Consider the following 57671-nt stretch of genomic DNA (forward strand, 5'->3'; position numbering starts at 1 on the left):
TAAAATACATCCACTACCAAAAACAATTCTGGAACCTTTTCCTTTTCCATAAGTAAGTGTAAATACTCCAGTAACTCTGGATGGGCGACCAATAACTTCATTTCCAGCCGCAATGAAACATTCAAACAACTGTTCTATTTCTTCATTCATTAAGTTTCACCAATATTATCATTCATTTAAATAACATTTAATAATAAAAAATCACTCATAAAATCGCATTAAAAACTCAGTCAATCTAGCACCATAGCTCTTGTCTGAAAACTCATTAGAGCTGAAGTCATTAGCACAGAATGAATGAGGTAAATTACCATCTAATTTTGCATCAATTAAATACTTATAAAAACTTTGAGCTGATGGCGATCTAATATTAAAATAAATACTCACATCTATATTTGGAGATGCCTCGCCAAAATAATATTGAAGATAAGGGACAAGAAAGGTTGCTAAATTCAAGTCGTTTACAGATCTAAATTTATTGGTCAAGAATGAACGTATCTCATCACCGAATAAATCGAAGGCGATATTATAATATTTTTTCTTAAGGGGTACGTAAGTATGAACAAGAGTATTATCATAATTTACATTAAATTCCTTTTCAAATATCCTGTTGACATTATTGCACGCAGAAAGAGTTGCTGTACGACGACCTTTTTCATTCATCGCGAGGATACTTTTAGAACTTGAAAATAAACTAGCATGCCCATTAGACCTAAAAAAGTGAGATATACTTAATTCTCTTGAAACAAAAAAATCATCATTAAAATAAATAAAATTATCAGCTAGGTTAGGAATCTTATGTAAAAACGCTTCAATTACGTGAGAGTTAAATGTTGGCAAAAAGACATCGGGAATGATGTCTTTATGATCAATTATTTTGACTTTATTTTTTAATATTTCAGGTAAATCAGGAATTTGCCCATCCGTGACGATATAAATATTATTAACCCATGGAAGATATTTATATACACTGGTAATAGAAAAATAAATCTCATTGTGATTTGTATATCGAGAATCTTCTGTTGCATACAGCTCGAACATCTCAGGAGCTGATGAATATTTATTTTTCTTTATCTTCCATACCTCATCATCCAAAGAAACCCATGTATACACAACATCTACATTGAAATCTGGAATGAATGATTTATTGATATTAAACTCTGTATTAACAACAATATTTTCGGTTAACAATTGAACATTACATTGATTTAAAATAAGGGGGTACTTATTAATCAATGCATCCCGAATGAACAAACCTGGATGAGTTACGAGCTTTCTAATTTTTCTATTAATTATAGACTTCATGAATTATTCACCAACAAGTGTGCTCTAAAGGGCCGTGACCCATAATAGCTCATAACCCTCAGAGACAAAGTATTTGCTTTTCAAGATTACTTCTTTTTCAGATATTGACTCATGTGGAACAATATCGGTTAAGAATGTATTGAAATCAGAACTATCCTTGATTTTATGGTTAAATGTTATTGCTAAAGGACAGCGTTTAGAACCGTGGACTGATTTGACCCAAACGAACTTATCCATGTAGCCATAGCTAAGATTTGCATACTGAACAGGAGTAGCATTTACGTTATCTTTACCAACTAATGAGTTTACAGTTGGGAGGAAGTCAAAAAGATAAAAATCAAGGTCATCGATACTTTTAGAAACATCATTATAATGAATTAATTGCATATTATCGATACAGCAATAATTATTTATTGAAGTAAAATTAACATTTGCACCGGGTAATAATAGGCCTATAACTTCCATCAATCGTTCATTTTTCTTAAATTGCTTAGTTATATAGGTAATTGCTGAGCCAGATGGGCTAATAAAATCAGATATAATAACATTACGTAAAAAGAAAAAATTCATATCAATAAATACAAACATTTCTTTTTTTGGTGAAATACGTAACACAACCTTATCAAAAAAATCCTGATATGTGTCATATATAATATAATTATTATTTGTTGTTTTTATACTTTTAGATATATAGTATATTTTGTTGAAATTGGTATACTTTTCGATTGATCGGCATTGATACTTTAGGATATCTGACTTACTTTCACAATCATCGATAAAATCAACTACCACAAGATTAACTTTAATTGCGTCAAGATTATACTTTAATAACATATTAACCGACAATTCATTGTTCTTCTTGTTTAGCTCATTTACTTTTCCATTCATTCCCGATTTCCTTTGTGACTTATTAAATCTTTTTAACAATGCATCATTGATAAATAACCCTGGGCTGTGAATTAATTTATTTATTTTTGACATTAATCACACGCCTCCAAGAATCTGCTTACAACTTTAGATATTTCATAGCGTTCAATATAAGTTCTTCTTGCATTTTTCCCCATAGCGTTTAATAAATCGTCGTCATTCATTAATCTCTCCATTTGATTAGCCAAATGGTTAATATCAAAGCAAGGTGAAACTAAAGAGTTATATTCATGTTGTAAAAACTCTTTTGGGCCATACTCAATGTCAAAGCTAACAACAGGTTTCCCCATACTAAAACTTTCAATATAAACCATACCAAAACCCTCTCTGGAGGAAGTTAAAACACAAAAATCACTATTATATAACTCTTCATAGACCAGTGATGTCGGTGGATATATCCGTATTTGTGCTTGCAGGCTCAGGTTTTCTATCATTTCAAGCAGTCTAGATTTCTGCTCACCATCACCATAGATATCTAACCTCCAATCTGGGTATTTTGTGGCAATGATTGAAAATGATTCAATTAATAGATCAAACTGCTTCATTTCGACTAATCTGCCAAATGAGACGATTCTGTTTTTTTTCTTGTTACTTATAACCTCTGATAGTAATGAGTATTGATCCTCTATACCATTTGGTATATTAATGATGCGTTTAATTCCATTTTTACGATAATCACTTATTTGGAATTCTGTAAGAACAATTATCTTCCATGCATATTTATAATACTTTATTATAGATTTTTTTATTTCTTCGCTATGGGAGTTAAACTCTTTATGCTCCTGTACAATTACTTTATTTGTTCTATCCGAGTTTTTAATGAGATTTATACAAATACCGGGAAATGTTCCAACAAGGATACTATTTTTGATGCTTTTAATAACTTTGAATAATTTAACATCTGTTAATAGAGATAATCCAGAGTATAAATCTTCAGATTGGTAAAATAATCTCGACCTCATTCCTGATAATATATTCTCTGAATATGTACGATATCTCCCCCTACTCCTTACATCATTCAGGAATTCTATTCTTACGCTAGGATCTAGATTTAAAACAGGAGTATCCGATGTTTTTCTCAGAGACACTATTGTGACCATAAAACCGATAGAAACCAAATAGTTTGCTTGGTTTATTATCGTTTGTACTGTTCCGCCAACGCCATAAGCATTATAGCAAAAGAATATAATATTTCGTTGAGGGGAATCAATAAGCGAGTCTACATATTTATTTGTTTTACCGAATCCTTCATAATCATTTTTTACTTTCAGATAATTTTCTTGTGCCATCCGTTTCATATTTTTATAGGAATGCTCACCTATAAAAAACCTTTCCATTTCTTTAACGGTCCTGACAGTCACGCCAAGAAAATCATATGGGGATGATAAAAAATGCCCACGTTCATATTTATAATTATCATAATCAAAATGAAGAAAAAGGACTGGTGTTTTAAGAAGATTAAACTCAAAAGCCACTGATGAATAATCAGTTACGCAAATTGCAGTTTCTTCCAAAACACTATGAAAATCATCTTGCCCTGCAAAATCGATCTTTCCATCAAATATTTTATAAAGTTTATCTTTTAATCCTAATATTTTTTCATGAAGATAAAATCTGATCTGTAGATTATTTTTTTCAGCAAAACGTAAAATACCATCTGATGTCTTGATTTCCCTCACAAGTTGTAGAAATGAGTTATCATTACTATCCTTAGTCCACTCATCGCGCCAAGTGAAAAAAAATAACAATGACTTATTTTTCTTTTTCACATCCACCAACCCCTCATGCCTGGGAAGACCACAGTTCGCAATACGACAATCCAGAAACCCAATACTCATAATTAGTTTCTTCAATATTTTTAAATCGGTTTCTTCGACATTTTTAGAATCAGAGTAATATGTTCGGAGTAAATTAACATAAAGGTCTTTTAAATCCCTTTTTTCTACGTAACTTTTTAGATGCGGCACTTTATACTTGGCTATCAACTTATTAGTATTATAGATATCTATTTTCGATTGTAAAATATCACTAACAATATACTTTTCTTTTTTTAATGAGGTACTGAAATATCTCACCCTTCCGTTATAGTGACCTTTGTAAAAATGAATTTTCTTGTACGCAATAATTCCATGCTGAAGATAAACAATAGGAGCCCAGCCTTTAGAAAGTGGCATTTTATTAAATTCTGGAAAAACATCCATGTATCCATCGTTAAGAATTAAATAATCAGCTTTATAAAATAACTTTTTATGTTTATAACTATTTTTTAAAACTATATTTTTTTTAAAGGCAGACAAACCATCAATGTCTATATTTTTCCTATCATAAATATAATAGGTGTTTTTATAACCAAGGTTAATGCGGTGTTTAAAGTAGGCAAACCCATTATCCCTCGCTTGCAATCCACCCTTTTCACTTATTAATATTATTAGGTCAGTCACTCTAGATATTTCCATTAAAATACCAATCCATTTATATTATATAAAATATAATTCATATCTTAACTTTGTAACTCACTATACTCTTTTAAAGCATCATCTACCGAGCTAAAAAAATGACATCCAAATTTATCATCGAACAATATAGCCACGTCACAATAGTCCTTTAATAAATTTGCACTATGTGCCACCATTAAGAATGATGCTTCTTTATGCCTTTGAGTAAAAATATTTTTACACTTGCGTTTAAATCGGTCATCCCCGACAGCGATAACTTCATCAACCAAGTAATAATCGAATTTAAATGCCATACTCAAACCAAATCCAAGACGAGAACGCATACCGTTAGAATAAGTTTTGATTGGCATATCAAAGTAATGGCCTAGCTCTGAGAATTCCTCTACATAGGCTATTTTCTCTCGGAGGTCATATTTACCTGAGTAAAGACGTGCAACAAATTTTACATTTTCTCTTCCGGTAAGACTCCCTTGAAACCCTCCCGCTAACCCAACAGGCCAAGAAATGCTTTGATCCGTTATTACTGAACCACTATCAGGACGATCTATACCACCAATCATACGCAACAAAGTCGATTTTCCAGCACCATTTCGCCCAATAATAGCCACGCTCTTACCTGTCGGCAATTCAACATTTAAATCATTGAAGACATAATGCCGCCCTTTCGGGGTTTTATATGATTTAGTTAAATGTTCAATTTTTATCATGATGTTAACATTGCCTTTTCTCTATAACGATAAATAACTAAACCTATCGTTATAGTTAGTAATGATACAAAAGCTAAGTATTCCAGATTTGCTCCTTCGCTAATATAACCGACACAAACAGCCTCTCGGCTTAGCTCAACAATATGGACAATAGGATTCCATAATAGGTAAGGCCAATAATCTTTAGGCACTGAATGTAAAGGGAACATAATGCAAGAAATAAAATAAAGTGGTTTTATTATTATAGGCAAAAACTTCTCTGTTTCGGGAAATGCATTCCCTACCGCCATAAAAATAATCCCAACACCACATGAAAAACAAAGTAAAAAAAACCATGTGATCGTCAAAACAATAATCCCGCTTATCTCCATATCCTCACCAAGCACTCCAAGAAATAGCATGAGAGTGATATAAACAAAGATATAAATGGCTATTTCCAATATTGCCCTGGCTATTATAGTATCAATGGGTTTCACCGGGCGATAATTAAACAACCCTTGATTAGCTTCAATTGCAGAAATAGACCTATTTGTTATATTGCTAAAAATAAAATATGGTATTATCCCATTAATCAAAAAAACTGGAAAAGAAATGTCAGGCATTGTCCTATGCATAATATACCCAAATATCCCCACCATCACCATCAGATGAGCAGCTGGTTCCAGCACCGCCCACAAATATCCCAGTCTATACTTCCCAAAGCGGGTTTTTATTTCCCGCATGAATAATGCTTTGATAACCGCCTGCTGTACTTCTAAGCCGCTCCTCGCCATACAACCTCAATCTGTATCTTTATTTTTGACACGCTACCGCCCATGGCTCATAGCTACCAGAATGCTAACGGTGAAAACATATATTTTATGGAAATGATTAAAAGGAGAGGTGAAAGGATATTAAATACTAGAATATATCTTTCAGCTATCGGAGAGGCCCGAAACATCACTCCATTGAACATTTCAGAAGACACTTATGTCTTGCTGTATTGTACTCAATCTCGTGTTATTTCGCAGTCTATGTGATTTAGTAAAATTAAAAGTGACTTTTAATTTTATTTATAAGTAATAAGAATTCATTAGAATTAATAGAGGAGGAGAATAATGAATATGACTCGATAGATTATCGATATCTAAAGTATAAATATATTCATATTTAATAATAAAACAGATAAATACAATACAAATTGTTGCCGATTTTGATTAATTTCTTATCAAGGGCTTTTCACCACAAAAAGCCCTCAACCGGTTAGTCCCCCATCAACTCTTTTACCAGCTCAACACAGCGCAGGAAACGTGAGTCATAGTCTGACTCTTCAACATGAACAAACTCGATATTATTTTTTTCAAGCATTGAAACCAGCAGCGTCTGAAACTCTTTTCGATCAACCGAACTACCAAGGCTTCGCAGCCCATCGGCCACCCATGGCGTATTATTTTCCAGTAGAATGACCAGATCGAAACGATATTCATCGATCAGTGCCTGAACAAAGGGATGTTCACGTCCTTCATACTTCTTACAAAATGCCTGCGTACTAACAAAGTCAGTATCAATAAAAGCCACTTTGTTAGCGTATTTCACTGCAAAATCGATGTACTGCGCATGACCAAGGGCAATCTTGTCATAATCTGAATACTGTAGCGCCATTTCATCTCCACCCAGGTGGGAGAAGACATAGTCGCGGCCATATTCCCACGCACTGGTGGTGTTGAAGATATTCGCCAGCTTGTTCACCAGCGTTGATTTGCCGCTCGATTCACCGCCGAGGATCGCCACCGTACGTACAAAGAAGGGTTTAACTTCGGTGGGAACATAGTCCCAATAGCGGAAGGGATTCTCACGAATCTGCGCGCCACTGATATTCATAAAGGTACGCTTCGGGTCAATAAGCACCGTTTCTACGCCCAAATGCTCAAGGTACTGTGGCGCATCCGACTCTTCAGAACTGTAAATCCAGTTCGGCTGAATCCCCTTTTCCTCCATGAATTTTTTAATTCCCGCGCTCCATACGTCCCAGCCGTGTGGGTAGGGTTCCATGCCCTCTTCATTAAAAGCATGGATACGAATGTTCTTTTGATATTTGAAGGTCTGTAATAGCCAGCGCAGACGATCGGGAACCGTTGGCTGTTGAGACATCGCGCTCTCTTCAAACAACGCACGGTCGCGTGTGTCATCATAGCCCATGATGATATGCAGTTCGTCGACCTGGCTACAGGCACGTTGAATAAGGTAAATATGTCCCGTATGCAAAGGATAAAATTTACCAAAGACTACGCCGATATTTTTTTGCTGACGCGGGAATTCCAGATTGAGAAAGCGATGTAAAGCTTCCAGCTTTTGTGCGCTAGGACTTTTAATTTTGGCGTTCAACAGCTGGCTTAAATAGCCCTTGGTCATGCCACTAGCGTCAGCGACCTGCTGTAACGTGCAGCCTTTCTGACGGATTGCGGTTTTAAGATAGTCGAACGACGACACAAGAGCCTCCTGCAAAATTGGGGTAAACCATGTACCCATTATACAAAAAACCCGGAAGTCCTCACCGCACTATCCGGGTCAATATCTTCGACGGCATTTAGCCACGCCGTGATTAATCAGTATAAGTCATCAAATACGCCGAGCGCGTCTGAGAGTTTCTTGACGCCAAATACCTGCATCCCTTCTGGAAGTTTCTTCGGTACGTTCGCCGCCGGCACAATCGCTCGACGGAAACCATGTTTTGCGGCTTCCGAAATACGCTCCTGTCCGCTTGGTACAGGGCGAATTTCTCCTGCCAGCCCGACTTCACCGAAGACCACCAAATCGTGCGGTAATGGCCTATCGCGAAGACTAGACACCATCGCCAGCAGCAGCGCTAAATCGGCACTCGTTTCGGTGACCTTCACGCCCCCCACCACATTGACGAACACATCCTGATCCGACATCTGCAGCCCACCATGGCGATGCAGCACGGCCAGCAGAATCGCCAGACGGTTTTGCTCGAGCCCCACGGCAACGCGCCTTGGGTTCGCCATCATCGATTGGTCCACCAACGCCTGAATCTCTACCAGCAGCGGTCGCGTCCCTTCCCAGACCACCATCACGGAACTGCCGGAAGTCACTTCGTCACCACGGCTGAGGAAAATAGCTGATGGGTTACTGACCTCACGCAGCCCCTGCTCAGTCATGGCGAATACGCCGAGTTCATTCACCGCACCAAAACGGTTCTTGTGGCTGCGAAGCGTGCGGAATCGAGAATCCGCATCGCCATCCAGCAACACTGAACAGTCGATACAGTGCTCCAGCACCTTCGGGCCTGCCAGCGATCCATCTTTGGTCACGTGGCCCACCATCACAATCGCCACGCCGCGAGTTTTCGCAAACCGCGTCAGATAAGCCGCGGTTTCACGCACCTGGGCAACGCTGCCCGGCGACGACTGAATATCCGCCATATGCATCACCTGGATGGAGTCAATAACCATCAGCTTCGGCTGCTCTTCCTCGGCAATCAGGCAAATTTGCTCAATGCTGGTTTCCGAGAGCATGTTCAGATTAGCCGTCGGCAGACCCAGGCGATGCGCGCGCATCGCCACCTGCTGCAACGACTCTTCCCCAGTGACGTACAGCGTCTTCATCTGTTCCGCCAGCTTGCACAGGGTTTGCAACAACAGCGTGGACTTCCCGGCCCCAGGGTTACCGCCGATAAGAATTGCACTGCCAGGAACAACGCCCCCACCCAGTACGCGGTCAAATTCTTTAAAACCGGTAGAAAAACGCGGCAGCTCTTCCAGACTAATGTCTGACAGTTTTTGCACCTTCGCGACGCCCGCATTGCCTGCGTAGCCGCTTAGACGCTCATTGCGTGCGACCGTAGGGGAAGCCGCAACGCGCACTTCGGTGATGGTATTCCAGGCCTGACAGGCGCTGCACTGCCCCTGCCAGCGAGGGTAATCCGCACCGCACTCATTACAAACAAATGCGCGTTTAGGAGCTTTCGCCACGTTAACCTCTTTATTTCTGATTCAGGCTGCCGGAGAGGATACAAAATACCCCCATCAAATCGGCATGACGGATAGTCACTTCCGTCTGTTCATTCACTTTAGGTTTCGCATGATACGCAATTCCCAGACCGGCCGTTTTGATCATCGGCAGATCGTTCGCACCATCACCGATAGCCACCGTCTGGGCATGGGTAATTTCATGTTTTTCAGCCAATTCCAGCAGCGTTTTGGCCTTATACTGCGCATCAACGATATCGCCGATGACTTCTCCCGTCAGCTTGCCGTCACGGATACCCAGCTCATTGGCAACCGCAGCAGTCAATCGCAGCTTGTCGCGCAGGTATTCGGCAAAGAAGGTGAAGCCACCGGATGCGATCGCCACTTTCCAGCCCAGCGTTTCCAGCTTTAGCACCAACTGAGTTAAGCCCGGCATGAGGGGCAGCGTGTCGCGCACCTGACGCAAAATATTGGCATCGGCATCTTTAAGCGTTGCCACACGCTGGCGCAGACTGGCGCTGAAATCCAGCTCACCACGCATCGCGCGTTCGGTCACTTCCGAGACCAGCTCGCCGGTGCCCGCCAGTTTGGCAATCTCATCGATACATTCGATCTGAATGGCCGTAGAGTCCATATCCATCACCAGCAGGCCCGGTGTACGCAGGTGCGGTATTTTTCCCAGCGGAGCCACATCCAGCCCGGCATCGTGGGCCAGGCGCGTGGCTCTGGCAGTTAACGATCCAGCCAGACGAATCACCTGATAGTCTTCAACGCACCAGGCTGCTACGATCACCATAGCCGCACCCAGTTTACGTTGGTAAGTGGTCAGGCGATCTTTGTTGAGGCCGCGGCCATACAGCAGCCAGCCGCTGCGTCCAGCGTGATAATCCAGCGGCATGACTTCATCGCCGCTGAGTGAAAGCGGCAACCCAGGCCACAAGGAGACATCTTCAGGCAGGTCGCACCAGGTCAAACTGTTTGGCATTACAGCTCCAATCTTCTCTATTAAGCCCAGGAAAATAACGCATGAGGCTACCTTGTAACCAGCGCTTCTGGCAACATTAAGCTGTAAATTTTCAAAGGTGGAATATGGTTCGCGCAAAACTGAAATTTCGATTGCATCGCACCGCGATTGTTCTGATATGTCTCGCTCTACTGGTCGCTTTAATGCAAGGAGCGTCCTGGTTTAGTCAACAAAGCCAAAAACAGCGAAATCCTCAGCTCGAAGAACTCGCCAGAACGCTCGCTTTTCAGGTCTCGCTGAACCTGGCTCCGATGATGAAAAGCGAAACGCCGGACGAGAAAAAGATCGGTAATTTACTCAAGCAGCTTACCGGTAAAAGCCGCATTCTCGATGCTGGCGTTTATGATGAGCAAGGCGATCTGATTGCGCGCGCCGGTGAGCAGGTTGATCTCCGCGATCGCCTCGCGCTGGATGGCAAAAAAGCCGGCAGTTATTTCAACCAACAGATCGTTGAACCTATACAAGGGAAAAATGGCCCACTGGGCTATCTACGCCTGACGTTGGATACCCACACCATTGCCACCGAATCCGGGCAGGTGGATAACACCACCAACATTTTACGCCTGATGCTGCTGTTATCGCTGGCCATTGGCGTTGTGCTGGCTCGCACGCTACTGCGCGGCAAACGCACTCGCTGGCAGCAGTCACCGTTTCTGCTCACCGCGAATAAGCCGGTGCAGGACGAAGATAAAGATTAATCAGAAAAGGAAATCGCTATGTCAACGCTGCGCCTGCTGCTTTCAGACTCTCACGACCCTTGGTTTAACCTTGCCGTTGAGGAGTGTATTTTTCGCCAGATGCCCGCGACCCAGCGCGTACTCTTTTTGTGGCGTAACGCCGATACCGTCGTCATCGGCCGGGCGCAAAACCCGTGGAAAGAGTGTAATACCCAACGCATGGAAGAAGATCATGTCCGCCTAGCGCGTCGAAGCAGCGGCGGCGGCGCGGTCTTCCACGATCTCGGTAATACCTGTTTTACCTTTATGGCAGGTAAACCGGAGTATGACAAAACCATCTCCACGTCTATCGTGCTGGAAGCGTTAAATTCGCTGGGGATCACCGCGGAAGCTTCTGGCCGTAACGATCTGATTGTTAAAACCGATGAGGGCGATCGAAAAGTCTCGGGCTCGGCCTACCGCGAAACCAAAGATCGCGGCTTCCACCATGGCACGCTGTTGCTCAATGCCGATCTGAGCCGTCTGGCCAACTACCTCAACCCGGATAAGAAAAAGCTTCAGGCCAAGGGGATCACCTCCGTTCGCGGCCGCGTGGCGAATCTGGTTGAGTTGTTGCCGGACGTGACTCACGAACAAATCTGTGAAGCCGTGACAGAAGCCTTCTTCCAGCACTACGGCGAGCGCGTCGAGGCAGAAATTATCTCCCCAGATAAAACCCCTGACCTGCCGAATTTCGCGGAAACCTTCGCTCGCCAGAGTAGCTGGGAGTGGAACTTCGGCCAGGCACCCGCCTTTTCACATCTACTGGATGAGCGCTTCACCTGGGGTGGCGTAGAGCTGCATTTCGACGTTGAGAAAGGTCTAATTACCCGCACACAGGTATTTACCGATAGCCTGAACCCCGCGCCGCTGGAAGCGCTTGCCGCGCGTTTACAAGGCTGTCAGTACCGTTCAGACGTGTTACAGCAGACCTGTGAAGCGTTGATTGCTGATTTTCCGGAACAAGAAGGTGAGCTGCGAGAGCTGTCGATGTGGATTGCAGGGGCCGTGCGCTAATAAATTGCCGGAGGGCGGTTACGCCTTCTCCGGCAATAGTCAAACTTGTCAGCCCGGTAAGCATAGCGCCACCGGGCAACAGACTGCTTACGCTTTATCGCCCAGCAGAACGGATTCCAGCGCGATTTTGATCATATCGTTGAACGTCGTCTGACGTTCAGCAGCAGTGGTCTGCTCGTGGGTACGGATATGGTCAGACACGGTGCAGATAGTCAGCGCTTTCGCACCGAACTCAGCCGCAACACCGTAAATACCTGCCGCTTCCATTTCCACGCCCAGGATGCCGTATTTTTCCATTACGTCGAACATGGTTGGGTCCGGCGTATAGAACAGATCGGCGGAGAAGATGTTACCGACGCGAGCGTCAACGCCCAGCGCTTTCGCTGCGTCAACCGCATCACGCACCATGCCGAAGTCTGCGATAGCCGCAAAATCGTGATCTTTAAAACGCAGGCGGTTTACTTTGGAATCGGTGCAAGCACCCATGCCGATAACCACGTCGCGCAGTTTCACGTCAGCACGTACGGCACCACAGGAGCCCACGCGGATGATTTTCTTCACACCAAAATCGGTGATCAGCTCTTTGGTGTAGATAGAGCAGGATGGGATACCCATACCGTGGCCCATCACAGAAATTTTACGGCCTTTGTAAGTACCGGTGAAACCTAACATGCCGCGAACGTTGTTTACTTCACGGACATCTTCGAGGAAAGTCTCAGCAATGTGCTTAGCACGCAGCGGGTCGCCTGGCATCAAAACTACGTCAGCGAAATCACCCATCTCTGCGTTAATGTGTGGAGTTGCCATCAATTTATCCTTATTAAAATTGAGAAGAATACCCTGAGAATTTCACGTTGTAGGAAGACGATGAATTCGTGAATCCCCGGGCGCACAGATTCACTATGTGACCGGGGCGAACGAATGAAGTCAACGCATCTACAGCGCGAAAGACAACGGGTATCACAGCATGTTTTTACCGTACGCCATTGGAGAGGTACCGAAGTAGCTCGCCAGCGTCTGACCGATATCCGCGAAAGTTTCACGGTGGCCTAAAGAGCCCGGTTTCACTTTCGGGCCGTAAACCAGCACCGGAATGTGCTCACGGGTGTGGTCAGTACCGGTCCAGCTTGGGTCACAGCCGTGGTCAGCGGTGAGGATCAGAATGTCATCCTCTCCCACCAGCTCCATCAGCTCTGGCAAACGACGGTCGAACAGTTCCAGACCGGCAGCATAGCCCGCGATATCACGACGGTGGCCCCAGGAAGAGTCGAAATCAACGAAGTTGGTGAAGACAATGGTCTCATCGCCCGCTTCTTTCATCTCTTTGATGGTCGCGTCAAACAGCGCATCCAGGCCCGTTGCTTTCACTTTTTTGGTGATGCCGCAGTTGGCGTAGATATCCGCAATTTTGCCGACAGAAACGACGTGGCCGTGTTTTTCATCAACCAGTTTCTGCAGGACGGTCGCCGCTGGCGGTTCGACGGCCAGATCGTGACGGTTGCCGGTACGCTGGAAGTTACCTGCTTTGTCGCCCACAAACGGACGCGCGATCACGCGGCCAATGTTGTAGCCACCTTCGGTCAGCTCTTCACGGGCGATTTCACACAGCTCGTAAAGTTTATCCAGCCCGTAGGTCTCTTCGTGGCAGGCGATCTGGAACACGGAGTCAGCAGAGGTGTAGAAAATCGGCTTGCCGGTTTTCATATGCTCTTCGCCCAGTTCGTCGAGGATAACCGTCCCGGAAGAGTGGCAGTTGCCGAGGTAACCCGGCAGGTTGGCACGCTTAACCAGTTTATCCAGTAGCTCCTGCGGGAAGCTGTTCTGATGGTCGCTGAAGTAGCCCCAGTCAAACAGAACCGGTACACCGGCGATTTCCCAGTGACCTGACGGAGTATCTTTACCGGAAGAGAGCTCATGCGCCCAACCGTACGCGCCAATCACTTCCGCGTTACCGTCCATACCGGCAGCAATTTTACCGGTTGAACCTTCATGCGCTTTCACCAGACCCAAACGCGTCAGGTTAGGCAAATTCAGCGGGCCCTTACGACCTTTGTCAGCCTCGCCTTTGGCGCAGGCTTCTGCAATGTGGCCCATGGTATCTGCGCCGACATCACCAAAGCGGTCAGCGTCTTCCGTTGCACCAATCCCAAAGGAGTCCAGCACCATAATAAATGCACGTTTCATCTTGTTCTCCATACATCTTGCGCTGCAAAAAAGCGATCAGATCAGTATATAACTATTCGGTGATGCGACGATAGACGGTCGGCGTAATTTCAGGCGCTTTGTCGTCCAGTTTAATTGCCGCTTTGACGGCTTTCGCCGCGTCCTGCCAGCTGGCTTCGTCTTTCGCATGGATCACCGCCAGCGGACGTTGTCCGTCAACGCTGTCGCCCAGACGCGCCATGTCGGTGAAGCCGACGCTGTAATCAATGGTGTCAGATGCCTGACGGCGACCGCCGCCCATCGAAACCACTGCCATTCCCAGTGCACGGGTGTCCATCGCGCTAACAAAACCTTCGGTATCAGCATAGACCGCTTTGCTGAGCATCGCCGTTGGCAGGTATTTCGCATAGTTTTCAACGAAATCGGTCGGGCCTTTCTGTGCCGCGACCATACGGCCGAAGATATCAGCCGCCTTACCGTTATCCAGTACAGCCTGCAGCTTAGCGCGCGCTTCGGCGTCGTCTTTCGCCAGGTTACCGGAGATCAGCATTTCTACACACAGCGCCATGGTGACATCGAACAGACGTGGGTTACGGTATTCGCCGGTCAGGAACTGCACCGCTTCGCGAACTTCAACCGCATTACCCGCACTCGATGCCAATACCTGGTTCATATCGGTCAGCAATGCGGTGGTCCGCACGCCCGCACCGTTAGACACGCCAACAATCGCTTCAGCCAGCGCCGCTGACAGTTCGTAGGTTGGCATAAAGGCGCCGCTACCCACTTTCACATCCATCACCAGCGCATCCAGACCTTCGGCCAGTTTTTTCGCCAGAATAGACGCGGTGATCAGCGGGATCGAGTCCACGGTCGCGGTGATATCACGAGTGGCATAAAAACGTTTATCCGCCGGTGCCAGCGAACTGGTTTGCCCAATAATCGCCACACCCACGTCTTTAATAATTTCGCGGAAGCGGTTGTCGTCCGGGAAGATGTCGAAGCCCGGAATCGCTTCCAGTTTATCGAGCGTACCGCCAGTATGGCCGAGGCCACGACCGGAGATCATTGGAATATAGCCGCCGCAGGCTGCCACCATTGGGCCCAGCATCAAAGAGGTCACGTCACCGACGCCGCCGGTGGAATGCTTATCGACAATCGGGCCGTTCAGATTGAGGCTCTTCCAGTCAAGGACGGTGCCCGAATCCCGCATCGCCATGGTCAGCGAGACACGCTCCGGCATGCTCATGTCATGGAAGAAAATGGTCATCGCCAGGGCCGCAATTTGCCCTTCAGAGATGGTGTTATCGCGAATACCGTTGATAAAGAAACGAATTTCTTCATCACTCAGTGCCTGACCATCACGTTTTTTACGAATAATTTCTTGAGCGAGAAACAAGGTACCCTCCTATGAAGTTAATAGCGAGGCTGGGGTGTTAACCCTCATCCTGGCCCTCTCCCAACGAGGGAGAGGGAAGCGTATGGCATGTCTAATGCCACCACGTTACCCGGTTTTCGCCCTCTCCATCCGGGGAGAGGGTTGGGGTGAGGGTGCACCCGTCTGACTTGAAGACTTAGTAGCTGCTTGCGCTTTTACCGTCGCCGTGGCCCAGCGCTTTCAGCAGGCTTGCCAGCAGCGAAGATGCGCCAAAGCGGTAGTGACGGGAGTCTGCCCAGTCAGCGCCAAACAGTTCGTCAGCGATGGACAGGAACAGCTGTGCGTCTTCAGCGGTACGCACGCCACCCGCCGGTTTGAAGCCCACGGTTTTTTCCACGCCCATATCACGAATGACTTCCATCATGATGCGCGCGCTTTCTGGCGTAGCGTTGACCGGCACTTTACCGGTAGAGGTTTTAATGAAATCGGCACCGGCTTTGATGGAGATTTCAGACGCTTTACGAATCAGCGCTTCTTCTTTCAGCTCACCGGTTTCGATGATCACTTTCAGCAGCACGTTCGCCGCCGCGCAGGCTTCTTTACAGGCTTTCACCAGATCAAAACCGACCTGCTCGTTGCCGGCAATCAGCGCGCGGTATGGGAATACCACGTCAACTTCATCTGCGCCGTAAGCGATCGCCGCGCGGGTTTCCGCCAGCGCAATATCAATGTCGTCGTTACCGTGCGGGAAGTTGGTGACGGTCGCGATACGGATGTTCGGCGTACCCTGTGCGTTCAGCGTTTTACGGGCAATCGGAATGAAACGCGGATAGATGCAGACAGCAGCAGTGTTGCCAACCGGCGTTTTGGCCTGATGACACAGCGCGATCACTTTCGCATCGGTGTCGTCTTCATTCAGGGTAGTCAAGTCCATCAACTGCAGCGCACGCAGGCTGCTTGCCTTTAAATCAGTCATTTTTCTCTCCGACGGCACAGTGCCGTGTAAATCGTTACCTTGCGGGTCTGTGACTATTGTAACACTGCCCCGCGCTCACACTTCGACTTTCATCACACTTAGTGAAAACTTCGTACAAATTTGCATTACAACAACGCGACACACTTCAAACTTTAGCGTCAAAGGTGCGAAATAAAACACCTATTCCGCCGCTGGGATCAAAGGATCGCCGTCTGGCTTTTCATACACTTCTCGCATCGCTCGTCTGAGGAACCGAACATGCCGACATCGATTGATTCACCGCTACTGAAACAGTGCCAACAAATTGTGACAAGCTCCGTGTTAACCCCGGAACAGAAACGTCATTTTCTGGCTTTAGAAGCCGAAAATGCCCTGCCATACCCTGAAATTTCAGCACAGGCTCAGGCGGCACTCGCCGATGGCGCGATCTGCGATATGTTCGAAGGTCACGCACCTTATAAACCGCGTTACGTCCTGCCGGACTACGCGCGTTTTTTGGCTAACGGCTCGGCGTGGCTGGAACTCGAAGGCGCACAGGATCTGGATGATGCACTTTCGCTGCTCTCTATCCTGTATCACCATGTTCCATCCGTCACAGCAATGCCGGTGTATCTCGGTCACCTCGATGAACTGCTATCGCCATATGTTAGAATTCTAACACAAGATGAAATCGATATCCGAATAAAACGTTTCTGGCGCTATCTCGATCGCACGCTGCCGGACGCCTTCACTCACGTCAACATTGGCCCACACGATACCCCAATAACTCGCGCAATTTTGCGCGCTGAGGCCGAGTTAAAGCAGGTTGCGCCGAATTTAACCTTTATCTACGATCCGGAAATTACCCCTGACGATTTACTGCTTCAGGTGGCACAGAATATTTGCGAGTGCAGTAAACCGCACATTGCGAACGGGCCGCAGAATGATAAGATTTTCACAAAAGGTCAGTATGGTATCGTCAGTTGCTACAACTCACTGCCGGTAGCCGGTGGTGGCAGTACGCTGGTGCGTATGAATTTGCAGCAGGTTGCCCTGCGCAGCCGCTCTCTCGATGACTTTTTCAGCCACCAGTTACCGCGCTACTGCCAGCTGCAAACCGAAATCATCAATGCACGCTGCCGCTTCCTCTACGAACAGTCGCACTTCTTTGAGAATAGCTTCCTGGTAAGTGAAGGGTTGATTGACCCGGACAGATTTGTCCCGATGTTTGGTATTTACTCGCTAGCCGAAGCCGTCAATGTCCTATGCGAGCGTGAAGGCATCCCAGCACGCTATGGCAAAGATGACGAGGCCAATCAGTTGGCCTACCGCATCAGCGCCGAACTGGCCGATTTTGTTGCCCGCACGCCGGTGCAATACGGCTGGCAGCAGCGTGCGTTGTTGCATGCGCAGTCGGGGATCAGCTCAGACATCGGTACCACGCCGGGTGCGCGTCTGCCTTATGGTGACGAACCGGATCCGATAACCCATCTGCTGACCGTGGCACCGCACCACGCACACTATTCGGCAGGGATCAGCGATATCCTGACGCTTGATGAAACCGTGAAACGTAACCCGCAAGCGGTGATGCAACTGTGTCTGGGCGCATTCAAGGTCGGGATGCGCGAGTTTAGCGCTAACGTTAGCGGTAACGATTTGGTACGCGTTACCGGCTATATGGTGCGCCTCTCTGATCTGGAGAAATTCCGCGCGGAAGGTTCCCGTACCAATACCACGTGGCTGGGGGAAGAAGCCGCCCGCAACACCCGCATCCTGGAACGCCAACCTCGCGTCGTAAGCCATGAACAACAGATGCGCTTTAGTCAGTAAAATCATCCCCTTCTCCTGCGTTGACGGGCCTGGCAGCCGCCTGGCCCTGTTTCTGCAAGGCTGTAATCTGCGCTGTAAAAACTGCCACAATCCGTGGACGATGGGGCGCTGCAACGACTGCGGCGAATGCGTGCCTCAATGCCCCCATCAGGCGCTAAGCCTGAGTGAAGGGAAAGTCCTGTGGCAATCTGAGGTATGCCAACAGTGCGATACCTGTCTGCATCTATGCCCGCAGCAGGCTACGCCCATGGCGCAACTGATGAGCATCGAGCAGGTTATCCAGCAGATAAGCAAAGTCGCCGCGTTTATCGAAGGAATTACCGTCAGCGGCGGAGAGGCCACCACTCAACTGCCGTTTATCTGCGCGCTGTTTCAACGCATAAAAGACGCGCCTGAACTCAGGCATCTCACCTGTCTGGTTGATAGCAACGGCGAATTACCGATAACCGGCTGGGAGAAACTACGCCCGGTATGCGATGGCGTGATGGTGGATTTAAAATCATGGGATAACGATGCGCACCTTGCGCTGACAGGAAAGGGCAATACGCGGATTAAACAAAGTATCCAATGGCTGGCACAGCAAAGAATGCTGAGCGAACTGCGGCTGTTGGTGATCCCGGGGCAAACGGATTATGTGCAGGAATCTGAAGCGTTAAGCGCCTTTATCAGTGCACTGGGAGACATTCCCGTCCGTCTAAATGCGTTTCACGCGCACGGTGTTTACGGAGAAGCAAAGTCGTGGCGTAGCGCCGGGCCTCAGGACGTTGAAGCCGTCAGCCAGGCGCTGCAGGCCAGAGGAATAACAAGGATTATCCCTCCGGCACTGTACTTATAGGGCGAGGAATACGCCGGCAATGGTGGCGCTCATCAGGTTGGAGAGTGTCCCTGCAGCCACGGCTTTCAGGCCCAACTGAGCGATTTCCTGACGGCGATTAGGCGCCATGCTGCCCAGCCCGCCGATAAGAATCGCAATCGAGGAAAGGTTAGCAAAACCACAGAGCGCGAAAGAGATAATCGCTTTGGTGTGGTTGGATATCACCTGCAGCCCGGCAGCGGCGACGTCCGCATCAGCCTTCAGGTATTCACCGAAGTTCATGTAAGCCACGAATTCGTTGATAACCAGCTTCTGACCGATAAAGGAGCCCGCGACCGTGGCTTCGCTCCATGGAACGCCAATGACCCACGCCAGCGGCGAGAAGACCCAGCCCAGAATCAGCTGTAGTGACAGATCCGGATAGTTAAACCAGCCACCGACGCCGGAAAGAATACCGTTTAACAGCGCAATCAGTGCGATAAATGCCAACAGCATAGCCCCAACGTTCAGCGCTAACTGCATCCCGGAAGCCGCACCCGACGCCGCAGCATCCAGCACGTTTGCTGGCGCATCGGCATCTTTTTCGTTCTTCTCAAGGGTTGGCGAATCATGCGGGGTTTCCGTTTCCGGCACGATGATTTTGGCAAACAGCAGGCCGCCAGGTGCCGCCATAAACGAGGCCGCAATCAGATATTCCAGCGGTACGCCCATCTGCGCGTATCCCGCTAATACGGAACCCGCGACGGATGCCAGGCCGCCACACATCACGGCAAACAGTTCGGAGCGAGTCATGGTCGCAATATAGGGACGCACAACTAAAGGGGCTTCCGTCTGGCCGACAAAAATATTCGCCGTCGCCGAGAGCGATTCGGTACGTGACGTTTTGAGTACCGCGCGCAGCGCACCGCCCAGAATACGAATCACGAACTGCATGATGCCGAGGTAGTACAACACGGCAATCAGCGAAGAGAAGAAGACGATAACCGGCAGAACGCGCAGTGCAAACACAAAGCCGCCGCCGCCAAAGACTTCAAACATCTTGTCGGAGACCAGGCCGCCAAAGAGAAAACCAATCCCTTCGTTACCATAGGCAATCACATTCGCGACGCCTTCCGACATGGCCAGCAGCACTTTGCGCCCGGCGGGTACATAGAGAATTAACGCACCGATGCCGACCTGTAAAAGCCAGGCACCCAGCACGGTTCGGAGATTAATCGCTTTACGATTACTGGAAAGCAGCAAGGCGATGGCAAGTAGCACCACCATGCCAATAAGTCCCATGAGGATTTGCATACAGAGTCCCTGTGTATTGAAAATACATGATAATTACGGCAAAACAACGCGGCGATTATAACGTCACGAAATTATCTTGTTCGGGCAATGTCACAGGTTTAGCGCAAGAGAAACAGGTTAAAAAGTAATAATGAGATCTAAGTCACCCTACAAGTTCGAAAAAAGTGCCGTGGTGTTCTCATAAAGAGCGTGAGCAATCTCATCCGGCGGCTCATCGCGTAAAGTACATAAGCAGGCGAACACCTCGGCAACCCGTTCAGGGCGGTTCGGCTGCCCTTGAAAACCGTTTAGCGGCATATCGGGAGCGTCGGTTTCCAACACCAGCGCATGAAGCGGTAACCTGGCCATGACATCGCGGGTCTTTTTCGCGCGGGGATAAGATATCGTGCCGCCGACGCCAATTTTATAGCCCAACTGCACGAAGCGTTCAGCCTGTTGCAGGCTGCCGGCAAAACCATGCACCACGCCTGTTCTCGGAAGATTGTGCCGCTTTAAGTGCAGCGACAACTGATCGTGGGTTCGCCGTGAGTGCAGAATCACCGGCAGATCGTAGCGTTTCGCCAGCTGCAATTGCGCATCCAGCAGGTACTGCTGGCGTTCAAACTGCGGATTGTCACGATACAAATCGAGACCGATCTCTCCCACCGCGACCAGTTTTAATGGCTTCTGGGCAATTTCCGCTTCAAGCGCCGCCAGGCTCTCATCGCGATGTCGCTCCACAACAATGGGATGCAAACCTATCGCAGCGTACAGCGGAGAAAATTGCGTGGCCAACGCCAGCACGCGCGAAAAATTGTCGGCTTCAGTGGCCGGGATAATGATCTTGCCAATCCCGGCCGCGGCGGCACGCTCGAGACTTGCCGCTTCATCACCGGTGAACGGGGGAAAATCAAAATGGCAATGGGTGTCAATGAAACGGCCGTTCACGCCAGGTCCTTATCGTTAAAAAGTGTATCGTTTCCTGGCAATATGCCGGTCATTGTCGCCGCAGGTATATCGTTGGCAACCGGTATTGCGGGGATAGATGGCACGCTCGGTGCACGGTGGCGGACCAGCGGCGGTTTCTCCGCTAACAGTTTACCGATGGTCGCCAGAAAGTAGCGGCCGCATAAACGCCCTATTTTATAGTCCTGACGCAGCGCGGGAATACCGCTGCCTAGCGCCATGCTTAGCAACGGTTTTGGCGGATAGATTTCAAAAATACGCAGTTTGCCCGGAGGATTTTCAATAAATTGCTGGATCTCGGTATAGCTAGCCTCATGGTGCTGTACCAGGTTCACCAGCGGCTGCAGGCTACTTTCACCGAGCCAGCGCTCCATACGTTTAAACCATTGCGGCGTGTAATACATTTGCGACGGAACGGTACGAATAACGACCAGCGTCTTTGCGCCCTGCTTCGCAGCCTCACGAACAGGAATCGCATCGCTCACACCGCCATCAAGGTAACTGACACCGTCCAGTGCAACGCCTGGGCGGTAAAAGCCGGGAATCGCGCTGGATGCCCGAATAATATCGAGCCAATTCTGTTTCGTAGGTGAAAAATAGCTGGGCGTATAGTCATCGCTTCGGCAGGCGCAGATATAAAAGGATTTCCCCAGCTCAAACAAGCGTTCGGCGGTGTCCATCGCCAGCGGCATTTGCCCGGCGGTAGAACCAACCAGCCAGTCGAGATCGATAAGGTTACCGCCGCGGACAAAGCGAACCGGGTCGAAAAACTCCCGCCGGGTGGTGTAGCGCATGATGACTTTGCGTCCATATCCCGGTTGGTGGCATACATAGGCGGAAAGATTTTGTGCACCCGCGGAGGTGCCATAGTAGAGATCGAAAGGGTTGAACTGTGCCCGCATAAATTCATCAAGCACCCCAGCGGTGAAAATACCTCGCTGTCCTCCACCCTCACAGACCAGCGCCATGCGGCCCGGTTTAAAACGACTCAGCGATAATGGCGCAATATTGCCAAGCGTGACGGGTATACGCTGCCCCACCTCTGCCTACCTGTTTTTGGATTCTTCAGTCTTACAAAGTAGCCTAAATTCCCGTCCGCTAAAACTAATAAAGCCAGTCCTCTGGACTGGCTTTGCTGTCATGCTACTTTTCGCGTGGCGTTCTAGGGCCGTTTACGCCCAGCAAACAGGCTCACCAGGAAGATGATGATCCCCACCACGAAGACAATTTTTGCTGCCCAAGCAGCGGTACCCGCCAGTCCACCAAATCCTAATGCGGCGGCAATTAACGCGATAACCAGAAATATAATGCCCCAACGAAACATAAGCTTCTCCTTTACCATAGTTAATGTCGACCGCTTGCTATGAACGTTCAAACCACTCATATGCACTATTTTTAGTGTGGTGCACATTTTGTCTCCTGCCAAATACCAGGAGACAAAATGACGACTTATTACTGCATTTTCAGATCATTTTTGACGCTTTTCACGCCATCAACCGCTTTAGCGATACTTTCAGCACGATCGCTTTGTGCCTGAGATTTTACGGTCCCCGACAGCTGAACAATGCCATCGGTGGTCTCCACTTTCACGTTTCGCGAAGGAACGATATCGTCCGCCAGCAGTTTCGCTTTCACTTCACTGGTTGTGGCCGTGTCGCCGGCATAGCCTTTCATCGAACTTTCTTTACTGTCACGGACATGGAGTTTGTCACTCACCGAGCTCACGCCCTCAACCGCCTTCGCCGCCGCAACCGCCGCTTCGGCCTGAGATTGGCTCTGTACAAAGCCACTCAATGTCACGACTTTCTTATCCGTTTTCACCGAGATATCGGTGCTCTTAATGCTGTCGTTATCCACCAGGGCGGCTTTGACTTTCGCCGTGATGGCGCTGTCATCCATAAAGCTCCCCACTTTATTCCCTGCACTTTCGGCGCTCGCCTGAGCCTTATCCATCGTCGTTGTTTCAGCATAGACGGAACCGGTGGCAACAGCTGAAGTCAGCATCACGGCAAGCAGAGTTTTGGACATCGCCATTTTTTTCATCGTCATCAATATATTCCTATCTGTTTTGCTCGCAATTTGAGCATTCGCAACCCGCAGGTTGCATTGCTGAATAGGGTAAGAATCCCCTATGACCGCGTATTTCTAACGGCTGCCCGAATCCATCGAGCTCATCAATCACCGCTAAATCGCGCCCTAATCCAGTTATTAATATTGCGATAGAAATAAATGTTAGCTTTAAGCGCTCATCTAAAATTGAATATCAGAATTTAAAGCCAACACATATGTCATCACTTTGTTAAATATAGATCACAATTTTGAAACTGCTCGCTTCGCTGAGCAAAAAACAGACAGTTAGCGAAAAAAGAGAGGGAATTAAGAACTTTCCGTAAGAGGCTAATAAGGAAGGAAAAGTGTCAGGGCGCAGCGGCTGCTGCGCCCTGAAGAGGTTTTTAGTGCTCGCGAGTTTTACGGAACTCAACTTCAGGATAACGCTCCTGAGTCAGGTTGAGATTCACCATGGTCGGCGCGATGTAAGTCAGATTATCACCGCCGTCCAGCGCCAGCTGAACTTCGTTTTTACGCTTGAATTCTTCGAATTTCTTCACGTCTTTGCTCTCTACCCAGCGGGCGGTAGCGACGTTAACGGATTCGTAGATAGCTTCAACGTTGTATTCGCTTTTCAGACGCGCAACCACCACGTCAAACTGCAGTACCCCGACCGCGCCAACGATCAAATCGTTGTTGGCGATAGGACGGAATACCTGCACAGCGCCCTCTTCCGACAGCTGGACCAGCCCTTTGAGCAGCTGTTTCTGCTTCAGCGGATCTTTCAGGCGGATACGACGGAACAGTTCAGGTGCGAAGTTTGGAATACCGGTGAACTTCATCATCTCACCTTGAGTAAAGGTGTCGCCAATCTGGATTGTCCCGTGGTTATGCAGGCCAATGATGTCACCGGGATAGGCTTCTTCAACATGCGAACGGTCGCCGGCCATGAAGGTCAACGCATCGGAAATCACCACATCTTTGCCAATACGCACCTGACGCAGCTTCATACCTTTTTCATACTTACCGGACACCACACGCATAAACGCCACGCGGTCGCGGTGTTTCGGGTCCATATTAGCCTGAATTTTGAACACGAAGCCGGTGAATTTCTCATCCTGCGCTTCAACCAGACGCGTGTCGGTATGACGCGGCATCGGGGCCGGAGCCCACTCAACCAGACCATCCAGCATATGGTCTACGCCGAAGTTACCCAGTGCGGTCCCAAAGAATACCGGGGTAATTTCGCCCGCGAGGAACAGATCTTTATCAAACTCGTTGGACGCACCCTGAACCAATTCCAGCTCATCACGCAGCTGCTGAGCCAGGTCTTCACCCACCGCCGCATCCAGATCCGGATTGTTGAGACCTTTAACAATGCGCACTTCCTGGATGGTGTGGCCTTTACCGGTCTGATACAGATAGGTTTCATCTTTATAAAGGTGGTACACGCCTTTAAACAGCTTGCCGCAGCCGATCGGCCAGGTGATTGGCGCACAGCCGATTTTCAGCTCACGCTCCACTTCATCCAGCACTTCCATCGGATCGCGGATGTCACGGTCAAGTTTGTTCATGAAAGTCAGGATCGGCGTATCGCGCAGACGGGTAACTTCCATCAGCTTACGGGTACGATCCTCGACGCCTTTGGCGGCATCGATAACCATCAGACAGCAGTCAACCGCGGTCAGAGTACGGTAGGTATCTTCCGAGAAGTCTTCGTGCCCTGGGGTATCCAGCAGGTTAACCAGGCAATCGTGATACGGGAACTGCATAACGGACGTAGTAATGGAGATACCACGCTGCTTTTCCATTTCCATCCAGTCAGATTTCGCATGCTGGCTAGAGCCGCGGCCTTTTACGGTACCCGCGGTCTGAATGGCCTGTCCGAATAACAGTACCTTTTCCGTGATTGTCGTTTTACCGGCATCCGGGTGAGAAATAATGGCAAAAGTGCGGCGCTTGGCCACCTCTTGCAGATAAGGAGACAACGTCATAATTCATTCTTCTTAGTAAACGCGGCAACGCGCCACGCATGTTGAATACGAAAAAATTGCGGCTATTTTACCCATCAATGGGGGGCTGGCAATCACTGTTTACACAGGAGTAACTCCAGTTCTGGCAATGAGGTCACCGTCCAGTCAGGCTTGATGCCTTCCGGCAACGGACGTTGATGCGCGTTCAGCCAGCAGGTTGCCCACCCGGCATTCATGCCACCGCGAATATCGGACTCTGCGGTATCGCCCACCATCAGCACCCGTGAAGGGTCCGGATGACCGGCTTTTTCAAGGGTATAGTCGAAGATTCGGCGATCCGGTTTTGCCACGCCAACTTCTTCAGAAATAATAAGTAAATCAAAATGTTCACACAAGCCGGTGCGTTCAAGCCGCGTCTGCTGTAGCGAGGTAAAACCATTGGTGATGATGCCCATTTTCACCTTGCCTTGCAGGGCGTTCAACAGCGATACGGCCCCCGGCAGCGGTGCGCAAATCTCAGCCATTGCGTTCATAAAGGCATCGTTCAGGTCGCCCGGATGCACATTCAAACGCTGTGCCCAACTGGTAAAACGCTGATGCTGAAGCTGAAGCGAAGTAATCGCGCCATTCTGGTAATCCACCCACAGCGGTTTATTCACCGCCTGGTAGTCCTGAAAATCTTCCGCGGTAAAGGTCACGCTGTAGTCGAGAAACATCCGCTGTAGGCCGCTAAACGAGTCAAAGGTAAACAACGTCTCGTCGGCATCGAAGAAAATCCAGTCCCACTTCATCATCTTTTCACCTTGTCTTACATACTGATGGGCAGCGCCATAATAATGGCATCCTCACGGCCATCCGCCGTGGGGTAATAATTGCGACGAATGGTCGCTTCGTTAAAGCCTAAACTCTCATACAAAGCGATAGCCGCGTGATTTGATGCGCGAACCTCAAGCCACAGCGTCACCACGCCACGCGCTTCGAGGGTATCAATGAGATGTTCAAGCAGCTCGCGTCCCAGGCCACGACGCTGAAAGTCCGGATCAACGGCAATATTAAATAGCGTTGCTTCATCCAGCACGATTTGCGTAATGGCGAATGCCGCCATTACGCCATCAACTGACATTTGCAGATTCAGGTAACGTTCACCCTGGTTACTGGCAAAAGTTTGTTCACTCCAGGGAAACGCATAGGCGCGTTTTTCAATGTGAAAGGCGCGAGGTAAATCAGTCGTGCTGAGGATAGAAATCGTGTTCATGAGCGCAAATTTGTTGCCAAAGCGCGGCGCGCGCTGGCGCGCTGGCTTGCAGTTCATTAAATGTGGGCGTCGTAAGCACAACGCCTTCCAGCGTAACCGGTACCGGATTGCCAAGATGCCAGCTGTGGCATCGGCTGCCCTGAGGCAGCATGGCGACACGATCGGGCGTTAGCGGTAAAACCTGATCAGGCGTCAGACATAAAGCGCGTAGAATATCGCTTATCAGTGGCTCCGTCAGCGCGGGTAACGCTTCACCAACCATCACTAAACGAACGTGCTGCGGAAGCGTAATGGCGATCTCACCCTGTAGCGCCCCGGGGCGGTGCAGTGACCATTGGGTAATACCCAACTGTTGTAATTGCCAGTCTCGCCGGGATGTCATGTGAAACGCTCCTGTCTATCAAGGGCGCAAATATAGCAAATTCATCGAAACTGCGCCAATGACACACTTTACTACGTGACTGGGGTGAAAGAGTGCAGCCAACGTAGAGGCAACTTGAAGGATGACGTGTATAATCGCGGCTTAAGTTTATTGAGGAACTATTCATGTCTGCTTTTACCCCGGCAAGTGAAGTCTTGCTGCGCCACAGTGATGATTTCGAACAGAGCCGTATTTTCTTTGCCGGCGATTTGCAGGATGACCTGCCCGCGCGTCTGGAAACCGCGGCTAGCCGCGCGCATACCCAGCAATACCACCACTGGCAGGTACTGAGTCGCCAGATGAACGATAACGTCCGTTTTAGCCTCGTGGCCGAAGCGGGTGATGTGGCGGACAGCGATACGTTTATTTACTACTGGCCCAAAAACAAGCCAGAAGCGCAGTTCCAGTTGATGAATATTCTGTCTCTGCTGCCGGTCGGCACGGATATTTTTGTTGTGGGTGAAAACCGCAGCGGCGTGCGTAGCGCAGAGCAGATGCTGGCGGAGTTCGCGCCACTCAACAAAATTGATAGCGCTCGTCGCTGTGGCCTGTACCACGGTCGTCTGGAGAAACAGCCGACCTTTGATGCAGAATCATTCTGGGGCGAATACGTTCAGGGCGATCTGACAATCAAAACCCTGCCAGGCGTCTTCAGCCGCGATGGCTTAGACGTTGGCAGCCAACTGCTGCTCTCTACGTTAACGCCACACACCAAAGGTAAAGTCCTGGATGTTGGCTGTGGTGCGGGTGTGCTTGCTGTTTCATTGGCCAGCCATTCTCCGAAGGTCCGACTGACGCTGTGTGACGTGAATGCGGCGGCGGTAGAAGCAAGCCGCGCCACGCTTGCGGCTAACGGTATCGAAGGTGAGGTTCTGGCGAGCAACGTCTTCTCTGAGATTAACGGTCGTTTCGACATGATTATCTCCAATCCGCCGTTCCATGATGGCATGCAGACCAGCCTCGATGCAGCCCAAACGCTGATCCGTGGGGCCGTACGCCATTTAAACAGCGGCGGCGAGCTGCGCATCGTGGCCAACGCCTTCCTGCCGTATCCAGCAATTTTGGACGAAATGTTTGGTTTCCATGAAGTGATCGCCCAAACAGGACGCTTTAAAGTTTATCGTACCGTCATGACCCGCCAGGCAAAAAAAGCCTAATCTGCAGGCCGGATACCGTGTCAACGCCGTATCCGGCCGATAAAGCAACGTAATCGCCGTTTTTTGCAGCAATCGCGCATCGACCTACAATTAACTATTGACGTCAAGCGTAAAACCACTAGAATGCGCCTCCGTGGTAACGATACTTTTTATGTATCGATGGTATGCGAAGGTGGCGGAATTGGTAGACGCGCTAGCTTCAGGTGTTAGTGTCCTTACGGACGTGGGGGTTCAAGTCCCCCCCCTCGCACCATAAACCACGTTATATCGCTCGCACTGTGCGAAGGTGGCGGAATTGGTAGACGCGCTAGCTTCAGGTGTTAGTGTCCTTAGGATGTGGGGGTTCGAGTCCCCCCCCTCGCACCACGAGGGCGATATAATAGCAACGAGATTTCTGTGCGAAGGTGGCGGAATTGGTAGACGCGCTAGCTTCAGGTGTTAGTGTCCTTACGGACGTGGGGGTTCAAGTCCCCCCCCTCGCACCAGTTTCCTCGTTCTCTCCCTGAATGCCCTTCTCTCCTTATTTATTCCATCAGCTTTAAATTCATTGTTATCAAAACAATACCGCCGATTAATGCTATGCATGATGGCAGCAGCACGAAATGACGCAACTGATGATGCCAAATCATCGCGCCGCTCAACAGCAGTCCAACAACGATGACCCCGCGCCAAACATCAGCCGACAACCCCATCGTACTCAGTATCGCTAAAGCGACACCCGGAATCAAAACACCCCAGCCACTGCCCAATGTTCTCTGCAACATGACTCAACCCGTAAATGATAATGACACTCAATATCATATGTTATTTTTTGTTATTTGTCAGCTTATACGCTAAGGTTTCATAATCATTAATGACATGAATATTGTATGGTGATACGTTGTACTAAAAATAATATGTCGAATAATAAAATATTCGCGTTTTGACTCATCTTTTATTCTTGTTTTTTATGCACTTACTTATTTATTTAAGGCTGACTACAACTTCAAACAATGACTGTACAATCATGGCGCACGCTGCGCGCACAAAAATATCAGCTCACGTTCCGGCTGTATTTGTTTCTCAACCTCGTCTCATCGGCGCTCTCGGTCTTTAGCCCGATATATGACGTCGATATTTTCCCTCTGCCCGCAACGCTGATTGCGGTAGGCAGCGGAATACTGCTGCTTTGGAACTGGCGATATGCCCGTATCCGTTTGAATGTACCGATAATTTCGGCTGTCTTTGGCTGTTTGTGGGCCTGGCATATTTTAAGTAAAACTCAGATCCTTTATTCAGCAAATGACAATTTCCAGCTCGTGGCGCTATTCAGCGTGCTATTTGTTGGAACAATTGCATTTTCAAATAATATCATCGCCTTTGCGCTACATTCACTACCGACCTTTATTGTTTGCCTGATAACCAGTGGCACAGAACAATGGTGGCGAATGGCCTACTGCTTCGCGCTGCCGTTAATCGGCATTGCCATCCAATACGTTATCCAGCGGCGAAACGATACTTTCGCCCAGGGATTAATGTATAAGCTGCTGGAAGAGCGTGAAACGTTGAATGGCCTGAGCATGCTTGATCCGCTGACGGGGCTCTATAACCGCCGCGGTTTCCAATTCCGTCTGGAGTCGCTGCTGGCGGTAGGCGCGGGGCAGCATTCAGTCCTGCTACTCGATATTGACCATTTTAAGGCCTATAACGACCACTACGGCCATATGATGGGAGATCAGGCGCTGATGCGCGTTTCGGCAGCCGTTCGTAATTCAGTGCGTTCACGCGATATTGTGACCCGATTTGGCGGTGAAGAATTTATGATACTGCTGCCAAATTGCGATATTCCGACCGCCATGCAGGCAGCGGAGCGTATCCGCCAGCATGTTTATGATCTCAAAATTCCGCACATGTTTAATGCCAGCGTCGCCACCCATGTGACCGTCAGTATTGGTGTCGCACCCTTGGTTGATAAAGATATCAACGGCGCAATAGCGATGGCCGACAAAGCGCTGTACGAAGCCAAAAATATGGGCCGCAACAATATCCTGACCAGCGATCAGGTTCCCGCTGTCTAAGTTCACAAAAAGCAGGTGCAGACCACAAACCGCTTGCACCTGCTTTTATCTATAGCTACGATTACTAATCATTATCATTTAGGTTTGTATCTCGCTATTCCTATGGCTTATCGCTCCGCACCCATTGCCGATGATCTTATCTGGCGCACGCCGCTTCCCGCACGGGAAAATGCGTTCGCGGAATCAGTGCGAGCGAAAATTGCCGAACAGCGACCGCATATGCTTGAGCTTTTCCGCCTGAATGAAGCCGCGCCCGATCGTGCCAAAACGCTGGTTGAGTGGGCTAAGCCAACGGAGCTCAGCTCTCTTTTGGCCGTTTACTCCGATCATATTTACCGTCATCAGCCAACAGAGCCTCGGGAAAATAAGCCGCTGATATCGCTATGGGCACAGTGGTATATTGGCCTGCTAGTGCCACCACTGATGCTGGCACTGTTGACTGAAGAGTCGGCTATTTCTCTTTCACCAGACCATTTCCGCGTCGAGTTTCACGAGACCGGCCGCGCGGCCTGCTTCTGGGTCGATGTACACCACGATCTGCGTACCAGCCAAAAACCGATTGTTGAACGAATGGATAGCCTCGTGACGCAAATGCTGATACCGGTGGTTGAGGCTCTGGAAGCGACAGGAGAAATTAATGGCAAACTTATCTGGAGTAATACCGGTTATTTAATTAACTGGTACCTCGGTGAGATGATCGGGCTGTTAGGCGAAGAGCAGGTCAACCTTCTTCGTCAGCGGTGCTTCTTTGCCAAGACACTGGCCGATGGAGAGGATAACCCGCTATGGCGCACCGTCGTCATGCGTGATGGCCGTTTAGTTCGACGTACCTGCTGTCAGCGCTATCGTCTGCCTGACGTTCAACAGTGCGGCGACTGCACGCTTAAATGATCAACGGGACTTTCGCCCCGTTGATGCATTCACGATTTATGCAACCTGCTGGCTCTCTTCTGCCGCCGCGCGCTGCGCTTCCTCTTCTTCCTGCTCAAGCAACTGCTTTTCGTAGACTTTAAAGAACGGATAGTAGATTACCGCTGAAACACAGGCCAACAATACAACCAGAATTGCCGCACGGAAGTCCCAACCAAGTGCCCACGCGCCACCGATAGGTGCTGGCGCGGTCCACGGTACAACGGAAATAACACGGCCAATCAAATCGAGTTTCATCGCCGCCCATGCCAGAATGGCGTTTACCATCGGCGCCAACAGGAAGGGGATAAAGAACACGGGGTTCATCACGATCGGCGTACCGAAAATCACCGGTTCGTTAATGTTAAACAGACTAGGCACCACGCTTAGACGACCGATAGAACGTAAGTGCGCGGAACGGCTACGCAGGTAGCAGAACACCAGCCCCATCGTTGCACCAGACCCGCCCACCACAATGAAGAAGGTCCAGAAGGCTTCCATAAAGATGTGTGGCAGCGGCGCGCCCTGAGCCAACGCTGTCTGGTTAAGGCCCAGGTTGGTCAGCCAGAACATTTGCAGCATGCCGGAAACAATCGCAGCACCATGAATTCCCGCAAACCACAGCAGGTGGCCGATCAGAACGGCCAGCAAAATAGCCGGTAAGGAGTCAGCCGCAGAGACCAGCGGTTTAAACACAGACATAATCGCCTGAGGGATCAGCATGTCAAACTGGCTTTGGATAAACAGGCTCAGCGGATACAGCGTCAGCACAACAACCAATACCGGAATCAGCAGGTCAAATGAGTTTTTGATCATCGGCGGTACTTGATCGGGAAGCCGAATACCGATGTTACGGATTTTCAGAAAACGCATCATTTCAACGCAGTATACCGCGACCAAAATCGCCGTGAAGATACCGGTTCCCCCAAGGCTATCCACCGGCAGATGACCACTGGTTTTCGGTGCAGCCACCAGCAGAAATGCCATGATTGACAGCATCGAGCACATGAATGGGTCAAGCTGATTGGTTTTCTCGTAGTGTTTGCCGAGGTTGTACGATATCGCCGCGCAGATGTAGATAGACATGATGCCCATCGTCATATCAAACGGCGTCAGAATACGCCCTTCAAACTCCTTCGCTAAATCAAGCCACGCGCGAGCAAAGCCCCAGGTGGTATCAGGTGAAAACGGTGGATAAGCGAATACCAGCAGAAACGAACCGACGATCATAAAAGGCATCGCGGAGATAAAACCATCACGAATAGCCATAACGTGGCGCTGAGATGAAATTCGTCCTGCAACGGGACTGACGTAATTTTCTACAAAACGAAAGATTAAATTAAATGCAGCGTGATTAGCAGACATAGCAGCCCTCCTGACAGGCTTGAGACGTAAGCACAGCAACAACGATTTTGCCGACGCATAACTGGGCATACGATGAACTACCATGACGCGCGGATGTGTGGCCCGCATTGATGTTCATTTGAATACAGTTCATACACGGCTCTTATTATAGATACAAAGGAAGTTACCACCGCAGTATCAATCGCCGCGCAAAGAACAGCAACCGGTTACAGTAACCGGTTGCATTGATTGTGAAGGAGATCCAGAAATCAAACAATTTTTGCACAACTTCATCGCGATATTTACAACCCAATCCGCTTTATGACAGAGTGGCTCGCCGAAATTTCAGGAGAACACGATGAGCCTACAGTCCGTACGAGAATTCTTTGCTGAGCACGCCCCTGACATCACGATTATCGAGCTCGAACAGAGTACTGCGACCGTCGCACAGGCCGCCGCCGCGCATCAGGTTGAACCCGGACAAATCGCTAAAACGCTATCGTTAAAGATAAAAGACAAAGCTATTTTAGTGGTCGCTAAAGGCGATGCCCGACTGGACAACAAAAAGTTGAAAGAAACCTTTGGTGCAAAAGCGCGTATGCTCAGCAGCGACGAAGTCGTCATACTAACCGGGCACCCGGTTGGCGGCGTTTGCCCGTTCGGCCTGGAAAACCCGTTGGACGTATATTGCGACGTTTCTCTACAACAATATGAAGAAGTCTTACCGGCAGCAGGAGGCACCCACAGTGCGGTACGAATTTCTCCACAGAGAATGGCTAGCCTCACTGCCGCAACATGGGTCGACGTCTGCCAATAACAAGCGATTCGTTAGGCTGAACGTAGCGGCTGCGTATAAGCAGTATTACGATCGGGTAAAGACACCAGTAAATCCGCAGCGCTCAGAAGACCAACATCAGAATTCACGCCAAGCTTGGTCATCGCGTTAAATTTATGCGCTCGGATGGTTTTGATATTTCTTCCCAGCCGCTCAGAAATCTCCATCAGCGAATAACCATAAGTCATATAACGTAAAATCATATTTTCTGTAGGGCTCAAAAAGTGACACTCACTCTGAATCGATGAAATCTCTTCGCACTTATGCCCCAAAGCCGCTTCTCTCAGCAAATTTAGCATGTCTTGCTGCAGTTCCAGCAGCGCACTGGCTTTGCTCAATACTCCGTGAATGTAGGTGGGTGAAAGGTGCTTGATCAACGCCATTTCCGTTCCGTCGTTGGCCAGAATGATTCGTACCATCTCAGGGAAATCACGCGCAATTTTACCCATAGCATACAAACATTCGATCCGCGGCTCCCGAGTGCCGGACAAACAAAATATCACCGCATTGTACGAGGTTTGCCGCGCCGCCAGCTTAAACTCGGCAATGTTGCGAAAGAACTGAAAAGATCGATGCTCATCCTGAGCATGCATTAATAAATGACGCAGTCCTACCGCAGTCATAATACAGTTCTCGATTACAGCAACGCACTGCTTCCCGCCGTGCTTTTCCATTCAGCTTGCTCTCCATAGGCTGTGTAGAGGTTAAGTTCTTTTGTTCCCTGACTACTGTTGAGCCAGGCATACATTTCAGCGTTGCTACGAAGAGCAAGACGGCGCATGGCGCTATTCTTTTGCGCGCTAATGGTTTTATTGCTCTTTTTCAGTAAAGCAGCAATCTGATTGATCCCCCATCCTTTCGCTAATAAACGAAGAACCTTACGTTCTGATAGCGTTAGCATAATTAACCGTTCGCATTCGCTTTCGGTATCATCATTTTTGGGGATTGAAAGCAGCGTCTGGCTAATCTTTTCCGCACTCATGCCCCCCAACTGGATGGCCTGAATAACGCGATCGATAGAGTCAGATTCAGAAAGCAAGGTACTTTCTGGACGCATGAGGAACTCGACGGCCAGCGCATAGTATTGCCGACCAATCATAAACACCCAGTGAATATCGCGGTACTGCGACAATAGCGAATAGTATTGCTCACAAAGTGCGCGGGGATGTCTTATATCACCTGAAAAATCAATCACAACAACATCAGCGCGGCGAAGCTGAAGCAAAGTCAACTCTTCCAGAGTCTGACAAAAGTTGAGTTCGTAATCGGGAAAGTGCGTTCCCATTATGGTACTAAGCCCGGACTGCATTACCGGTATTTTACTGATGATGACTGCAAACTTGCAGAATTCTGGCACCATATAACCTCCGTATCCATTCGAAGATTCATTTCCTGAATATAAATACATTGATGCTAAATAATATTAATAGGAAATGAATCCATCCTTTCTATTCCCTTGCGTAGAATATTTTAACGCTTTGTACCAGCCTATTATTTGATGCAGATGTATGGAGTCACTGGCCGTGTTAACTCCATAAGTATTGCATATCAATTAACCAGCAATAACTTAGAAAACATTAATACCAAGATAAGAATAATTAAAATTTGGCCGCATTTTTTTATTCTCTTCACTCAATTTCGGCTTTGAAGGCTTTCGGGGTCATGCCCCCCTTCCTGCGGAAAAATCGGGAGAAATAGGTGACATCACTAAATCCCAGATAATCAGAGATTTGAGTTACGGTCATGCCGGTGTACTGCAGGCTTCTTTTCGCCTCCAGTAGCAGGCGTTGATGCAGCACCCCCAACGCGCTGGTACCGTGAAATTCCCGACACAAGCAGTTCAAATGCGTCGTGGATACCCCAAGCTTTTGTGCATACTCTGCCAACGAAAGGTGTTCGCGGTAATGGCTCTCTATCAAACGAGAAAAGTGGCGTAGTACAACGCGCTTACGCTCACTTTTATCCTCAACCGTGACCGCCTTTGCACCTTGTCGGTTAAGCCACACCAGCAGCGCACTAAGCAACGAGTAAAGCATCATTTCTCTGGCATCATTATCTTCCGTATATTCATGTAGTAGCGTCGAAAAGAGCGTCTGAATATGCCGGTTTGAACGCTTAACCAGAATGCAATCTGGCCGGCTGAGAACGTCTAACTGGTGGCCAAACTGCATTTCCAGGCGGCTCAATAAAGGGAGCGCCAGTGAAAGAACATATCCCTGAGTGCCCGGCGAGAAGCGAAAGCCATGAACACATAATGATGGAACAACCTGGATACTGGCTTCAGTCACGATCCGCCGCGCCCCCTCAACCTCAATTTCTGCCTGTCCTTTGTGGAGGTATAGCAGTTGCACCAGCTCGGCGTGTTGATGTACCCGAATATGCCATTCGTATAAACTGCTGCGCTGGAGAATTGACTCACAGTGCAGCAGCTCAGGCGTCGGCCACCCCATTTGTTCACCATAGAGCTTAAAGACCGGCACAATATCCACCGACTGTCCCGCGCCCCCCGCTCTTTTCATGCTTTATTCCACTTTTTCATAAGGCAAACCAACATAGTTCTCCGCAATCGTGGTCAGGCCCGCGCGCGATCCAAGATAGTATTGACGATCCGCTTCCTGCATTTTTCTGTCAAACGCGCTTTTGTCCTGGAAATCATGCAGAAGATGGGTCATGAACCAGCTAAACCGTTCACCTTTCCATACGCGATTCAGCGCCAGCTGCGAATATTGGGCCAGCAGATCTAAGCGCCCATGGTGATAATACTGTCGCAAGATACGCCACAGATAATTCACGTCCGATACCGCCAGGTTAAGCCCTTTCGCCCCCGTCGGCGGCACAATATGCGCTGCATCGCCAACGAGGAACATACGGCCAAACTGCATCGGCTCAACCACGTAGCTGCGTAATGGCGCAATGCTCTTTTCAAGTGAGTGACCAGTCACTAACTTTTGGCCGAGTTCAGCTGGCAGGCGGCATTTCAGCTCGTTCCAGAATCGTTCATCCGTCCATTGTTCAACCTTTTCACTCAGTGGGACCTGCAGATAATAACGACTTCTAGTTAGTGAGCGCTGACTACACAATACAAATCCACGCTCGTGGTGGGCATAGATCAGCTCTGGATTGACCGGCGGCGTGTCTGACAACAGCCCAAGCCAGCCAAACGGCCAGATGCTTTCATACTCACGGAGAATCTCGCGCGGAATGCTCTGCCGCGAAACACCGTGGAACCCATCGCAGCCCGCCACAAAATCACAGGTTAATTTGCAATGCTCTCCGTCCTTCACAAAGGTGACATACGGTTTATCACTTTTGAGATCGTGCAGCTCAACCTGTTCAACGCCATAAATCGTCTGCGCCCCGCTGGATGTGCGAGCTTCCATCAGATCGCGCGTAACCTCCGTCTGCCCGTACACCATCACGCTCTTACCTTGCGTTAACTCACTGAGCGGCACCGGAATACGTTGGCCTGCAAACAGAAACTCAACACCATGGTGAATCAGCCCTTCGGCATCCATTCGGCGGGAAACGCCAGCCTCACGCAGCAGCTCAACGGTGCCATTTTCAAGGATCCCGGCGCGGATACGCCCCAGCACGTACTCTGGCGTCTGGCGTTCCAGGATCACGGTTTTAATCCCGGCATTATGCAGCAGCTGGCCAAGCAGCAGCCCCGAAGGCCCGGCACCGATAATGGCGACTTGCGTGTTCATAGGGTGACCTCACATTCTGGTTAATTATTTGTTTGTTTTGTGTATCAATAAAGTTTCAGAATGCATTTTTGATAAGTCAGTAACGAAAAAGAAGGCCATATTCCGTTCAAAAATTGCACTTTCGAACAGTTTTGCAAAAGTGTGGGCGACATCAACTCTTCGGCCATGGGCAATTGTCGCTGAATTTTTGCACATTGTTTGATCCTGACCAGATAGCCCATGCGCACTCTTCGGGTACAAGTAGGGCATTACGCGGATGTTTTCTTGGTCAGGGTCATTATGGAAGTCGATCAGTCAGAACAACGAGTCATTACCCGGCTCTGCATTCAGTGCGGCCTATTCTTATTACAACATGGCGCAGAGAGCGCCCTGGTGGAGGAACTCTCAACCCGGCTTGGGCGTGCGTTGGGGATGGACAGCGTCGAAAGCGCGATCTCATCCAACGCGATCGTTCTGACCACAATCAAAGACGGGTTGTGCCTCACCTCCACGCGCAAAAATAGCGATCGCGGCATCAACATGCACGTGGTCACCGAAGTACAGCACATCGTCATTATGGCCGAGCACAAATTGCTGGATCATAAAGACGTCGCGAAGCGTTTTTCCCAGATTAAGCCGCTGCGCTATCCGCGATGGCTGGTGGTGCTGATGGTCGGGTTATCCTGTGCTTGTTTCTGTAAGCTCAACAACGGCGGCTGGGACGGTGCGCTCATCACCCTCTGCGCCAGCACCGTGGCGATGTATATCCGTCAGATCCTCACCCACCGCTCGATGCATCCGCAGATAAACTTCGGCCTGACCGCCTTCGTGGCAACCACCGTCTCCGGGCTGATGCTACAGCTTCCCGCTTTCCAACAGACATCTACCGTTGCCATGGCGGCAAGCGTGCTGTTGCTGGTCCCCGGCTTCCCGCTGATTAACTCAGTCGCTGACATGTTTAAAGGCCATATCAATACCGGGCTCGCCCGCTGGGCCATCGCCAGCCTGTTGACGCTGGCAACCTGTGTTGGGGTCGTGATGGCCATGACGTTATGGGGGCTTCGCGGATGGGTGTAATCGATTTTCTGTTACTGCTGGCACAAGACATGGTGCTGTCAGCGATCCCTGCCGTCGGTTTTGCGATGGTCTTTAACGTTCCCCAGCGTGCGCTTCCCTGGTGCGCTTTGCTTGGGGCTATCGGCCACGCTTCGCGGTTCACCATGATGACGGCCGGTTTCAACATTGAATGGGCCACCTTTCTCGCAGCCATGCTGGTGGGCAGCATCGGCATTCAATGGTCGCGCTGGTATCTGGCGCATCCCAAAATTTTCACCGTGGCGGCGGTGATCCCAATGTTCCCCGGTATCTCCGCCTATACGGCGATGATTTCGGCGGTAAAAATCAGCCACTTCGGTTATACCGAAGAGTTGATGATCACCCTGTTGAGCAACTTCCTCAAAGCGTCCTCCATTGTCGGCGCGCTCTCTATCGGCTTGTCAATTCCTGGGCTTTGGCTCTACCGCAAGCGCCCTCGCGTTTGACCGCAAGGGCGGCACAGGAGAGTGCCGCCCTTGCCTAAGCTTGTGCTACTATGTGCAGTATTCGTGCGGATTTCCCGCACCCTTCCCGTTGTTTTTTCTGTATTGAGATAGTGTTATGTCTTCGCGAATTTTAACGCCTAATGTGATTGGTATTGACGCATTCATCGCCGATCCCGCGGCTATTCTTGCGCAAACCCAGGGTGGTGCGCTCGCGGTGTTTGCCAATAATGCCCCCGCGTTCTATGCCATTACGCAAGAACGCCTGGCGCAACTGCTGGCGCTGGAAGAAAAACTATCCCGTCCAGGCAGCGACGTGGCACTGGATGCGCAGTTCTTTGAAGAACCGACTCCAGCGCCCATCGCCGTGCCAATGGGAAAATTTGCCATGTATGCAGGCTGGCAGCCGGATGCAGAATTCCTGCGGCTTTCCGCGCTGTGGGGTATTGCGCTTAGCGAGCCGGTCACCCCGGAAGAGCTGGCCGCGTTCGTCGCTTACTGGCAAGCGGAAGGAAAAGTATTCCACCACGTTCAGTGGCAGCAAAAACTGGCGCGCAGCGTACAGATGGGCCGGGCAAACGGCAGCAGCCAGACGCGCCGCGATATTAATACGGTCAGCGAGCCTGACAGCCATATTCCACCGGGTTTCAGAGGTTGAGCATGAAAGACGTTGGCGAATTAATGAAACGCTTGCAGAAGATGATGCCGGCGCATATCAAACCGGCATTTAAAACCGGCGAAGAGCTGCTAGCCTGGCAAAAAGAGCAGGGAGAGATCCGTGCCGCGGCGCTGGCGCGGGAGAACCGCGCCATGAAGATGCAGCGTACCTTCAACCGTTCCGGTATTCGTCCACTGCACCAGAACTGCTCGTTTGATAACTACCGCGTCGAAAACGAAGGCCAGATGAACGCGCTCGCCAAGGCGCGACAGTACGTCGATGAATTCGACGGCAACATCGCCAGCTTTATCTTTTCCGGCAAACCCGGCACCGGTAAAAATCACCTGGCGGCGGCCATCTGCAATGAACTGCTGCTGCGCGGCAAATCGGTGCTGATCATTACCGTTGCCGATATTATGTCGGCAATGAAAGAGACCTTTGGCAACCGGGAAACCAGCGAGGAGCAGCTGATAAGCGATCTGAGCAACGTCGACCTGCTGGTCATTGATGAAATCGGTATGCAAACCGAATCACGCTATGAAAAAGTGATCATCAACCAAATCGTCGATCGCCGTTCCTCATCCAAGCGTCCAACCGGTATGTTGACCAACAGCAACCTGGAAGAAATGAACAAGATGCTGGGTGAGCGCGTAATGGACCGCATGCGCCTCGGCAACAGCCTTTGGGTTATTTTTAACTGGGACAGTTATCGCAGCCGGGTGACGGGAAAAGAGTATTAAGATAAATCCGGTGAATGAGAAGAGTATACTCATCAGGTTAACTTTTACTTGCACACACGAGTCCATCCATGAAATCAGTAAAATCGATGCTTTGCCGCGTAATCATTGCTAGCGCGTTTGTTTCTACTGCGGCAGGTGCCGTATCGTTACAGGACCTGAGCAGCGCGGCAACACAGCTGAGCGGTGGTAGCAGCACGCAAAGCGGCGGTTCTTCGCTTTCGTCCTTAACCAGCCTGCTTAACGGCGGCAGCCAATCGCTGAGTTCCAGCACCATGAACAACGCCGCGGGGATCATGCAGTACTGCGCGAAAGAGAAACTGGCTTCCGTCACCAACGTCGATAACGTGAAAAATCAGGTGCTGGATAAACTGGGCCTGAGCACACCGGCCGAGCAGAAAAAAGACACCGGCTATATGGACGGTATTGAAGGTCTGCTGAATGCCAAAGATGGTCAGAAGCTGGATCTCGACAGTTTAGGCAATACTGAACTGGGCAAAAAGGTGAAAACCAAGGCCTGCGATCTGGTTCTGAAACAAGGCGTTAACTTCCTTTCCTGATGCCATATTGCGATGAATGAATCCTTTCATTTCATTCATCGCAATTATCCTCTAGCGCAAAAAATTGGTTATTTCTAAACCAATTCTGAACAACAACACACTTTCATCACGATAGAATTGCAGACAGATGACGACACAATTACATTGTGAAGTTAATTTCTGTTCAGCCAGCACACCTGGCGCGGTTGAGGACGTGTAGTGTCAGAGTTGTTATCCCTCGTGCTCTTTCTGGCTTCTATTGCAATTTATGCATGGAAGGCGGGGCGTAATAAATGGTGGTTTGCTGCCACCCTAGCGGTACTGGGCCTGTTTGTGGTCCTTAATATTACGCTGTATGCAAGTGACTATTTCACCGGCGATGGTATCAACGATGCGGTGCTCTACACCCTGACGAATAGCCTGACCGGCGCCGGGGTGGGCAAATACATTCTCCCCGGTCTCGGAATTGTTGTGGCGCTGATTGCCGTCTTTGGCGGCCTAGGCTGGCTGCTGCGCCGCCGCCGTCATCATCCCCATCACTTTGGCTATAGCCTGCTGGCGCTGATCCTGGCGGTCGGTTCGGTGGACGCCAGCCCGGCGTTTCGCCAGATTAGCGAGCTGGTAAAATCACAATCGCGTGATGGCGATCCTGACTTCTCGGCCTACTATAAAGAACCGTCGAAGACTATCCCGAATCCCAAACTAAACCTCGTTTATATCTATGGTGAAAGCCTTGAACGCACCTACTTTGACGAGCAGGCTTTCCCGAATCTGGCCCCTGAACTGGGCGCGCTAAAGAACGAAGGGCTGGATTTTAGTCACACCATGCAGCTACCGGGTACCGACTACACGATTGCCGGAATGGTCGCCTCTCAGTGTGGCATTCCGCTATTCGCGCCGTTTGAAGGCAATGCCTCCGCCTCGCTCTCAAGCTTTTTCCCACAGAATATCTGCCTCGGCGATATTCTGAAGAACTCCGGCTACGAAAACTACTTCGTGCAAGGGGCTAACCTGCGCTTTGCCGGCAAAGACGTGTTCCTGAAATCGCACGGTTTTGACTACCTGTACGGCGCCGAAGAGTTGAAAACCACCGTCGCCGACCCGTCCTATAAGAATGACTGGGGTTACTACGATGACACCGTGCTGGATGAAGCCTGGAAAAAATTTGAGGCCCTCTCCCGCGAAGGCAAACGCTTCTCACTGTTTACCTTAACCGTAGACACTCACCATCCGGACGGTTTTATCTCGCGAACCTGTCACCGTAAACGCTATGACATCAACGGCAAAGCGAATCAGTCATTTAGCGCCGTGGCCTGTAGCCAGGAAAATATTGCGGAATTTATCAATAAGATAAAAGCGTCACCGTGGTTCAAAAACACCATTATCGTCGTTTCTTCCGATCACCTGGCGATGAAAAATACCGCATGGGATGAGCTGAACAAACAAGACCGCAGCAATCTGTTCTTCGTCTTACGCGGTGACAAACCAGAAGAGCAGGATCTGTTGGCGGTGAAGCGTAACACCATGGATAACGGCGCCACGGTGCTGGATATCCTCGGTGGCGACAACTTTATCGGCCTCGGACGCAGCAGCCTGTCCGGGCAGTCGCTTTCCGAAGTGTTCCTCAACATGAAAGAAAAAGTGTTGGCCTGGAAGCCCGACGTCATCCGTCTGTGGAATTTCCCGAAAGAGATGAAAACCTTCTCTATCGACACCCAGAAAAACATGATTGCCTTCTCCGGTAGCCATTTCCGCCTGCCGTTGCTGCTGCGCGTTTCGGATAACCGCGTTGAACCCCTGCCGGAAAGTGAGTATTCCGCACCACTGCGCTACCAGTTGGCCGATTTTGCTCCGCGCGATAACTTCGTTTGGGTCGACCGCTGCTACAAAATGGCGCAACTGTGGTCGCCTGCGCTGTCGCTTTCCACCAACTGGTGCGTCTCGCAGGGCCAGCTCGGCGGCGAGCAGAAAGTGCAGCAGGTCGATAAAGCCATGTGGAACGGCAAAACCGAATTTAAAGACACGGTGATCGACATGGTGCGCTACAAGGGCAACGTCGACTCGCTGAAAATCGTCGATAACGATATTCGCTATAAAGCAGACAGCTTTATTTTCAACGTAGCCGGTGCACCTGAAGAGGTGAAAAGTTTTAGCGGCATTTCACGTCCGGAGTCCTGGGGACGGTGGTCCAACGCGCAGTTGGGTAAAGAGGTAAAGATTGAGTATCAGCATCCGCTGCCGAAGCGCTTCGATCTGGTGATCACCGCCAAAGCCTATGGCCCTAACGCTAATAAGCCGATCCCGGTACGCGTGGGTAAAAATGAACAGTTGCTCACGCTGAACAACGACGTCACCACCACCACGCTGCACTTCGAGAACCCGGCAGATGCCAATACGCTGGTGATCGTGCCGCCGGATCCGCAGTCAACCAACGATGGTAATATTCTCGGGCACTCCCCGCGCCAGCTTGGGATTGGCATGGTGGAAATCAAAGTAGTTGCCTCTGAAGGCTAATTCTCCCGATCCCGCCCGGTAGCCGTCTCTCTGCCGGGCTTCTTTCCAGGCAGGCCCTATGACCTTCTCCGTCCGTCCCACTACCCGCCACGATATCGCCGCGCTTCCTGCCATTGAGCATGCAGCCGGCCAGCGTTTTACGCAAATACCTGAGTTGGCCTGGCTTGCGGCAGGGCCCGTAATCTCCGTGGGTCAGCACCAGCAGGCCGCATCGGCGGGCATGAGCTGGGTTGTGCTGGCCGGCGATTGTCCGGTTGGCTTCCTACTGGCTGAAGCACAAGACGCATCGTTATTTATCGTTGAGATATCGCTACATAGGGCCTGGCAGGGGCAAGGCTTAGGCCGACGACTGATCGATTTTGTAGCCACGGTGGCGAAGGAGAGAGGCTTTACATCGCTAACGTTAACGACGTTTCGGCAGGTATCGTGGAATGCGCCATGGTACGCGCGGATGGGGTTTGAAATTCTGCCAGAGGCGGCATTAACCGCCGCACTCCGGCAGAAAAGACAGGAAGAAAGCGCGCATGGCCTCGCGTACGAATCACGCTGCGCCATGCGCCTGATGCTGGATTAACGCGCCCGACGGCGAGCGCGCACGTATCAGAAGGTTTCCCAGTTTTCCCCGGTATCGGTGGCCGCTGCTTTACGCAGCGTTGTCGGCGCAACCGCCGTCGTACTCACGGGCTCACGCGCCGCAGCGGCCTGGCCTTGCTGAATACGAAACACCGCCACCGCTTGCGTCAGACGGCTCGCCTGCTCTTCCAGCGCAGCGGCAGCCGCTGCCGACTCTTCCACCAGCGAGGCGTTTTGCTGGGTCACGCGGTCCATCTCGGCCACCGCCAGCCCAACCTGATCGATACCACGGCTTTGCTCATCGGACGCCGAGGCGATTTCACCCATAATGTCGGTGACGCGGGTTACCGCGTTGACGATTTCATCCATGGTTTCACCGGCGCTTTCCACCAGCGTAGAGCCGAGATCGACGCGGTTAACCGAGTCTTCAATCAGACTTTTAATTTCGCGAGCGGCCTGGGCGCTACGCTGTGCCAGGTTACGCACTTCACCCGCCACCACGGCAAAACCACGCCCCTGTTCGCCTGCACGCGCAGCTTCAACCGCGGCGTTCAGCGCCAGAATGTTGGTCTGGAAAGCAATGCCATCAATCACGCTGATAATATCGGCGATTTTCTGCGAACTGGCGGTAATATCGCGCATGGTCTGCACCACGTTATCCACCACTTTGCCGCCCTTCTGTGCAGTTTCCGACGCGCTCAGCGCCAGATGGCTGGCCTGGCGAGCATTTTCGGCGTTCTGTTTCACCGTTGCCGTCAGCTCTTCCATGCTGGCTGCGGTCTCTTCCAGAGAAGCTGCCTGCTGTTCGGTACGAGAAGAGAGATCGTTGTTGCCCATCGCAATTTCGCTGGCACCGCTGTAAATCGCATCGGCACCCTGACGAACTTCCCCGACCGTGCGCGCCAGTTCACCCTGCATGTGACGCAGAGAATGCGCCAGCTCGCCCATTTCGTTGTGACTCTCAACATCGATACGCTTCACCAGATCGCCACCGGCAATATGGCGAATGCTTTCGATTAAACGATTCAGTGGTGAGATAAGCGTTTTACGCACACCCAGCCACACGAAGACGATCACCGCCAGCACCGCAATCATGACGGCAAACAGGATCCACAGCGCCTGGCTGTAAGAGGCGTTATTATCCTTCACCGCCATATCGTACAGGCTGTCGTTTTGCTGCAGATAGTTGACGTAAGCTTTCTCAAACCCGTCCTGGTAGCCCTGGGTTGGCTGATCGAAGAATTCGTTGATCTTGCCCGCGCCCAACAGTTGGATCAATTCACCCAGCGCACCATGGTAGATATCGTAGTTACGCTGAATTTCCAGCGCCGCCGCTTCACTTTGACGCGGATCGCGCGGCATTCCTTGATACTCGGTCCAGCGTTTTTCCGCTTCCGCCAGCGATTTAGTGGCGATCTGCATCAGTTCAGCGACGGTGGCACCGCTACCAATATTATTCTGATCCATCATGTAACGGATCCCGGCGCGGTTTAAGGTATTGCGCGTTTGCAGCAGGGCAACCCAGCTCCCGTTCAGCCCGGACTGCTGCTGACGCACGGTTTGTAGAATGGTGAAGTTCTCTTTGTCATGCTTCAGGGAGTTAAAGAACAGCCCACCTGATGCCAGCTGCAACAGGCCAAACAACACCAAAACCAGCACAAGGCTGGTGACGATTTTAAGACGGTTTAACATGTTTCTCTTTCCTTTAGACGAATAACAAATTTTCGGCGGGAAAAAGAAAAACTTTACAGAAATTATGCCTATTAATACGCAGCATTATCGCGATATTACGTTAGCAACGCGCCGACCGGGCTCGACGAAAATCGTCTGCACAGACGGCGCGCTAAGGGGGATAAAGACGAACGGTTTAGCCGCGCAGCGCGCAGATCTCATCATACAAGCTGCGAGAAAGCGCCAGCCCCTGCTTTTCACTCTGTAAACGTGCCTGATAGCGCCGCTCACCCGGCAGTCTCGCCCCCTGTGCCTGCATGCCGGCAAACAGCGTCTCCGCGCGTGCCAGATGCGCCGAGGCTTCCTCACCTAAGAAACGTTGCGGATCGAGCGCCAGAATGAGCTCGCCGCCGTACGGCAGACCACCGGCACCGTTATCCCAGGCCAGTGATTCTGCGCTGGTCATATCGCCAATCAACGGCCCGGCGAACAGTTCCACCATCGCCGCCAGCGCCGAGCCTTTATGCCCACCAAAAGTCAGCATCGCCCCGTCAAGAACGGCCTGCGGATCGGTTGTCGGCTGTCCTTCGCTATCAATGCCCCAGCCTTCAGGTATGGATTTACCCGCCCGCTGGTGCAGCTGAATTTCACCGCGCGCCGCCGCGCTGGTTGCCATATCAAAGATAAACGGATGCCGCTCACCGCGCGGCCAGCCGAAGGCAATAGGGTTAGTACCAAACAACGGCTGAGTGCCGCCCGCCGGCGCAACCCAGGCATGACTTGGCGTACAGGCATAGCCAACAAGCCCTGCATCGGTCAGCGGTTCAACATCGGCAAACAGCGCAGAGAAGTGCACACAGCGATTTATCGCCAGCGCCGCAATACCGCAGTGGCGGGCTTTCTCAATCAGCAGCGGTAGCGCCCGCTCGTAGGCGCACAACGAATACGCCCCCTGGGCATCCGCCTTGACGATAGCCGGAGCCTGGTCAACGATAATCGGCTCGGCGTCCGGAGATACTTTGCCCTTGCGCAAGGTTTCAACGATCCCCAGCAGACGCCATAGCCCGTGCGAAGCGCAGCCGTCGCGCTCACCCGCCGTCACGTTACGCGCAATCGCCTCGGCGTGAGGCTGCGAAAAACCATTAGCGCGCAAAACCCCGAGGGCCAGCTCATAGGCATCATTGAGCGCGATGTTTATCGTCGTCATTCTTCTTCTCCATATTGTCGGGCAGGTTTAAAGCATAGAGGTCGGCGCGGGTTACACCGAGTTAACCAAGTGATTTACATCACGTTTATAGTCATTCACGCCAGCGATGTTCTCTCCAGACTCTATCATGCCTTTTATCAACTGTGGATTATTGATGGTATTTCATTCATCGGTATAACCGGGTTTGCTAAAGCGCAACCCGGCCAAATACGCCAGCATGAACAAGGCGGCCTGGGGTGGATGCGCCCTTTACGTTGCGATAACCGCCTGGGCATGAAAAAACTTGAGATCTCAATCACATATTTCCTTGTTGCTCAGCGCTTGTCCAACCGCTTACCCCCGCACGTAACCGCTTAGCCTCCACTTTCAACCGCTCACCGACTTACCCAACTTTACACAGACCTCAGTCTGGCAAACTTGTCATCAGCATAACGATCGATACCTCCTCAACCTCAAACTCATAACAACGGCAGCTTCGGCTGAATATTCATCCTATAAAAGCCAGGTTTTACTATGGATACGAAAAAGTTATTCAAGCACATACCCTGGGTGATTCTTGGAATCATCGGTGCATTTTGCCTCTCGGTCGTCGCCCTGCGCCGCGGTGAGCACGTCAGTGCCCTGTGGATCGTCGTGGCCTCGGTTTCCGTTTATCTGGTGGCTTATCGCTACTACAGCCTGTACATCGCCCAGAAAGTGATGAGACTTGACCCGACGCGCGCAACGCCGGCGGTCATTAACAACGATGGCCTGAACTACGTGCCGACCAACCGCTACGTGCTGTTCGGCCACCACTTTGCCGCTATCGCCGGTGCCGGTCCGCTGGTCGGTCCGGTACTGGCCGCACAAATGGGCTACCTGCCGGGTACTCTGTGGCTGCTGGCGGGCGTGGTGCTGGCGGGGGCGGTACAGGACTTTATGGTGCTGTTCATCTCCACGCGCCGTAACGGTTCGTCACTGGGCGAAATGGTCAAAGAAGAGATGGGCCGCGTACCGGGCTCCATCGCGCTGTTTGGCTGCTTCCTGATCATGATTATTATCCTGGCGGTGCTGGCGCTGATCGTCGTGAAAGCCCTGGCAGAAAGCCCGTGGGGCGTGTTCACCGTCTGCTCGACCGTGCCAATTGCGCTGTTTATGGGTATCTACATGCGCTTTATTCGCCCGGGCCGCGTTGGTGAAGTGTCGGTGATTGGTATTGTGCTGCTGGTAGCCTCAATTTACTTCGGCGGCGTGATTGCACACGACCCGTACTGGGGCCCTGCGCTGACCTTTAAAGACACCACCATCACCTTCGCGCTGATTGGCTATGCCTTTATCTCCGCGCTGCTGCCAGTGTGGTTGATTCTGGCACCGCGTGACTATCTCGCCACCTTCCTGAAAATCGGCGTAATCGTCGGCCTGGCGCTGGGGATTGTTATCCTCAACCCGGATCTGAAAATGCCTGCAGTGACCCAGTACATCGACGGTACCGGCCCGCTGTGGAAAGGCGCGATGTTCCCGTTCCTGTTTATCACCATTGCCTGTGGCGCCGTTTCTGGCTTCCACGCGCTGATCTCCTCTGGCACCACGCCGAAGCTGCTGGCCAACGAAAACGATGCTCGTCTTATTGGCTATGGCGCAATGCTGATGGAATCCTTCGTCGCAATTATGGCGCTGGTAGCGGCCTCGATCATCGAGCCGGGTCTGTACTTCGCCATGAACACCCCGCCGGCTGGCCTGGGCATCACCATGCCAAACCTGCATGAGATGGGCGGCGAGAACGCGGCGCTGATTGCTGCGCAGCTCAAAGACGTCACCGTACATGCGGCAGCGACCGTCAGCTCCTGGGGCTTCGTCATCACCCCTGATCAGATTCTGCAAACGGCGAAAGATATCGGCGAACCGTCGGTTCTGAACCGCGCAGGCGGCGCACCAACGCTGGCCGTCGGTATTGCGCACGTGTTCCACAAAGTGATGCCGATGGCCGATATGGGCTTCTGGTACCACTTCGGGATCCTGTTTGAAGCGCTGTTTATCCTCACCGCGCTGGACGCCGGTACCCGTGCAGGCCGCTTTATGCTGCAGGATCTGTTGGGCAACTTCGTACCGTTCCTGAAGAAAACCGATTCTCTGGTCGCGGGCGTTGTAGCCACTGCGGGCTGTGTTGGTCTGTGGGGTTACCTGCTGTATCAGGGCGTTGTCGACCCTCTGGGCGGCGTGAAGAGCCTGTGGCCGCTGTTCGGTATCTCTAACCAGATGCTGGCCGCCGTGGCGCTGGTACTGGGTACGGTTATCCTGATTAAGATGAAACGCTCTAAATACATCTGGGTAACGACTATCCCTGCTGTATGGCTGCTCATCTGCACCACCTGGGCGCTGGGTCTGAAGCTGTTCAGCACCAACCCGCAGATGGAAGGCTTCTTCTACATGGCCGGCCAGTACAAAGAGAAAATTGCTGCCGGTGGAGAACTGACCGCCCAGCAGATTGCTAACATGAACCACATCGTTATCAACAACTACACCAACGCAGGCCTGAGTATTCTGTTCCTGGTGGTGGTGTACAGCATCATCTTCTACGGCTTCAAAACCTGGATGCAGGTGCGCAATAGCGATAAACGTACCGACAAAGAGACACCGTACGTGCCGGTTCCTGAGGGCGGCGTGAAAACCTCTTCACACCACTAAACCTGATGCCGGATAGCGCTACGCTTATCCGGCCTACCGCAAATGCAGGCCCGGTAAGCGTAGCGCCACCGGGCTTTTTCTATCTGGATGGCACAATGTTTGGTAACTTAGGACAGGCAAAAAAATACCTCGGTCAGGCGGCAAAAATGCTGATTGGCATTCCGGACTATGACAACTACGTTGAGCATATGCAGACCAACCATCCGGATAAGCCGTACATGACCTACGAAGAGTTCTTCCGCGAACGCCAACAAGCACGCTACGGCGGCGATGGAAAAGGCGGCATGCGCTGCTGCTAAAAGGAGACAACATGGCACCGATTGCAGTTACCCTACTTACCGGTTTCCTCGGCGCGGGGAAAACCACCCTTCTGCGCCACATTCTGAACGAACAGCACGGCTTTAAAATTGCCGTCATTGAAAACGAGTTCGGCGAAGTCTCCGTTGACGATCAGCTAATTGGCGATCGCGCCACCCAGATTAAAACCCTGACCAACGGTTGTATCTGCTGCACCCGTTCAAACGAACTGGAAGATGCGCTGCTCGATCTGCTCGATAACCTCGACAAAGGCACTATCAGCTTTGACCGTCTGGTGATTGAGTGCACCGGCATGGCCGATCCGGGCCCTATCATTCAAACCTTTTTCTCCCACGACGTCCTGTGCGAACGCTATCTGCTGGACGGCGTGATTGCGCTGGTTGACGCGGTCCATGCCGACGAGCAGATGAACCAGTTCACCATTGCACAATCGCAGGTTGGCTACGCCGACCGCATCCTGATGACCAAAACCGACGTGGCGGGTAACGCCGAAAAACTCCGCGAGCGCCTGACGCGCATTAACGCCCGCGCGCCGATTTACACCGTCGTCCACGGCGATATCGACCTGTCACAGTTGTTCAATACCAACGGTTTTATGCTGGAAGAGAACGTCACCTCGAAGCCGCGCTTCCACTTTATGGCCGACAAGCAAAACGACGTATCGTCTATCGTGGTCGAGCTGGATTACCCGGTCGACATCAGCGACGTGTCGCGAGTGATGGAAAATCTGCTGCTGGATTTCGCCGACAAGCTGCTGCGCTACAAGGGGATGCTATGGATTGATGGCGAGCCTAACCGCCTGCTGTTCCAGGGCGTGCAGCGCCTGTACAGCGCTGACTGGGATCGCCCGTGGGGCGACGAAGCGCCGCACAGCACGCTGGTGTTTATCGGTATTCAGTTGCCGGAAGATGAAATCCGAGCCGCATTTGAAGGGCTACGCAAATAACCGCACCGTCGTTACCCTCTCCGCCCGGAGGGGGTAATAAAATGCGTAGAAATGTAAATTTACTTTGTCATATGCGACAATTGAAATGTTTTTGGAAATTATTAGAAAGCCCATTATTTCACTTCCAACCAATTCACGCCGCTCTGTTCAGCGTCCGTTTAGCCAAAATCTAAACAGCCGCTAAACGCGAAAATGTTAACTATTGACGCCATCAAAAACACACAGCCACACAACACCACAAAGCCAATTTGTTAACAATATCAGCATAAAAAATCGACTTACCTCACATTTGCAGCGGTAAAAAATGATTGTTAAGGTGTCGGCAGATTAATTCTGATGACGAGGTATACACCATGAAAAAGCTTAATGTCCTTCTCCTTTCCGCTCTGACCGCCGTATCGGGTTCCGCACTGGCCATGGGGGGCAGCATTGAGCAGGGTAAAAACTTCACCAATCTGAATGTTGAAATGGGTAAATCCACCTCCGGTCTGTATGCCGAAGGTAACTGGCTCAAAAACACCGATGATGGTACCCAGACCGGTGGCGTCGGCGCAGGCTATAACCTCGAAGTGGGCCCAGTGATGCTGAATGCCGGCGCGAAGGCCATCTACATCGGGCCGAAAAAAGGCGACAACGGCGTAGCATTCCCAATCGGCGGCGGTGTTAACGTCGCGGTAACCGACAGCATCAACGTGTTTGGTGAAGGTTATGTCGCGCCAGAAGGGCTGAACAATAGCGTCAAAAACTACGTTGAAGCGAACGGCGGCGTAAGCTGGACCCCTATCAAACCAGTCACCCTGAAAGTGGGTTACCGCCACGTGAGCGTTGATGGTAAAGACGGTCGTCCAGGCCACACTCTGATTGACGGTGCCTACGTGGGCGGCGGCGTGACGTTCTAATCGTACGAGCCTGAAAGAAAACGCGTTATCGTCGTTATTCTGTTCAGCTTTCCTGCCGGTTGCGCTCCTTATTTACCACCTGCCATTTAACCCGAATGGTGCAAGGAGCGCGCAAGGGGCGGCCAATCGCCGCCGCCCCCTGCACCCCCGCGCTCTGGCGGCAGAATCGCCGCTGCGCGGTACCCTCAGCTTATGCCTTCCGGCTTTCGGGTCGGGCGCGAGGTAACCTCCCTGTAAAACACGCCCTCAGCCCACATCCCTGTGGGCTGCCCCGGCCTCCAGGCAACGCCTCGGCGATTCAGACGCCACCTAAAGTCGCTTCCGTTTTTAAGCTAAAAACAAACGCCAGTGTCGCTGGAACCGCTGAGTCCCCGCTTGAAATCGGTCAGCCGGAGAAGGGAAGACAAGGTCAGGCCGCCAGGACGGCGGACTGAGATGAACCGAGACACGACAAAATTGCCGGGAGCAATGTTGAACAACGTTTGCGTTGGCCCGAAGGGCGAGTCCCAGGGATGGGACAAGTAGCGTCGAATTTCGCCATGCCGCAGGCTGGAGTTCGCAGGCGAACGCAGTGCGAAGCACCGATTTCGCCGCGGGGCCGCCGGGATTGCTAAGGGGGACGCGGCGTCCCCCTTAGCCCGTTCACAGATGCCGCTGTGTCATATTCTACAGAACATAAAGTGAACGGGATTTTGCGCTTAGCTGACCCCCACTAGCGGCGAACCACCACCAACTTCTGGTTCACAAACTCCTTAATCCCCAGATCCGACAGCTCGCGCCCATAGCCCGAGCGCTTCACGCCGCCAAACGGCAGCTCCGCCGCGGTATCCGTCAGCCAGTTGATGTACACCATCCCAGTTTCAATGCGCGACGCCATTTTCTTCGCCCGTTCGATATCCTGGCTGAAGACCGCACCGCCCAAACCGTAGTGGGAGTCATTGGCCAGCGCGACCGCTTCATCATCATTTTTCACCACATAGATCTGCGCGACCGGGCCAAAGAACTCTTCAAAATACGCCGGGTTATCGCGCGAAATGTGGGTCAGGATAGTCGGTTCAAAGAAACTGCCATCGCGCTCGACCGGTTTGCCGCCCAGGTGCAGTTTGGCACCGTTTTTCACGGCGGCGTTGACCTGTTTGGTCAGCGTCTCCAGCGCCTCTTTTGACGACAGCGGCCCAAGCGTGGTGCTTTCGTCCAGCGGGTCGCCTATTTTCACCTGCTTAAATGCTTCGCTAAATTTCGCCAGGAAGGTCTCGGCAATTTTCTCATGCAGAATGAAACGTTTCGCCGCCGTGCAGACCTGTCCGGCGTTGTTCAGACGGGCATTGACGCCAATTTTTACCGCTTTCTCGAGATTGGCATCGTCCAGCACCACGAACACGTCGTTACCGCCCAGCTCAAGGGTCGATTTTTTGATGTGTTTCGCCGCCTGAGCGGCAACCACGCTGCCCGCTTTTTCAGAACCGGTTAGCGCCGCCCCCTGCACGCGATCGTCGGCAATAATGTTTGCCACCTGCTGCTGGGAGATATAGAGATTAGTCCACGCGCCGTTTGGTGCGCCGGCTTCGCGAACCAGATGGGCAAAGGCCTCCGCACAGTGCGGCACAATGCTGGCATGTTTGGCGAGCACCGGGTTCCCCGCTGCGAGGTTTGGCGCCAGCACGCGCATTAGCTGATAGTAAGGGAAGTTCCAGGGTTCAACGGCCATCAACACGCCGATAGGGTGATGTTCCACCCACGCTTCACCCAGCTCAGAGGGGTACTTCACCGGGGCCAAAAATTGTTTCGCGTTGTCGGCGTAGTAGCGGGCAATTTGGGCACAAAGCTTCACTTCGCCGCGGCTCTGGGCAATCAGCTTGCCCATCTCCTGACTGGCGATTTTCGCCAGCTCCTCCGCCCTGTCGTCAATCAGGTCGGCAAGCTTGTGCAGCACCGGCAGCCGCTGGTCGATATCGCCTTTTGCCCAGTCGGAGTGATAAAGCGCATCGGCCGCCTTGAGCGCCGCCTCAACGTCGGCATCAGTGTGGGAAGCGTAGGCTTTGATAAGCTGGTTAGTGGCAGGATTAACTGTCTGGTAAGCCATATTGTGTCTCCTTGTTTTTACCGCTTAGGGTATTAAGGGTAGTCAATATGACTGGCTGCGGGCGTAAAGTTGGGTATAAACGGAGGTTTCTGAGAAAACCTCCCCCGCATCCCAAGCCGGGGGAGGCCGAAACGTTAGCGCTGTACCTGCAGCACTTCCTGAGACTCTTTGTGCTCGTCAACGTCCTGAGGCGTTAACCACAGCGATTTACGGCCAAAGCTCTCGTACATTTTCAGCTGATCGTCATAGTGCTTATCGGCTTTGCCATCCGGCGCGATAAAACCGCTTTGCCCCGGCGCCACCACATCCCAGGCAAGAACCGGGCGGTTGCCCGACGTCGGTGAGAAGACAATCATGTCGTTTTCCGTACCGCGGTTCTGGTACTCCGCCTGATGACGCGCCTCTTTTGCTGCCGCCTGCGGCACGCCGAAGAAGTTATTGGCCCGGAAGGTAAGCGCCATGGCAGGGGTTTTCCAGCCGGTGACGTCGTTACCGTAGCGTTTTGACAGCGTCTGCCAAGCGTCGTCCAGCGCCGCCAGTACCACTTCCTGCTGCGGTTTCCCGCCAAACAGATCGACCGCCTGCGGGATTGGCGACTTATCACCCTGCAGAGCTTCGTAGAGGATTTTCGCCCCCACGCTGATGTTCAGCGAGCCGGTTGGGCCGTCCTGGGTGGTTTCATAGCCACTGGCGCTGTACCACTTGCCAAACGGCGCCGGTACCGCGGCGACCACCGTGCGCTTGAGCATGCTGGTCAGCCAGGCATTCAGGATCGCCGAGCCCGGCTGCTGATAGGTTTTTCCGTCATCGTTGACAAGGTTTTCACCGTCCCAGCTCGCCAGTTTATCCACCAGTTGGCGGCGCGGATCGTTTTCCGCCAGGTTCGCGGTGGCGTCCTTCAGCGCCGGTAAGAACAACCGCAGGTTGAGATCCCGACGGCTGGTCTGGCGGATCACATCCCACGCCTGATCGGCGGTGAAGCGCGGTTGCTTATCGAGGATCGTGTCGATCTCAGTAACTCGATCCGCACCGCCCCACAGGAACGCGAACAGATCAGAGGCCGGGTAGTCTTTTTGCGGCGAGTTGTTCCAGTTGGCGATATAGCCCGACTGCGGGTTATACACTTTCGGATTCAAATCAAACGACAGCAGCCCTTTCCAGTCCCATTTTCCAGTGCCGGGAACCGGCAAACGCGGGTCGTGGCCGGGCTGGCGATCCGGATAGGCGCCGGTATGCACATAGCCGATATTGCCGTTCACATCGGCGTAGTACCAGTTGATGGTCAGCGCCTGTTTGGCCGCCTGCTGCGTCCACTCCTGCCAGTTTTTGGCCTTCATCTGGTGCGTCCACGCCAGCAGGGACGCCACCTCTTTGCCATCCCAGGCGCGCGCTTTGGCATAGGCGGTCTGCGTCGCAGTATCGGTTTTAATGACGTTGCCGTGCAGCGTGCGCCAAACGGTAAAGGTCTCCGGCTGGCCGTCTTTGACCGCAATAGTCTCCTTGCGGCTCAACATCTTCACCCACTCGCCGTTATGCTGGTAATAGCCCGGCTTCTCGGCGGAAAGTTTTTCGGCAAAGATATCGACATCATCACCAAAACCGGCGGTGGATCCCCATGAAATGGTGCCGTTGTGACCAAAAACGAGGCCCGGATAGGCAAACGGCGTATTGCCGGTGACGTCATAGCCCGCGCCGTGCAGGCCGATACCGTAGGTGTACGCCGGCGCATACCAACCAAACTGCGGCCCATTGACCATAATGGCCTTCGCATCCTGGGCTTTGTTTTTGCCAATCACCCACATATTGCTAGTGGTCGGGTAGCCAGCCAGGCCGTTAGCGCCGCTTTGCGCGAACTGCGCGGCGATAGTTTCCCGGTTCTGATCGGCGGTCAGCGCCAGCAGCGCGCCATCGGCCCCTTTTGCCGGGCGGTCGAGCATCGGTGCCGGCTGGTCGTAGCGCGGCAGCAGCGCCGCCGTTTGCGTGTTTTGCAGATCAAACTTCAGCGGATAGGCGCTTTCCTGCGCCGCAATGGTGGTTGGCGCGGAAGGATTAACCAGCCATTTCAGCTGGTTAAAGACCGCCATGCCCTGCTGCTTGCCGTATTTATCTTTTAGCGCCGTCAGCAGCGCCAGGTTATCAATTTCGCTGGTGCTGTCAGAGAAACGGTTCGCCATGGTGCCGACAAAAATCATCGCCACATCAAACGGTTCCCAATGCTTGGGTTTAAAACCAAAGGTGGAGAACTGCTGGGGTAACAGCTTATCGGGGCTGGCGTTCACTTTATCGATCCACGCATTCATGCCATCGGCATAGCCCTGGAGAATGGATTTATCCTCAGCGGAGAGAGAAGCTATCTGCGCGCGAATAGAATCCGGCCAGTAGTTCTGGCGAATATCTTTATCAAAACTGACGAATGCTTTGCCCAGCACCTCGGAGACGGTCCCCTGAGTACTGCGGCGCGCCATTTCCATCTGGAACAGGCGATCCTGCGCCACCACGTAGCCATAGCCGTAAAACAGTCGATAGGTATCATCGGCGTAAATATGCGGCATGCCGTATTCATCGCGAACGATCTTAACCTCGGTTGGCGGGCTTGCCGCCAGCGCTGACAGGCTAGAACAACAGATCAGGGAAGTCACAATACCGTTCACGATCATACGATTTCTATTTTTCATTGTATCCTCTTGCAGGTGTATGATTAGCGAATTGATACTAGCAATCACATTGATTTAATGTATTTCATGCGAATAGTTTCCACGCGAACTGTGAGTTGTGATATGAATTATTGATACAATAAATAACTAAATGTGATCCAAAGCGAATCATTTCAATTTTACTTTTACTGGCGTAACCCTGCCGATACCGTCTGGATGTGGTATATAAAAATAAACCCACAAGGACGAGCCCATGACCACACCGCGCGAAATCCACCAGACCTTCATCCGCACGCCCGGGCTGGAGCTGCGCAGCACCTGGCAGAGCACTCAGGCGTACAAGCGCCACAGCCACGCGCAACTGTCGATCGGCGCAATCCTTGAAGGGAACACTCGCTGCATCTGCCAGGATCAGGAATATCTGCTGGCGCCCGGCGATCTCATCGTGATACCAGCCCACGCGCCGCACAGCTGTAACCCGCAACAGGGGCAGCCACGCAGCTATCACATGCTGTATATCGACACGCCACTCCCCTTTGCCCAGCAGGTGATCCGCGACGATGCGCTGTTCAGCCTGTACCTTAACGTCGCCAACAAGATGTCCCCGACGGCGCTGGAAGCGCTGCTAACCGCGCTTCCAGGTGGCACGAATACTTCAGCACCCCCGCAGACCACCAGCCAGCGGCTACAGCAGGCGCTGCTTTCTGACCTCGCCTTCCCGCCGACGCTCGATGAACTCGCAAAGCGGTTTTCGCTGCGCAAAGAGACATTAATACGGACCTTTAAACGCGATACCGGGCTGACGCCGGGCAGTTTTCTCAACATCTCGCGGGTGGAGTACGCCAAAGCGCGCCTGCGCGCCGGGGACGAGATAGCCGACGTCGGCTATCAAAGCGGCTTTGCCGATCAGAGCCATTTCCACAAAACCTTCGTCAGCTACACCGCCGCCACGCCGCGCCAATACGCAAAAGGGCGATCAATATCCGACAATAAATAGCCCCGCCCGCCGCCTAAGCTGGCCTCAGTTTCTTTGCTGAGGTCATTATGGAATGGATTACACAATTGCTTCCCCCGGCGTTTCCTGCCCTGGCCGTGGCGCATTTTTTGGCGCTGCTGAGCCCCGGGCCGGACTTCTTTTTACTGGTCGGCTACGCCATCCGCTACCGCCTGCGCGGCAGTATCGGCTTATGCCTCGGCATTGCGGCGGGTAACGGCCTGTATATTTTGCTGGTGGTGGTTGGCTCAGATCTGCTGCGTCAGATGCCGCTGCTGTTTAACGCCGTCGAGTTGCTCGGTGCCGTTTATCTGCTGTGGATTGGCAGCCATCTCCTGCGCAGCCGGGCGAGGGAAACGCCATCGCATTCCGTGCGTTCAACATCTCCTTCGTTAGGCAAACAGCTGCTACTGGGGCTGGGCTCATCGCTGCTGAATCCCAAGAATGCGCTGTTTTATCTGGCGCTGATGACCGCGCTGCTCGGGCCTCATGTGACGT

At 51.2% G+C, this 57671-nt stretch carries 54 protein-coding genes and 3 tRNA genes (2 of these 57 cut by a window edge); 25 read left to right on the top strand and 32 right to left on the bottom strand.

From position 1 onward, the window contains the following. The 9 genes from KCR01S_RS12350 to serB form a co-directional block, all read right to left on the bottom strand. Window positions 1-150, bottom strand: partial view of an acyltransferase gene (locus tag KCR01S_RS12350; RefSeq protein WP_061283027.1) — the start only. The gene continues 492 nt to the left of window position 1, outside the view; only the first 150 of its 642 coding nucleotides appear in the window; its start codon is at window positions 148-150; its stop codon lies off the left edge, out of view. A 51-nt stretch (window positions 151-201) separates the two neighbouring features. Next, window positions 202-1302: a hypothetical protein gene (locus KCR01S_RS12355; protein WP_061283028.1), complete on the bottom strand. Its 1101-nt coding sequence runs from the start codon at window positions 1300-1302 to the stop codon at window positions 202-204. Window positions 1303-1326: 24 nt separating this feature from the next. Then, on the bottom strand, window positions 1327-2283 hold the full coding sequence (locus tag KCR01S_RS12360) for a hypothetical protein (RefSeq protein ID WP_156478761.1): 957 nt from the start codon (window positions 2281-2283) through the stop codon (window positions 1327-1329). After that, window positions 2283-4670, bottom strand: coding sequence for a glycosyltransferase (locus tag KCR01S_RS12365; protein ID WP_244886209.1), 2388 nt, complete (start codon window positions 4668-4670; stop codon window positions 2283-2285). Before KCR01S_RS12365 ends, KCR01S_RS12360 begins: the two co-directional genes overlap by 1 nt. A gap of 59 nt (window positions 4671-4729) precedes the next feature. Next, window positions 4730-5392 carry an ABC transporter ATP-binding protein gene (locus KCR01S_RS12370; RefSeq protein WP_061283031.1) on the bottom strand — a complete coding sequence of 221 codons (663 nt, stop codon included), beginning with the start codon at window positions 5390-5392 and terminating at the stop codon, window positions 4730-4732. After that, window positions 5389-6165: an ABC transporter permease gene (locus tag KCR01S_RS12375; RefSeq protein WP_061283032.1), complete on the bottom strand. Its 777-nt coding sequence runs from the start codon at window positions 6163-6165 to the stop codon at window positions 5389-5391. Before KCR01S_RS12375 ends, KCR01S_RS12370 begins: the two co-directional genes overlap by 4 nt. A 469-nt stretch (window positions 6166-6634) precedes the next feature. Continuing rightward, window positions 6635-7861 carry a multifunctional transcriptional regulator/nicotinamide-nucleotide adenylyltransferase/ribosylnicotinamide kinase NadR gene (nadR, locus tag KCR01S_RS12380; RefSeq protein ID WP_061283033.1) on the bottom strand — a complete coding sequence of 409 codons (1227 nt, stop codon included), beginning with the start codon at window positions 7859-7861 and terminating at the stop codon, window positions 6635-6637. Window positions 7862-7977: 116 nt separating this feature from the next. Then, window positions 7978-9363, bottom strand: a complete 1386-nt coding sequence (radA, locus tag KCR01S_RS12385; protein WP_061283034.1) for a DNA repair protein RadA — start codon at window positions 9361-9363, stop codon at window positions 7978-7980. A 10-nt stretch (window positions 9364-9373) separates the two neighbouring features. Further along, window positions 9374-10345 (bottom strand): phosphoserine phosphatase, encoded by a 972-nt coding sequence (gene serB / locus KCR01S_RS12390; RefSeq protein WP_061283035.1) that lies wholly within the window; start codon window positions 10343-10345, stop codon window positions 9374-9376. A 104-nt stretch (window positions 10346-10449) separates the two neighbouring features. Here serB and KCR01S_RS12395 point away from each other — a divergent pair, with 104 nt between their 5' ends. Further along, the gene (locus KCR01S_RS12395; protein WP_061283036.1) at window positions 10450-11082 is read left to right on the top strand and encodes a YtjB family periplasmic protein; all 633 of its coding nucleotides are present in this window, start codon (window positions 10450-10452) and stop codon (window positions 11080-11082) included. An 18-nt stretch (window positions 11083-11100) separates the two neighbouring features. Next, window positions 11101-12117: a lipoate--protein ligase gene (lplA, locus tag KCR01S_RS12400; protein ID WP_061283037.1), complete on the top strand. Its 1017-nt coding sequence runs from the start codon at window positions 11101-11103 to the stop codon at window positions 12115-12117. 87 nt (window positions 12118-12204) lie between these two features. On the opposite strand, the gene deoD is transcribed toward lplA, so the two are convergent. The 4 genes from deoD to deoC all read right to left on the bottom strand — a co-directional run bounded on the left by deoD (window position 12205) and on the right by deoC (window position 16631). Beyond that, window positions 12205-12924, bottom strand: a complete 720-nt coding sequence (gene deoD / locus KCR01S_RS12405; protein WP_035894565.1) for a purine-nucleoside phosphorylase — start codon at window positions 12922-12924, stop codon at window positions 12205-12207. A gap of 153 nt (window positions 12925-13077) precedes the next feature. Next, window positions 13078-14301: a phosphopentomutase gene (gene deoB, locus KCR01S_RS12410; RefSeq protein ID WP_061283038.1), complete on the bottom strand. Its 1224-nt coding sequence runs from the start codon at window positions 14299-14301 to the stop codon at window positions 13078-13080. Window positions 14302-14353: 52 nt separating this feature from the next. Further along, window positions 14354-15676 (bottom strand): thymidine phosphorylase, encoded by a 1323-nt coding sequence (deoA, locus tag KCR01S_RS12415; RefSeq protein ID WP_052283188.1) that lies wholly within the window; start codon window positions 15674-15676, stop codon window positions 14354-14356. Window positions 15677-15851: 175 nt separating this feature from the next. Continuing rightward, window positions 15852-16631 (bottom strand): deoxyribose-phosphate aldolase, encoded by a 780-nt coding sequence (gene deoC, locus KCR01S_RS12420; RefSeq protein ID WP_061283039.1) that lies wholly within the window; start codon window positions 16629-16631, stop codon window positions 15852-15854. Window positions 16632-16889: 258 nt separating this feature from the next. Between deoC and KCR01S_RS12425 the strand changes: the two genes are divergently transcribed. Then, window positions 16890-18440, top strand: a complete 1551-nt coding sequence (locus tag KCR01S_RS12425) for a YjjI family glycine radical enzyme (protein WP_061283040.1) — start codon at window positions 16890-16892, stop codon at window positions 18438-18440. After that, a complete protein-coding gene (locus tag KCR01S_RS12430) occupies window positions 18412-19275 on the top strand; it encodes a YjjW family glycine radical enzyme activase (protein WP_061283042.1) in 864 nt (287 codons plus the stop codon). Before KCR01S_RS12425 ends, KCR01S_RS12430 begins: the two co-directional genes overlap by 29 nt. Here KCR01S_RS12430 and KCR01S_RS12435 read toward each other — a convergent pair. The 9 genes from KCR01S_RS12435 to KCR01S_RS24205 form a co-directional block, all read right to left on the bottom strand. Beyond that, window positions 19270-20547, bottom strand: coding sequence for a NupC/NupG family nucleoside CNT transporter (locus tag KCR01S_RS12435; protein WP_052283192.1), 1278 nt, complete (start codon window positions 20545-20547; stop codon window positions 19270-19272). The genes KCR01S_RS12430 and KCR01S_RS12435 overlap by 6 nt on opposite strands. 147 nt (window positions 20548-20694) lie before the next feature. Then, entirely contained in the window at window positions 20695-21474 is a 780-nt protein-coding gene (locus tag KCR01S_RS12440; RefSeq protein WP_061283044.1) for a metal-dependent hydrolase, read from the bottom strand. Continuing rightward, a complete protein-coding gene (locus KCR01S_RS12445; protein ID WP_061283046.1) occupies window positions 21471-22532 on the bottom strand; it encodes a patatin-like phospholipase family protein in 1062 nt (353 codons plus the stop codon). The genes KCR01S_RS12440 and KCR01S_RS12445 overlap by 4 nt, the downstream gene beginning before the upstream one ends. Before the next feature lie 122 nt (window positions 22533-22654). Beyond that, window positions 22655-22816 carry a DUF1328 domain-containing protein gene (locus KCR01S_RS12450; protein WP_146751526.1) on the bottom strand — a complete coding sequence of 54 codons (162 nt, stop codon included), beginning with the start codon at window positions 22814-22816 and terminating at the stop codon, window positions 22655-22657. A 128-nt stretch (window positions 22817-22944) separates the two neighbouring features. After that, entirely contained in the window at window positions 22945-23541 is a 597-nt protein-coding gene (gene osmY, locus KCR01S_RS12455; protein ID WP_061283050.1) for a molecular chaperone OsmY, read from the bottom strand. 404 nt (window positions 23542-23945) lie between these two features. After that, window positions 23946-25535 (bottom strand): peptide chain release factor 3, encoded by a 1590-nt coding sequence (prfC, locus tag KCR01S_RS12460; protein ID WP_061283051.1) that lies wholly within the window; start codon window positions 25533-25535, stop codon window positions 23946-23948. A 92-nt stretch (window positions 25536-25627) separates the two neighbouring features. Continuing rightward, window positions 25628-26305, bottom strand: a complete 678-nt coding sequence (yjjG, locus tag KCR01S_RS12465; RefSeq protein ID WP_061283098.1) for a pyrimidine 5'-nucleotidase — start codon at window positions 26303-26305, stop codon at window positions 25628-25630. Between the two features lie 17 nt (window positions 26306-26322). Further along, a complete protein-coding gene (gene rimI / locus KCR01S_RS12470; RefSeq protein ID WP_061283099.1) occupies window positions 26323-26769 on the bottom strand; it encodes a ribosomal protein S18-alanine N-acetyltransferase in 447 nt (148 codons plus the stop codon). Continuing rightward, entirely contained in the window at window positions 26738-27151 is a 414-nt protein-coding gene (locus KCR01S_RS24205) for a DNA polymerase III subunit psi (protein WP_072277144.1), read from the bottom strand. The genes rimI and KCR01S_RS24205 overlap by 32 nt, the downstream gene beginning before the upstream one ends. A gap of 164 nt (window positions 27152-27315) precedes the next feature. Here KCR01S_RS24205 and rsmC point away from each other — a divergent pair, with 164 nt between their 5' ends. The 4 genes from rsmC (at window position 27316) to KCR01S_RS12490 (ending at window position 28832) form a co-directional block, all read left to right on the top strand. Next, the gene (rsmC, locus tag KCR01S_RS12475) at window positions 27316-28347 is read left to right on the top strand and encodes a 16S rRNA (guanine(1207)-N(2))-methyltransferase RsmC (protein WP_061283053.1); all 1032 of its coding nucleotides are present in this window, start codon (window positions 27316-27318) and stop codon (window positions 28345-28347) included. A gap of 166 nt (window positions 28348-28513) precedes the next feature. Further along, window positions 28514-28600: transfer RNA gene (locus KCR01S_RS12480), tRNA-Leu, on the top strand. Window positions 28601-28627: 27 nt separating this feature from the next. Continuing rightward, window positions 28628-28713, top strand: a tRNA-Leu gene (locus tag KCR01S_RS12485). 32 nt (window positions 28714-28745) lie between these two features. Beyond that, window positions 28746-28832, top strand: a tRNA-Leu gene (locus KCR01S_RS12490). Window positions 28833-28871: 39 nt separating this feature from the next. Here the strand turns inward: KCR01S_RS12490 and KCR01S_RS12495 are convergent. Continuing rightward, on the bottom strand, window positions 28872-29111 hold the full coding sequence (locus KCR01S_RS12495) for a DUF1435 domain-containing protein (protein WP_061283055.1): 240 nt from the start codon (window positions 29109-29111) through the stop codon (window positions 28872-28874). Window positions 29112-29339: 228 nt separating this feature from the next. Here KCR01S_RS12495 and KCR01S_RS12500 point away from each other — a divergent pair, with 228 nt between their 5' ends. Both KCR01S_RS12500 and fhuF read left to right on the top strand, forming a co-directional pair. Beyond that, a complete protein-coding gene (locus tag KCR01S_RS12500; protein ID WP_061283057.1) occupies window positions 29340-30404 on the top strand; it encodes a GGDEF domain-containing protein in 1065 nt (354 codons plus the stop codon). A gap of 102 nt (window positions 30405-30506) precedes the next feature. Then, entirely contained in the window at window positions 30507-31295 is a 789-nt protein-coding gene (gene fhuF, locus KCR01S_RS12505) for a siderophore-iron reductase FhuF (protein WP_061283059.1), read from the top strand. Window positions 31296-31331: 36 nt separating this feature from the next. Here the strand turns inward: fhuF and KCR01S_RS12510 are convergent, their stop codons facing one another. After that, window positions 31332-32678, bottom strand: a complete 1347-nt coding sequence (locus KCR01S_RS12510) for a PTS sugar transporter subunit IIC (protein WP_052283201.1) — start codon at window positions 32676-32678, stop codon at window positions 31332-31334. A gap of 337 nt (window positions 32679-33015) precedes the next feature. On the opposite strand from KCR01S_RS12510, the gene KCR01S_RS12515 reads away from it, so the two are divergent. Further along, window positions 33016-33474, top strand: a complete 459-nt coding sequence (locus KCR01S_RS12515; protein WP_061283061.1) for a YbaK/EbsC family protein — start codon at window positions 33016-33018, stop codon at window positions 33472-33474. An 11-nt stretch (window positions 33475-33485) separates the two neighbouring features. Here the strand turns inward: KCR01S_RS12515 and bglJ are convergent, their stop codons facing one another. The 4 genes from bglJ to pobA form a co-directional block, all read right to left on the bottom strand. After that, window positions 33486-34166, bottom strand: coding sequence for a DNA-binding transcriptional activator BglJ (bglJ, locus tag KCR01S_RS12520; RefSeq protein ID WP_072277145.1), 681 nt, complete (start codon window positions 34164-34166; stop codon window positions 33486-33488). Continuing rightward, window positions 34130-34852, bottom strand: a complete 723-nt coding sequence (locus tag KCR01S_RS12525) for a helix-turn-helix transcriptional regulator (RefSeq protein WP_061283062.1) — start codon at window positions 34850-34852, stop codon at window positions 34130-34132. Before KCR01S_RS12525 ends, bglJ begins: the two co-directional genes overlap by 37 nt. 268 nt (window positions 34853-35120) lie before the next feature. Beyond that, complete coding sequence (locus KCR01S_RS12530) at window positions 35121-36011, bottom strand: helix-turn-helix domain-containing protein (protein WP_061283063.1); 891 nt, start codon at window positions 36009-36011, stop codon at window positions 35121-35123. Window positions 36012-36014: 3 nt separating this feature from the next. After that, window positions 36015-37199: a 4-hydroxybenzoate 3-monooxygenase gene (pobA, locus tag KCR01S_RS12535; protein WP_061283064.1), complete on the bottom strand. Its 1185-nt coding sequence runs from the start codon at window positions 37197-37199 to the stop codon at window positions 36015-36017. A 279-nt stretch (window positions 37200-37478) separates the two neighbouring features. Between pobA and KCR01S_RS12540 the strand changes: the two genes are divergently transcribed. The 7 genes from KCR01S_RS12540 (at window position 37479) to KCR01S_RS12570 (ending at window position 43738) form a co-directional block, all read left to right on the top strand. After that, window positions 37479-38255, top strand: coding sequence for a threonine/serine exporter family protein (locus tag KCR01S_RS12540; RefSeq protein WP_061283065.1), 777 nt, complete (start codon window positions 37479-37481; stop codon window positions 38253-38255). Then, complete coding sequence (locus KCR01S_RS12545; RefSeq protein WP_061283066.1) at window positions 38246-38719, top strand: threonine/serine exporter; 474 nt, start codon at window positions 38246-38248, stop codon at window positions 38717-38719. The genes KCR01S_RS12540 and KCR01S_RS12545 overlap by 10 nt, the downstream gene beginning before the upstream one ends. Window positions 38720-38834: 115 nt before the next feature. Beyond that, complete coding sequence (gene dnaT, locus KCR01S_RS12550; protein WP_061283067.1) at window positions 38835-39374, top strand: primosomal protein DnaT; 540 nt, start codon at window positions 38835-38837, stop codon at window positions 39372-39374. Between the two features lie 2 nt (window positions 39375-39376). Continuing rightward, window positions 39377-40114, top strand: a complete 738-nt coding sequence (gene dnaC / locus KCR01S_RS12555; protein ID WP_061283068.1) for a replicative helicase loader DnaC — start codon at window positions 39377-39379, stop codon at window positions 40112-40114. 68 nt (window positions 40115-40182) lie between these two features. After that, window positions 40183-40671 carry a YjjA family protein gene (locus KCR01S_RS12560; protein ID WP_061283069.1) on the top strand — a complete coding sequence of 163 codons (489 nt, stop codon included), beginning with the start codon at window positions 40183-40185 and terminating at the stop codon, window positions 40669-40671. A gap of 198 nt (window positions 40672-40869) precedes the next feature. Beyond that, entirely contained in the window at window positions 40870-43164 is a 2295-nt protein-coding gene (gene opgB, locus KCR01S_RS12565; RefSeq protein ID WP_061283070.1) for a phosphatidylglycerol--membrane-oligosaccharide glycerophosphotransferase, read from the top strand. A gap of 58 nt (window positions 43165-43222) precedes the next feature. Beyond that, entirely contained in the window at window positions 43223-43738 is a 516-nt protein-coding gene (locus KCR01S_RS12570; RefSeq protein WP_061283071.1) for a GNAT family N-acetyltransferase, read from the top strand. A 26-nt stretch (window positions 43739-43764) separates the two neighbouring features. On the opposite strand, the gene tsr is transcribed toward KCR01S_RS12570, so the two are convergent. Continuing rightward, complete coding sequence (gene tsr / locus KCR01S_RS12575) at window positions 43765-45429, bottom strand: methyl-accepting chemotaxis protein (RefSeq protein ID WP_061283072.1); 1665 nt, start codon at window positions 45427-45429, stop codon at window positions 43765-43767. Window positions 45430-45604: 175 nt separating this feature from the next. Beyond that, window positions 45605-46615 (bottom strand): Ldh family oxidoreductase, encoded by a 1011-nt coding sequence (locus KCR01S_RS12580; RefSeq protein ID WP_061283073.1) that lies wholly within the window; start codon window positions 46613-46615, stop codon window positions 45605-45607. A gap of 69 nt (window positions 46616-46684) precedes the next feature. On the opposite strand from KCR01S_RS12580, the gene KCR01S_RS12585 reads away from it, so the two are divergent. From KCR01S_RS12585 to KCR01S_RS12605, 5 genes are all read left to right on the top strand, one after another. Then, window positions 46685-46972, top strand: coding sequence for a hypothetical protein (locus tag KCR01S_RS12585; RefSeq protein ID WP_061283074.1), 288 nt, complete (start codon window positions 46685-46687; stop codon window positions 46970-46972). Between the two features lie 156 nt (window positions 46973-47128). Further along, a complete protein-coding gene (locus KCR01S_RS12590; RefSeq protein ID WP_061283075.1) occupies window positions 47129-49279 on the top strand; it encodes a carbon starvation CstA family protein in 2151 nt (716 codons plus the stop codon). Between the two features lie 95 nt (window positions 49280-49374). Then, window positions 49375-49578, top strand: a complete 204-nt coding sequence (locus KCR01S_RS12595; protein ID WP_035893372.1) for a YbdD/YjiX family protein — start codon at window positions 49375-49377, stop codon at window positions 49576-49578. Between the two features lie 11 nt (window positions 49579-49589). Further along, on the top strand, window positions 49590-50543 hold the full coding sequence (gene yjiA / locus KCR01S_RS12600) for a GTPase (RefSeq protein WP_061283076.1): 954 nt from the start codon (window positions 49590-49592) through the stop codon (window positions 50541-50543). 353 nt (window positions 50544-50896) lie between these two features. Beyond that, complete coding sequence (locus tag KCR01S_RS12605) at window positions 50897-51442, top strand: YfaZ family outer membrane protein (RefSeq protein WP_061283077.1); 546 nt, start codon at window positions 50897-50899, stop codon at window positions 51440-51442. Window positions 51443-52154: 712 nt separating this feature from the next. On the opposite strand, the gene KCR01S_RS12610 is transcribed toward KCR01S_RS12605, so the two are convergent. Next, the gene (locus KCR01S_RS12610) at window positions 52155-53525 is read right to left on the bottom strand and encodes an NAD-dependent succinate-semialdehyde dehydrogenase (RefSeq protein WP_061283078.1); all 1371 of its coding nucleotides are present in this window, start codon (window positions 53523-53525) and stop codon (window positions 52155-52157) included. Window positions 53526-53659: 134 nt separating this feature from the next. Further along, on the bottom strand, window positions 53660-56200 hold the full coding sequence (locus KCR01S_RS12615) for a penicillin G acylase (protein WP_061283079.1): 2541 nt from the start codon (window positions 56198-56200) through the stop codon (window positions 53660-53662). A 232-nt stretch (window positions 56201-56432) separates the two neighbouring features. Between KCR01S_RS12615 and KCR01S_RS12620 the strand changes: the two genes are divergently transcribed. Next, window positions 56433-57176 (top strand): helix-turn-helix domain-containing protein, encoded by a 744-nt coding sequence (locus KCR01S_RS12620; protein ID WP_061283080.1) that lies wholly within the window; start codon window positions 56433-56435, stop codon window positions 57174-57176. Between the two features lie 47 nt (window positions 57177-57223). Continuing rightward, a protein-coding gene (locus KCR01S_RS12625) for a LysE family translocator (protein ID WP_061283081.1) crosses the window boundary here: on the top strand, window positions 57224-57671 show its 5' portion. It continues 194 nt past the right edge of the window; 448 of the gene's 642 nt are visible here — the first part of the coding sequence; the start codon lies at window positions 57224-57226; its stop codon lies off the right edge, out of view.

It is taken from the genome of Kluyvera cryocrescens NBRC 102467, from assembly GCF_001571285.1.
GTDB lineage: Bacteria > Pseudomonadota > Gammaproteobacteria > Enterobacterales > Enterobacteriaceae > Kluyvera > Kluyvera cryocrescens.

Bases quoted from the DNA above. Each gene is read 5' to 3' on its own strand.
- dnaC (WP_061283068.1), top strand. From the start codon at position 39,377: ATGAAAGACGTTGGCGAATTAATGAAACGCTTGCAGAAGATGATGCCG.
- KCR01S_RS12495 (WP_061283055.1), bottom strand. From the start codon at position 29,111: ATGTTGCAGAGAACATTGGGCAGTGGCTGGGGTGTTTTGATTCCGGGT.
- KCR01S_RS12375 (WP_061283032.1), bottom strand. From the start codon at position 6,165: ATGGCGAGGAGCGGCTTAGAAGTACAGCAGGCGGTTATCAAAGCATTA.
- fhuF (WP_061283059.1), top strand. From the start codon at position 30,507: ATGGCTTATCGCTCCGCACCCATTGCCGATGATCTTATCTGGCGCACG.
- osmY (WP_061283050.1), bottom strand. From the start codon at position 23,541: ATGACGATGAAAAAAATGGCGATGTCCAAAACTCTGCTTGCCGTGATG.
- deoB (WP_061283038.1), bottom strand. From the start codon at position 14,301: ATGAAACGTGCATTTATTATGGTGCTGGACTCCTTTGGGATTGGTGCA.
- dnaT (WP_061283067.1), top strand. From the start codon at position 38,835: ATGTCTTCGCGAATTTTAACGCCTAATGTGATTGGTATTGACGCATTC.
- KCR01S_RS12355 (WP_061283028.1), bottom strand. From the start codon at position 1,302: ATGAAGTCTATAATTAATAGAAAAATTAGAAAGCTCGTAACTCATCCA.
- prfC (WP_061283051.1), bottom strand. From the start codon at position 25,535: ATGACGTTGTCTCCTTATCTGCAAGAGGTGGCCAAGCGCCGCACTTTT.
- pobA (WP_061283064.1), bottom strand. From the start codon at position 37,199: ATGAACACGCAAGTCGCCATTATCGGTGCCGGGCCTTCGGGGCTGCTG.
- KCR01S_RS12430 (WP_061283042.1), top strand. From the start codon at position 18,412: ATGAACAACAGATGCGCTTTAGTCAGTAAAATCATCCCCTTCTCCTGC.
- KCR01S_RS12500 (WP_061283057.1), top strand. From the start codon at position 29,340: ATGACTGTACAATCATGGCGCACGCTGCGCGCACAAAAATATCAGCTC.
- KCR01S_RS12510 (WP_052283201.1), bottom strand. From the start codon at position 32,678: ATGTCTGCTAATCACGCTGCATTTAATTTAATCTTTCGTTTTGTAGAA.
- KCR01S_RS12615 (WP_061283079.1), bottom strand. From the start codon at position 56,200: ATGAAAAATAGAAATCGTATGATCGTGAACGGTATTGTGACTTCCCTG.
- deoD (WP_035894565.1), bottom strand. From the start codon at position 12,924: ATGGCAACTCCACACATTAACGCAGAGATGGGTGATTTCGCTGACGTA.
- serB (WP_061283035.1), bottom strand. From the start codon at position 10,345: ATGCCAAACAGTTTGACCTGGTGCGACCTGCCTGAAGATGTCTCCTTG.
- rsmC (WP_061283053.1), top strand. From the start codon at position 27,316: ATGTCTGCTTTTACCCCGGCAAGTGAAGTCTTGCTGCGCCACAGTGAT.
- KCR01S_RS12610 (WP_061283078.1), bottom strand. From the start codon at position 53,525: ATGGCTTACCAGACAGTTAATCCTGCCACTAACCAGCTTATCAAAGCC.
- KCR01S_RS12395 (WP_061283036.1), top strand. From the start codon at position 10,450: ATGGTTCGCGCAAAACTGAAATTTCGATTGCATCGCACCGCGATTGTT.
- KCR01S_RS12540 (WP_061283065.1), top strand. From the start codon at position 37,479: ATGGAAGTCGATCAGTCAGAACAACGAGTCATTACCCGGCTCTGCATT.
- KCR01S_RS12570 (WP_061283071.1), top strand. From the start codon at position 43,223: ATGACCTTCTCCGTCCGTCCCACTACCCGCCACGATATCGCCGCGCTT.
- bglJ (WP_072277145.1), bottom strand. From the start codon at position 34,166: ATGGAAAAGCACGGCGGGAAGCAGTGCGTTGCTGTAATCGAGAACTGT.
- KCR01S_RS12530 (WP_061283063.1), bottom strand. From the start codon at position 36,011: ATGAAAAGAGCGGGGGGCGCGGGACAGTCGGTGGATATTGTGCCGGTC.
- KCR01S_RS12620 (WP_061283080.1), top strand. From the start codon at position 56,433: ATGACCACACCGCGCGAAATCCACCAGACCTTCATCCGCACGCCCGGG.
- rimI (WP_061283099.1), bottom strand. From the start codon at position 26,769: ATGAACACGATTTCTATCCTCAGCACGACTGATTTACCTCGCGCCTTT.
- KCR01S_RS12515 (WP_061283061.1), top strand. From the start codon at position 33,016: ATGAGCCTACAGTCCGTACGAGAATTCTTTGCTGAGCACGCCCCTGAC.
- KCR01S_RS12525 (WP_061283062.1), bottom strand. From the start codon at position 34,852: ATGGTGCCAGAATTCTGCAAGTTTGCAGTCATCATCAGTAAAATACCG.
- KCR01S_RS12360 (WP_156478761.1), bottom strand. From the start codon at position 2,283: ATGTCAAAAATAAATAAATTAATTCACAGCCCAGGGTTATTTATCAAT.
- KCR01S_RS12545 (WP_061283066.1), top strand. From the start codon at position 38,246: ATGGGTGTAATCGATTTTCTGTTACTGCTGGCACAAGACATGGTGCTG.
- KCR01S_RS12425 (WP_061283040.1), top strand. From the start codon at position 16,890: ATGCCGACATCGATTGATTCACCGCTACTGAAACAGTGCCAACAAATT.
- KCR01S_RS12595 (WP_035893372.1), top strand. From the start codon at position 49,375: ATGTTTGGTAACTTAGGACAGGCAAAAAAATACCTCGGTCAGGCGGCA.
- KCR01S_RS12605 (WP_061283077.1), top strand. From the start codon at position 50,897: ATGAAAAAGCTTAATGTCCTTCTCCTTTCCGCTCTGACCGCCGTATCG.
- KCR01S_RS12370 (WP_061283031.1), bottom strand. From the start codon at position 5,392: ATGATAAAAATTGAACATTTAACTAAATCATATAAAACCCCGAAAGGG.
- deoC (WP_061283039.1), bottom strand. From the start codon at position 16,631: ATGACTGATTTAAAGGCAAGCAGCCTGCGTGCGCTGCAGTTGATGGAC.
- yjjG (WP_061283098.1), bottom strand. From the start codon at position 26,305: ATGAAGTGGGACTGGATTTTCTTCGATGCCGACGAGACGTTGTTTACC.
- KCR01S_RS12450 (WP_146751526.1), bottom strand. From the start codon at position 22,816: ATGTTTCGTTGGGGCATTATATTTCTGGTTATCGCGTTAATTGCCGCC.
- KCR01S_RS12560 (WP_061283069.1), top strand. From the start codon at position 40,183: ATGAAATCAGTAAAATCGATGCTTTGCCGCGTAATCATTGCTAGCGCG.
- KCR01S_RS12435 (WP_052283192.1), bottom strand. From the start codon at position 20,547: ATGCAAATCCTCATGGGACTTATTGGCATGGTGGTGCTACTTGCCATC.
- KCR01S_RS24205 (WP_072277144.1), bottom strand. From the start codon at position 27,151: ATGACATCCCGGCGAGACTGGCAATTACAACAGTTGGGTATTACCCAA.
- lplA (WP_061283037.1), top strand. From the start codon at position 11,101: ATGTCAACGCTGCGCCTGCTGCTTTCAGACTCTCACGACCCTTGGTTT.
- yjiA (WP_061283076.1), top strand. From the start codon at position 49,590: ATGGCACCGATTGCAGTTACCCTACTTACCGGTTTCCTCGGCGCGGGG.
- KCR01S_RS12580 (WP_061283073.1), bottom strand. From the start codon at position 46,615: ATGACGACGATAAACATCGCGCTCAATGATGCCTATGAGCTGGCCCTC.
- KCR01S_RS12590 (WP_061283075.1), top strand. From the start codon at position 47,129: ATGGATACGAAAAAGTTATTCAAGCACATACCCTGGGTGATTCTTGGA.
- tsr (WP_061283072.1), bottom strand. From the start codon at position 45,429: ATGTTAAACCGTCTTAAAATCGTCACCAGCCTTGTGCTGGTTTTGGTG.